We start from the raw sequence: 57,671 nt of genomic DNA on the forward strand, positions 1-57,671 counted from the left end.
TAAATCAAGACGGAATTCCCCTTTTTGCACCATTTCTTCTAAATTTTTATTTGTAGCTGTTACTAACCTAAAATCAACATGCCGCTCTTTCGTTCCGCCCACTCGGTTAAACTTCTTTTCTTGTAAAACCTTTAATAATTTTGCTTGGATGGACAAGGGCAGTTCGCCGATTTCATCTAAAAATAGCGTACCTTCATGGGCTTGTTCAATCAATCCCGGTTTCCCATTTTTTTGTGCGCCTGTAAATGAACCGGATTCATAACCGAACATTTCCGATTCAAATAAACTTGCTGGGATGGTTGAGCAATTTACTTCGATAAAAGGTTTCTTATGCCGGTTGCTATAAGTATGCATTTTTCGGGCTAGCATGCTCTTTCCAACTCCAGACTCTCCTAACATCAAAACTGTAGCATCGGTAGGGGCTACCCGCTGGATGGTTTTCGCGATTTGCTGCATTTCCTTACTTCGATAGAGGATATCCTCTCTGCCCTTTAGTTCCTCCATCTCGATTTGATACTCTTTTAACTTTCTTTCTAATTGTTCGTATTGAGCTTGAAGGCTGCTAATTTCTGTTCGGTCAAGGGCGTAACTAATAACGCGGATGATCTCCCCTTTATCATTGCAAATGGGATAAGCTGTCGACATAATAACTTTTCCTTTTTTTGTGTTTTGCATAATTTGAATGGGTTTTTGTTCAGTGAGTACTTTTGCTGTAATCGAGGGCGTTAAGATCCCTAGCTCCTGAAGTTCAAAAATAGATTTCCCAATGTATTCTTTTGGTCCGTCTTCATAAACCGTCCAATGCTCACTATTGGTATACAAAATAACCCCTTTTTCATCCGTGATGGTGATATTATTATTGGAAGTTTTTACAATAGTCTCTAATATAATTTCTGCTATCGACATGAGTTCTCCTTTTGTATCTCGTAATCTACTTTAAATATAATTCAAAATTGAATCAATAATCAATAAGTGAATCAGAAAAATCTAATTTTAATTCAAAAACGAATTGATTTTTTAAAAAAGTTCGACTTTTTTGTCTAAATTAAGGGAAATTACTGTTGGCACGTTAATTGCATTAAATATAGATGTATATCGATAAAAATTGGGGGGATGTTTGGTGGGGTTTCAAAATCATGAACTGAAACATGATCTGAAGACAAGGCATGTAACCATGATTTCGATTGGCGGTGTAATAGGTGCAGGCCTATTTATAGGAAGCGGAACGATGATTATGTCGGCAGGACCGGGTGCATTGATTTCTTATATCATTGCAGGATTAATGATTGTTCTGGTCATGCGGATGCTAGGAGAAATGGCAGTTGTTAACCCTGATAGTGGTTCCTTTGCTACTTACGCGCAGCAGGCCTTTGGGCCGTGGGCCGGGTATACGATTGGCTGGTTATATTGGTTCAATTGGGTAATTATTGTAGCGATTGAAGCAACCTTATTGGGAACGTTTGTTCACAATTGGATTCCTTCTATACCTGCATGGGTGGCAAGTTTAGTCTTTCCTATTTTAATGACAGCTACGAATGTCTTCTCGGTTAAAACCTACGGGGAGTTTGAATACTGGTTAGCTTTTATTAAGGTTTCTGCCATTATTATTTTTCTAGGTGTAGGTACAGTAATCATTTTTGGTTTGTTTCCAGGAGTTAAAGCGACAGGGATTACCAGCTTGATGTCAGGTGCCGGCTTCTTCCCGCATGGATGGATGCCTGTACTCCTAAGTGTCATCTTTATTACCTTCTCGCTATCAGGGAGTGAGGTAGCAGCGATTGCGGCGGGAGAGTCCGAAAATCCGGAAAAGAATATCATTAAGGCGATCAATGCTGTAGTTTGGCGGCTTCTGCTTTTCTTTGTCGGTTCCGTAGCTATTTTAGTTATGATTATTCCACAAAATGCCAAAGATTTGTTGCAATCACCTTATGCCAGTGTTTTCGATATGGCTGGCCTTCCCGCTGCTGCTCAAGTCATGAACGGAATTATTTTTATTTCGCTTCTTTCTGTTTTAAATTCCGGGCTCTATACAAGTTCGCGTATGCTGTACTCTCTTTCGAAAAAGGGAACGGCTCCAAAATTCCTGTCACGAGTCAGCAAAAGGGGGATTCCGCTTTGGGCTTTGGCTGTAAGCGTTATCTTTACCTATGTATTCGCCACGTTTAAGTTTGTCTCACCAAATGGATTGTTTGTCTTTTTGGCTAATGCTTCCGGTGGTGTAACCATCGTGATGTATATTTTTATTGCTTTCTCCCATATACGCCTTCGAGTAAGAGCGGAAAAGGAAGATCCTAAGAAACTTAAAGTGAAAATGTGGTTATTTCCTCACTTAACCTATGCTACGATTGTCGTCCTATTTATTATTTTTGTTGCCCAAGCATTTATCGATTCAATGCGTGAACAATTCTATCTTACTTCACTTCTTACGATCCTCGTGATCGGTTCTTACTTTCTTTTTTACCGAAAAAAGGAGAAGGCCAAGAACCAGCCGGATCTTGGATTTAATTCTGAAAAAATAGTAAATGATTAATTTTATTTTTAAAACGAAAGGGAGATTATCATGAGTTTTGCAAAAATCGAAACAAATATACCAGGGGAAAAATCAAAAAGTTTAGTAGAGAGACGTGAAAATATCGTACCAAAGGGCGTGAGCTATGGGGTTCCGGCTTTTGCTGAATCAGCCGATGGGGCGCTGATCCAAGATGTGGATGGGAATACCTTTATTGATTTTGTCGGAGCAATCGGAGTACAAAACGTAGGACATGGTCATCCGAAAGTGAAACAAGCACTACATGAACAAGTGGATCAGTTTATCCATACAGGCTTTAATGTGATGATGTTCGAATCCTATATTGAGCTTGCTGAAAAACTTGCTAGTCTCGCACCAGGGCGACATGAGAAGAAAGTACTTTTACAAAATAGTGGGGCAGAAGCAGTCGAAAATGCCGTGAAAATTGCACGAAAGTATACTAAAAGACAAGGGATTATTTCTTTTTCAAGGGGATATCACGGCCGGACCTTAATGACGATGACCATGACAAGTAAGGTGAAGCCATACAAATTTGAATTTGGACCGTTTGCTCCTGAGGTTTATAGAGCGCCGTTTCCGTATATGTACAGACGCCCTGATGGGTTAACAGAAGAGCAGTATGAAGATTTTGTGCTTGAGGAATTTCGTAATTTCTTTGTAAGCGATGTGGCACCGGAATCAATTGCAGCCGTTGTGATGGAGCCGGTCCAAGGTGAAGGTGGATTTATTGTTCCTGGAAAACGCTTCGTACAGGGAGTCGCCCAATTATGTAAGGAAAATGGAATTCTCTTTATCGCAGATGAGATTCAAACTGGTTTTGCCCGCACCGGCAGATACTTTGCAATTGAGCATTTTGATGTGGTTCCAGACCTGCTTACGGTATCAAAATCCATGGGAGCGGGCGTACCAATTAGCGGCGTGATTGGACGTAAAGAAATCATGGACGCGGCAGACCCTGGGGAGCTTGGCGGAACCTATAGCGGCAGCCCATTGGGATGTAAAGCGGCCTTAGCTGTCTTAGATATTATCGAAGAAGAAGGGCTAAATCAGCGCGGGGAAGAAATCGGAAAAATCGTCATGGATAAGTTTAAAGTATTCTATGACAAATTTGAATGCATTGGCGATATAAGAGGCCTTGGAGCCATGTGTGCAATTGAAATTGTAAAAGATCGGGAAACAAAGGAGCCGGCAAAAGATTTGACCAATCAAATCATTAAAGAAGCGAACAAAAGAGGCTTGTTAATCCTTAGCGCAGGTATTTACAGCAATGTCATTCGTCTGCTTATGCCGCTGGTCATTACCGATGAGCAATTGGCGGAAGGTTTAACCATTTTAGAAAATTCCATTGAGGCAGCGCTCGTTTCTTCTGGAAGCGTTAGTTTAGTATAAACGTAGAAATTTTATGAGAAATAATAGAAAAGGAGAATTCGTATGAGCACATATTTAATGCAGATCAACGGGGAAAGTGTTGAAAGTGAAAGTAAGGAAATGATTAAGGTAATTAACCCTGCGAATAATCAGGTGATCGCAGAAGTTCCAAAAGGGGGAATGGTTGAAGCGAAAAAGGCGGTAGATGCAGCATTTGCCGCTTTTAAGGAATGGTCTGTTAAAACGGCTGAGGAACGCAGTCAATTATTAATGAAATGGTTTCAATTGATAGATGAAAATAAAGAAGAACTCGCACGGATTATGACAGAAGAGCAAGGGAAGCCGTTGAAAGAAGCGTTGGGTGAGATTATTAATGCGAACAGCTATGTTTCCTGGTATGCAGAAGAAGGAAAACGGATTTATGGCGAAACGATTCCATCCTCCCATCCGAATAAACGAATTCTTATTCAGAAACAACCGGTAGGTGTAGTTGCAGCGATTACACCATGGAATTTCCCTGCCTCGATGATTACTAGAAAGGTAGCACCTGCACTGGCAGCCGGTTGTACGGCTGTTATTAAGCCGGCCACTCAAACTCCTTTAACAGCCTTAAAGATGGTTGAGTTTGGACATTTGGCTGGAATTCCAAAAGGCGTGTTAAATGTCGTGACTGGAGATTCCAGGGCAATTGGTGATGCTTGGCTGCAAGATGAGCGTGTTCGTAAACTAACATTTACCGGTTCGACAGAGGTTGGTAAGATGCTAATGAAGGGTGCGGCAGATACCGTTAAGAAAATTTCTTTAGAATTAGGCGGTCATGCGCCGTTTATCGTGATGGATGATGCAAATATTGATAAGGCGGTTGAAGGGGTTGTGGGCTCGAAGTTCAGGAATGCCGGTCAAACTTGTATTTGTACGAATCGTATCTATGTTCATGAATCAATTGAAGCCGAATTTAATGAAAAATTCCGTGAAGCCGTTGCAAAATTAAGGATTGGAGATGGATTAGATCAAGGAACAGACATTGGTCCAATGATTGATTCACATGCTATTGATAAAGTAAAGGAACAAATTGATGATGCTCTTAGCAAGGGCGGGAAACTGCTTCAAGGCGGCAGCAGAGCTAATATTGCAGATGGTTACTTTTTTGAGCCGACAATTATCACAAATGCTGGGGATGAAATGCTTTGTATGAAAGAGGAAACGTTTGGACCGCTGGCACCGGTGGCAACGTTTAAAACAGAAGAGGAAGTACTTGAGAGAGCGAATAATTCAATATACGGATTGGCTGCCTATGTTTATACGGAAAGCCTAAGCAGAGCGATTCGGATTAGTGAAAAGCTTGAGTATGGAATCGTCGGGCTAAATGATGCACTTCCGACGGTTGCACAGGCACCGTTCGGAGGATTTAAAGAAAGTGGTTTAGGACGCGAAGGCGGGCATTACGGGATTGATGAATATCTCGAAGTGAAATATGTTTCGATTGCATTTTAAAATATCAATGTAAGGAACCTCATATATAAAGGGGTTCCTTTTTTTATGGAAATAAAAAGGGGAGAATTAAATATTGACTAAAATTGAAATACTCAATATAATCAGAAAAAGTAACATTTCATGTGAGGAGATATAACATGGACGTCATTGATGAATTATATCGCACTTTAGAATTTCAATTTGATCCCAAAGAATTAGTTCATATCTTGCAAGAAATAAAGATATATAAGGAAAAAGAAATAGTTCAAATTAAAAACAAAATTATAAAGTACGAAGAAAAAAGAAGAACACATGAGGCTTGGTATCAATCATTACCAGCTATAAAAAAGTTTTTCACAGGACGCCCCCCCAGCCATCATCAAGCAGTTGAGTACCTTGTTAATGTGAAACAGCGATTAATGAACATAGAAGATATTAAGAGAAAAATTAATGATTTAGAGAGAATTATAGTGATGGTGCAAGACGAGGAGAAACAAGCTATTGTTCTTTCTCATAGTGTTATAGAAGAACTTAAAAGCTATAAAGGAATAGGGGGCCAATCGTAATGACAATCCCTGCCATTCAATCAGGTCTTGATACGATCTGGGTTGTTCTGACTGCAGCTATGATTTTATTAATGGAAGGCGGATTTGCTCTGCTTGAAGCAGGCTTTGTTCGCTCTAAAAACAGTGTGAATATTATTATGAAGGTATTTGCCGATATTACGATTGGGACACTTTGTTATTACTTAGTCGGCTTTGCGCTTATGTATGGTTCAGACCTTTTGGGTGTAATTGGTACGGATGGATTTATGTTAAAAGGGGATTTTACCCATTTAAAATTATCTATTTCGACGGATACCTTTTGGCTTTTCCAAGGTGCTTTTGTTATCGCAGTTATTTCCATTGTTTCCGGGGCTCTAGCAGAAAGGGTGAATTTCCGCGCTTATCTTTTATACGTTATATTGATGACTTCACTAATCTATCCAATTGCCGGACATTGGGTCTGGGGTGGAGGATGGTTAGGGAAACTAGGAATGGAAGACTTTGCAGGTTCTGCTGTTATACATGCTTTAGGAGGGTTCTCAGCATTAGCGGCAGCTATTCTTATCGGACCAAGAAAAGGTAAATTTACGTCAAAAAACTCCGCTTCCATTGCTTTGCCTAGTAATCTGCCGCTTGCTTCAGTAGGGGCCTTTTTATTATGGTTCGGCTGGTTTGGATTTAATGCTGGAAGTACACTGACAGCTACGGATGTGAGAATAGGTCACATCGCAATTGTAACCATGTTATCAGCTGCTGCAGGCGGAGCAACCGCATTAATCTATACTTTATTCCGATACGGCCGATCGGATGCCCCATCTGTCATTAATGCCTCCCTCGCAGGCCTTGTGGGGATAACAGCTGGTTGTGCCTTTGTAAGCGACCAGTCATCCATCATAATTGGCGCGATTTCTGGTTTATTAATGATGGGTGCGACGAATTGGTTGGAAGCAAAACAGATTGATGACCCGGTTGGCGCTTTTCCAGTTCATGCTGTTTCTGGTGTATGGGGAACGATTGCTGTCGGTCTTTTCGCAACAAAAGGGGGCCTTTTAGAAGGAGGGGGCTGGCATTTATTATGGATTCAGTTGTTAGGATTAATCATTTTATGCGGATGGGGATTCCTGCTTACATGGGCAGGTTTAAAGCTCATCAATAAATGGGTCCCAATTCGAGCCTCAAATGATGAAGAAGATCTTGGTCTGGATATAAGTTACCATGGTATCATGGCAACCCATACATCTCCTGAGTTCCTTCAAGTGGGTGAGTATTTAAATAGGAATGAAGATTAAAGATAAAAATGAAAAAAACGTTAAAGCTCTAAGCGTTAACGTTTTTTTTATTCGCCCCTCAAAAAAATGGAAAGTTTATTGTGTGTACAAAACGAGAATAAATGGATAATATATAGGGATATTTAAATTGATAAATCCAATAGGAAAGGTTGGATTAAATTGTCAAAATCTATCCGCTCTATACCACGACCGCTTGTCAGGACAAATCAATCGGTCATTGTTATATGTTCTGTTTTAACATTATTTTCGGGCCAAGAATGGTTTTTACTGATACCATTTATATCTGGTCTCCTTGGGCTGTTTTTTGGGTTTAATCCCATTATGCAGATTGCAAAGAGATTTTTGCGTAAAGAGCCAAAGGCTTACATTCCTGAAGATTGGGATCAGCAGCAATTTAACCAAAAAATTGCCGTTATATGTTTAGGATTAAGTTTCATCGGCTTTATTACAGGATGGAATACAGTTGGTTATGTATTTACTATTCTTGTTGCAATAGCAGCTTTCGTTGCAATATTAGGATTTTGTATTGGATGCTTCATCCATTATCAATGGAAAATGTACTCTTATAGAAGAAACAAAAACCACTCTAATTAGAAAAGAGAAAGCAGAATCCTGCAAACTGTGGGCGTTCTGCTTTTTTATTTGTATAAAAAATGTATAATCTAACAAGGAAAAATGAAAGCGTTTTCAGTATATTTTTATTAAAATTTCAATTAAAACTGATAATTTAGTACTTTTAATATTGAATAATTATTAATCTGTAAGTATAATAATTCATTAAGAAGACGAATTCGGGAGATGAAAAGATTGAAGGTTGCGATTATCGGTGGAACGGGATACGGGGCAATTGAATTAATCAGATTAATTAATAAACATCCATATTTAGAAATTGGTACCGTTGTATCTAACTCGCAAGCCGGTACCCAATTTAGTGAAGCATATCCGCACTTGTTGAATATAGTAGATTTATCGCTCGAAACATTTGACCCAAGTGAATTAAGCAAAAATAATGAAATGGTTTTTCTTGCAACTCCTTCAGGTGTAAGTAAGGACATGGTTCCGCAGCTTTTAAAAGCCGGAATCAAATGCGTAGACTTATCCGGTGACTTCCGACTAAGGTCTACTGTTGAATACGAATCGTGGTATAAACATTCACCCGCAGATGAAAATTATTTAAATCAGGCTGTCTATGGACTTAGTGAAATTTACACAGAAAATATAAAGAATGCTAATCTGCTTTCCAATCCGGGGTGCTACCCAACGGCAGCTACACTTGGGCTTTTACCAATTTTGAAAACAAGTTTAGCAGATTATAAGTCTATTATCATTGATGCAAAATCGGGGGTATCTGGAGCAGGAAGAGGGCTTTCATTAACCTCCCACTACGGAGAAATAAATGAAAACATAAGGGCCTATAAACTTGGAGCCCATCAACATATACCGGAAATTGAGCAAACTCTTAGTGATGAAGCGCAAACACCGATCACAATCTCCTTTACAACTCACTTAGTGCCCATGACAAGAGGAATCATGTGTACGACTTATATAAACTTAAAGGATAATATTTCAACTGAAGAAGTGCTTGAATTATATGATGAATTTTATAAAAATAAGCCGTTTGTAAGGGTAAGACCAATAGGTAACCTTCCTTCAACTAAAGAGGTCCTTGGCAGTAATTATTGTGACATCGGGTTGCATGTTGATCCACGGACCGCCCGTCTAACCATTATTTCGGTGATTGATAACCTAGTAAAAGGGGCTGCAGGGCAAGCAATTCAAAATGCAAACATTATGAACGGTTGGGATGAACAGACTGGGCTTAGCGATATTCCAATGTATCCATAGAACATTATTTTTGGGAAGCACAGGAGGGAAAACTTGATGCAAGCAATTTCTAATCATAAAGTGGTTGTCTTAAAAGAAAAAGGCGTTACCTTACCAAAGGGATTTAACGCAGGCGGGATGAATTGCGGGATTAAAAAGGGAAAACTGGACTTAGGCTATATCGTTTCGGAAGTTCCCTCTACAGCGGCCGGGGTATATACAACAAACATCTTTCAGGCAGCGCCGTTAGTCGTTACACAAGAAAGCATTGCGAAAGAACATAAAATTCAGGCTGTGCTTGTGAATTCTGGTAATGCCAATGCTTGCACAGGGGGACAGGGACTAAAAGATGCCTCCACAATGCAAAAGGCTTTTGCCAATGAATTGGGAATACCTGAACACCTTGTTGCTGTAACTGCAACGGGCGTAATCGGAGAATTGCTTCCAATGGAAAAAATCAATCCGGGAATCGGCCAAATTTTACAGGCAGAAAATGAGGCTGAAGAAAACTTTATACAAGCGATTTTAACAACAGATACGGCTGTGAAGCATATTGCGGTCCAAACTCAAATAGACGGGAAAACAGTCAGTATTGGCGGAGCTGCAAAGGGCTCGGGAATGATACATCCAAACATGGCAACCATGCTTGGTTTTATTACTACTGATGCAAATATAGCCCATGAGGATCTTCTTTTTGCCCTTAAAGAGGTGACAAATCAAACCTTTAATATGATTACCGTTGATGGGGATACAAGTACAAATGATATGGTGCTGGTTATGGCCAACGGACTTGCAGAAAACAATCTACTAACTAAAGATCATCCTGATTGGGATGGATTTGTAACGGGTTTAAAAATCGTTTCCGAGGAGCTGGCTAAAAAGATTGCCCGTGATGGTGAAGGAGCAACAAAATTAATCGAGGTAACCGTTGAAGGAGCACAAAATCAGAAGGATGCAAGCATAGTCGGGAAATCGATTATTTCTTCCAGTCTGGTTAAAACGGCTATCTTTGGAACGGACGCAAACTGGGGCAGAATTGTTACGGCGATTGGTTATAGTGGTGTGCAAGTTCAGCCTAATGCCATCAAGGTAGCGATTGGGCCTTACCAAGTGTTTGAAAATGGCTTGCCTTGTCCATTCGATGAAGCGGAAGTTAAAAACTATTTAGAGCAGGAAACCATCAAAATTTTTGTTGAATTAAATCAAGGAAATCACAGTGCTACAGCCTGGGGATGCGATTTAACCTATGATTATGTCAAAATCAATGGATCCTATCGCACATAGAGGAGGGGCACAAAAGTGAAATACCTAGTTATCAAGTGTGGCGGCAGTGTGTTAGAAAATCTGCCGAGATCATTTTATGAGGATATCGTAAAAATCCACGAATCGGGCGAGTGGACTCCTATTATTGTCCACGGTGGAGGCCCTTTAATTACAGGATTACTTAAAAACTTAAATGTTGAAACCACCTTTGTGAACGGCCTGCGCGTAACGAGCCTTCAGGTTCTGGATATCGTGGAAATGGTACTAAGCGGGTCAGTTAATAAACAAGTGGTTAGAAATATTATTGAAGCGAGCGGTAATGCTTATGGTGTCAGCGGGGTAGATGGCTCTCTATTAAAGGCGAAACCGGTGGGAAATTCCGAAGTAATTGGTTTTGTCGGCGAAGTTGTCGAAGTGAACAAAAGTGTAGTGGAAGGCATCATTGATCAGGGATATATTCCCGTCATATCACCAATTGGAATTGATGAAAATGGGCAGCGTTACAACATAAATGGGGATATTGCTGCAAGCGCCGTTGCGAAAGTGTTAGAAGCAAATCTTTGCTTTATCAGTGATATTCCAGGAATTTTAATTGAAGCAAATGGTGAAAAAAAGAAGCTTGATCAAGTATCGAAGGCGGCAGTTGAGGAATTGATTCAAAATAAAACCATCTATGGAGGAATGATTCCAAAGGTTACGGCCGCAATTGACGGACTTGTTCACAATATACCAGAGGTTGCCATTATCAACGGCTTTGAGAAAAATAGTCTAATAGACTATGTAAACGGTAAAAAGATTGGTACGAAAATCGTTCTAGAAGAGGAGATTGTGTAATGGCAAATAACACTTCCGTTTCCCTTGAATCGCCACTAATGGCTACATACAATCGTTTCCCAGTTACATTAGTAAAAGGAAAAGGAAGCTATGTGTGGGACGACAAAGGAACTCAATTTTTAGATTTCACTTCTGGTATTGCTACATGTAATTTAGGTCATGTACCGGATTCAGTTAAAGAAAAACTTGAGGAACAAGTCCAAAATTTATGGCATTGCTCCAATCTCTATAATATACCGAATCAACAGGAACTTGCTGCCCTTTTAACAGAAAACAGCTGTGGCGATCAAGTTTTCTTTTGCAACAGCGGCGCGGAAGCAAATGAGGCAGCCATTAAATTGGCACGTCGATATGCACAAAAGGTAAAAGGGACGGACTCTTATGAAATTGTCACTTTCGAGCAATCCTTTCACGGCAGAACCTTGGCGACCCTCTCAGCTACGGGCCAAGAGAAAATTCAACAGGGATTCTTGCCTTTGGTTCAAGGCTTTCGCTATTTACCTTTTAATGATAACGAAGCAATTGAACAGCTGGCGGAAATCAGACCTGCTGCCGTTTTACTTGAACTTGTTCAAGGTGAAGGAGGAGTCATTCCAGCAAACAAGGAATGGGTAAAGAAACTCGCATTAATTTGCGCGGCGAATGATATTTTATTGATGGTTGACGAAATCCAAACGGGCATCGGACGGACCGGTACATTGTTTGCTTATGAGCAATACTCCATTGAACCGGACGTAATAAGTGTTGCCAAAGGTCTTGGCTCCGGTTTTCCAATCGGGGCAATCATCGCAAAAGAAAAGGCGGCAAAAGCATTTGAACCGGGCAGCCACGGGAGCACGTTCGGAGGAAATCCATTAGCGACGGCTGCAGGAGTTGCCACTATCACATACATCGTAAAAAGTGATGTATTATCAAAGGCTGGAGAAATCTCATCGTATTTAGATGAAAAGCTTCAAAGTTTAACAGAAAAGTATTCTTTTATTAAAGACGTTCGTGGTAAAGGCTTATTGAAAGGAGTCGTCATTGATGTGAATGCGGCTGAAATTGTTCAAAAAGCAATCGGCGAGCAGCTGCTTATTCTTACAGCCGGACCTAATGTGATAAGAGTATTGCCTCCATTAACTGCTACAATCGAAGAGGTAAATGAATTTATTACGAAGTTGGAGAAGGCGTTCCAAAGTATACAGAAAGGCGAGTGAGCATAATGGAGCAAGGATATCTTACTCTGGAAACTGGAGAAGTTTTTGAAGGAATATTAATTGGTGCAAATAAGGACTCTCTTGGAGAAGTCGTTTTTAATACAAGTATGACCGGTTATCAAGAAATCATCACCGATCCATCCTATGCAGGACAGATCATTACCTTTTGCTATCCGATCATCGGGAATTATGGAATCAACGCGAAGGATGATGAAAGTGTCCATCCGGCCCTTTCCGGGGTAATCATTGGGGATTTGTGTGAAACACCCAGTCACTATCAGTCTATCAGTAAATTCTCAGAAAAGCTGATGGAGGCAGGTGTTCCCGGGATTGCTGGGGTAGATACAAGACTCTTAGTCAAAACCATCCGCAGCCGTGGAACGGTAAAAGGTTTTTTAAGTACTAAAAAGGTGGAAGGCATTGCTTCAACAGCGAATTCTTCCCTCTGGGTGGAAAAAGTATCAACGAAAAAAATTCAATATTTTAAAAACAATGGACCACATGTAGTGTTAATGGACTTTGGATTTAAAAAGTCGATTTTAACAGCATTGTTAGCGGAGAATTGCTCGGTGACCATCGTCCCTTACAACACTCCTTTTGAAAAAATAAAAGCCTTAAATCCAGATGGAGTTCTTTTTAGTAATGGACCTGGAGATCCAATGGAATTGAAAAAGTGGTTCCCGGAAATCAAGAAAATTTGCCAGCACTTCCCGACATTAGGGATTTGTCTTGGTCACCAGCTAATTGCTCTTGCCTTCGGTGCAAAAACAGAAAAACTTGCATACGGACATCGCGGAGGCAATCATCCAGTGAAAGAATTAATGACTGGAAAGGTGAAAATCACTGCACAAAACCACGGCTATGTAGTGGTTGACAAAAGTATCGACACAGATGTATTTGCTGTAACCTATCGCAACGTCAATGACAAGTCTATCGAAGGGCTAAAACACCATCAGTACCCTATTCAAACGGTTCAATTTCATCCGGAGGCACATCCGGGACCAAGCGATACAGCACATATCCTTACAGAGTTTGTAAAAGAAATTACTTCCTTGGGAGAGACACGTTATGCCGTTAAATAAAAATCTAAAGAAAGTTCTCGTCATTGGCTCTGGCCCAATTGTGATCGGTCAGGCCGCAGAATTTGATTATGCGGGAACACAAGCATGTATAGCCCTTAAAGAAGAGGGAATCGAAGTTGTTTTAATCAATAATAATCCGGCTACAATCATGACGGATGAAACCGTGGCTGACAAGGTTTATATTGAACCGCTCAATGTTATTGCCATTGAAAAAATTATTAGGAAAGAAAAGCCGGATGGTATTATCGGAACGCTTGGCGGGCAAACAGGTTTAAACCTGACTGTTGAACTATATGAACAGGGCATTTTACAAAAATATGGTGTGGCGCTGTTAGGGACTCCTGTCGAATCGATTAAAAACGGTGAGGATCGTGAAAAATTCCGTAATTTAATGATTGAAATCGGGGAGCCAATTCCTGAATCAGCCATTATTCATAGCTTTGATGAAGGAGTACAATTTGTCAAAGAAATCGGCTATCCGGTTATTATTCGCCCTGCCTATACCCTTGGAGGGGATGGCGGTGGTTTTGCCCATAATGATGAAGAACTAGAAATCGTTCTTAAAAAAGGGCTAGCAGCTAGTCCAATCCATCAAGTGTTGGTAGAGAGAAGCATCAAAGGCTGGAAAGAAATTGAGTACGAGGTTATGCGTGATGCAAATGATACCTGTATCATTGTCTGCAATATGGAAAATATGGACCCTGTTGGCGTTCATACGGGTGATTCAATTGTAGTCGCTCCATCGCAAACCCTGACAGATGTACAATACCAGATGCTCCGTGATTCTTCGGTCAAAGTAATTCGAGAACTCGGGATTATCGGCGGCTGTAATATTCAGTTCGCTCTTCATCCTGAATCCAATCAATATTATATTATCGAAGTAAATCCGAGGGTCAGCCGTTCATCTGCATTAGCCTCGAAAGCAACCGGTTACCCGATTGCCCGGATGGCAGCAAAATGCTCAATTGGCTACCATTTAGATGAGATTATCAATCCGATAACAGGAAATACTTTTGCTTCCTTCGAACCAGCAATTGATTATATCGTTGTCAAACTGCCGCGTTTTCCGTTTGATAAATTTCCTGAGGCAGATCGTACATTAGGTACGCAAATGAAGGCAACTGGGGAAGTAATGGCGATTGACCGCACGTTTGAAGGGGCTTTAAATAAAGCAATTCGCTCGATGGAAATGAATATTTTCGGGCTTTGCACAAAGACTTATCAACACCTAGGAGAGGCTGCCCTGTTTGGAAAACTGAAGACAGCCAATGATCAGCGCCTATTTGTCATTGCAGAAGCGTTTATAAGGGATATTTCTTTTAATAAAATTCAGGAACTTACCCAGATTGATCCGTGGTTTTTATATAAAATTTGCTTGATTGTTGATTTAGAAAAGGAATTAGCTTCCTATACCTGGGATGAAGTTCCGGCCTCACTGTTAAAGGATGCGAAACGGAAAAATATTTCTGACAAACTGCTTTCGCAAATTTATGATATTCCGGAAAAACAGATCAGACTTAAATGGAAGGTTCTTAACTGGAAACCAGGCTATAAGATGGTTGATACCTGTTCGGCGGAATTCGATGCCGTTACACCATACTATTATTCTACTTGGATGGGCTATGACGAGGTTGAGGTATCTAATAATAGAAAGATTCTTGTTATTGGGTCCGGTCCGATTCGAATTGGCCAGGGAATTGAGTTTGATTACTGTTCGGTTCATGCTGCAAAAGCAATAAAGAAAATGGGCTATGAAGCGGTTGTGATTAATAATAATCCTGAGACTGTCAGTACAGATTATTCCGTTGCGGATCGTCTTTACTTTGAACCGTTGGCTGCAGAGGATGTTCTCCATGTCATTGAAAAGGAGAATATCGAAGGAGTTCTCATCCAATTCGGCGGGCAAACAGCGATTAACTTGGCACATACTTTACAAGAAGAAGGAATAAAGATTCTTGGAACGCCAGTTGAAAATGTTGATCGCTTGGAGGATCGTAAAGAATTTTATCAGCTTCTTGAAGACCTGAAAATACCTCATATCGAAGGTAAAACGGTCTCCCATGCAGATGAGCTGGTGGAAGCCGCAGAAAAATTAGGCTATCCTGTTTTGGTTCGTCCATCTTATGTCATCGGCGGGCAATCGATGTTTACGATTTTTTCAGAAGAGGAACTTCAAAGTTATATCGAACAATTACAGGAAAATTCGCAGGAGAGTATGTGGCCATTATTGGTTGACCGATATTTGCCAGGATTAGAATGTGAGATTGATGTCATCAGCGATGGCGTAAATATTGTCGTTCCGGGAATATTTGAACATATTGAAAAAGCCGGGGTTCACTCTGGGGATAGTATCTCGATTTTCCCACCGATTACGATGTCTCATTCGGTGAAGGAAACGCTCATTGACTATGCAAACCGAATCGCAATGTCTGCTGAAATTATTGGGATGATGAATATCCAATTTGTCATCTATGAAAATCAAGTTTTTGTGCTTGAAGTAAACCCGCGTTCATCAAGAACGGTGCCGATTATCAGCAAAGTAACAGGAGTATCGATGATTGAATGGGCGGTCAAGGTCCAGCTTGGTGTTTCTCTTACTGAAATCAGTGCCATATCGGGGCTGTTGCCGGAACCAAATTATTATTCAGTCAAAGCACCGGTGTTTTCTTCTACTAAATTAAAAGGTGTTGACCATGTTCTTGGACCGGAAATGAAATCGACGGGTGAGATTCTAGGTCTAGGTGCCAGTTTCAAAGAGGCATTGGCAAAGGCTGTCCCTTTCAAATCGCAAGATGAGGAAAAATATATTTTCTGTTCAATTTCAGACCGGGAAAAGTCCGCCAGCCTGCCAATCATACAGGGAATGGTGAACAATCAATATAAAATTGCTGCAACGGAAGGAACAGCATTATTTCTCGAAAAAAATGGTGTTGCCGTTGCAAATATCATAAAAGATGAAAAAGATGTAAATGAACTTTTCCGCCATCAAAAAGTAAGTGCGGTTATTAATATTCCAAATCAGGGACGGAACAAACTGAAATTTGGTTTTTATATCCGTGAACAAGCAACCCGCTACAATGTAATAGTATTTACACATTTAGATACGGTAGAAGCGATGATGGGGCTTGATGATCAATTACGATCAGATTTTGAAGTTCTTACTGTAAGCGAATATTATAAAATTGGGATAGAGGTGTAATCGATGATTGAGACAATGCAAAAAAATGATTCAAAACAGTTTAACTTTAAAGGGAAAAACTTTTTGCAACTCTCGGATTTTACTACAGATGAAATTCTGTATTTACTAGATGTCGCCGTGGAACTAAAAGCTATGCAAAAACAAGGAAAGCCACATCCATACTTAAGCGGACAGGTATTAGGAATGATTTTTGACAAGTCCTCTACACGTACAAGAGTTTCCTTTGAAGTAGGGATGATGCAGCTAGGTGGACAGGCAATTTTCTTGAGCTCGAAGGATAGTCAGTTGGGAAGGGGGGAAAGCATTTCAGACACTGCGAAAGTGCTTTCCCGTTATGTGGATGCATTAATGATTCGTACCTTTACCCATGAATCGATTGAGGAATTTGCCCATCATGCTGAAATTCCAGTCATCAATGGCTTAACGGACTTACAGCATCCAACCCAGGTGATGGCAGATCTTCTTACGATCCTTGAACACAAAGGCAAGTTAGCCGGTTTAAAGATGTGCTATATTGGTGATGGGTATAATAATATGGCCCATTCCTTGCTTGAAGGGGCGCTTAAGGTAGGAATCGATATCAGTATTGCTAGCCCTGAAGGATATATGCCAAATCAAACGATTGTTGAGAATGCGGAGCAAATTGCCAAGGAAACAGGCGCACAAATCACGATTACTCATAATCCGGTTGAAGCCATTCAAGATGCTGATGTTGTTGTAACAGATGTCTGGACCAGTATGGGGCAGGAAGCAGAAACAGAAAAACGTCTAAAGGCATTCGAAGGCTTTCAGGTAAACGACGATCTTTGTAAACATGCCAAAAGCGACTTTATCTTTTTACACTGTCTGCCGGCACACCGCGGGGAGGAAGTTACAGCTGATCTTATTGACGGTCCTCATTCAGTTGTTTTTGATGAAGCAGAAAACCGCTTACATGCACAAAAAGCGATTTTAAAAGAATTCTTGCAAAAATAGTCTTTATTTTTTTGAATATTGATGTATAATAATACTATCAAATGAATTTAAATACAAAGATAGTGCGAGGAGATTAGTCATGGCAAAGGAAAAAATCGTATTAGCCTATTCAGGCGGTTTAGATACATCAGTATCAGTTAAATGGATTCAAGAAAAATATGGGTATGATGTTATTGCTTTAGGTCTTGATGTAGGGGAAGGAAAAGATCTTGAGGCAATCAAAAACAAAGCGTTAAATGTCGGCGCTATTAAAGCGATTATGATTGATGCCAAAGAATTGCTGGCAAAAGAATATATTTTACCAGCTTTAAAGGCTAATTGTTTATATGAAGGAAAATATCCACTTTCTTCTGCGATTTCTAGACCACTTATTTCTAAATTATTGGTCGAAGTTGCTGAGCAAGAAGGGGCAGCGGCGGTTGCACACGGTTGTACCGGTAAAGGGAATGACCAGGTCCGTTTCGAAGTTTCGATTCAAGCATTAAATCCTAGCTTAAAGGTTGTAGCTCCAGTACGTGAATGGGGTATGACCCGTGATGAAGAAATTGATTATGCCCAGAAAAATGGTATTCCAATTCCAGTAGATTTAGATAATCCTTTCTCGATTGATGCAAACATTTGGGGACGTGCTTGTGAAGCGGGAGTTTTAGAAGATCCTTGGGCGGAAGCTCCGGAAGCAGCTTACGACTGGACCAATCCAATTGAATTAACGCCAGATGAAGCGGAATATATTGAAATTGATTTCGAACAAGGTGTTCCTGTAGCTCTAAACGGTGAAAAACTTCCATTGGTTCAATTGATTGAGGCTTTGAATCTACTTGGGGGCAAGCATGGTATTGGTCGTATCGATCATATTGAAAATAGATTAGTAGGAATTAAATCAAGAGAAGTCTATGAAAATCCAGCAGCATTAATTTTAATTAATGCACATAAAGAATTAGAATTCTTAACCTTGCCTCGTGAAGTAACCCAATTTAAAACCCAGGTTGACCAGCACATGGCAAAAATTGTTTATGAAGGTCTTTGGTATTCACCACTTAAAGGTGCTCTTGATGCATTTATTGATGAAACGCAAAAAGTAGTTTCTGGTACTATCCGCGTTAAGCTTCATAAAGGTAATCATATGGTTGTCGGCCGTAAGTCTGTGCACAGCCTTTACAATGAAGAATTGGCAACTTATGCAAAAGGCGACGCATTTGATCATAATGCAGCGGTTGGTTTTATCAAACTTTGGGGTCTTCCAACAAAGGTATACTCTGAGGTTAACCAAAAGGATACAGTAGTAAAATAACTTTTAAGCCTGCTGAAATACGTTATTTCAAATAATCATTTGAAGCCCTCGAAATATTTCGGGGGCAAACTTGTTCATATTTAAGGGGGAGCAGCAATGTCTAAGCTTTGGGGCGGCCGTTTTACAAAGGAAACAAATAAGCTCGTTGAGGAATTCACAGCTTCTATTCCATTTGATCAAAAATTAGCATTAGAGGATATTGCAGGGAGTATGGCGCATGTGCAAATGCTCGGGGAGTGCGGCATTATTCCAGCAGAAGATGCAGATACGATTAAACAGGGACTTCTATCTATTAAACAAATGGTCGAAAATGGGGAAGTTCAGTTTTTAGTAGAGGACGAAGATATTCATATGAATATCGAGAAACTATTAATTGAAAAAATCGGACCTGTTGGCGGAAAGCTGCATACAGGTCGGAGCAGGAATGACCAAGTAGCCACAGATATGCATCTTTATTTACGGACGAAAACAACGGAATTGATTACTTTGGTTGAAAATGTTCAACAGGCCTTAGTTGAGCAGGCGAAAGTCCATGTTGAAACATTAATTCCTGGATATACACATCTACAGCGTGCTCAGCCTGTATCGTTTGCTCATCATTTAATGGCTTATTTCTGGATGTTTGAGCGCGATAAAGAAAGATTGATTGATAGTTTAAAAAGAATTAATTGGCTGCCTCTTGGCTCAGGAGCTTTGGCTGGAACAACCTTCCCGATTAACCGCGAAAAAGTGGCAGATCTATTAGGGTTTGAAACCATCTATCCAAACAGTATGGATGCTGTCAGCGACCGCGATTTTATCCTGGAGTTTTTATCAATCGGTTCGATTATTATGACACATATCTCGCGTTTTTCTGAGGAGCTTGTAATTTGGTCAAGCCAGGAGTTTCAATTTGTTGAACTCGATGATTCATTCTGTACAGGCTCAAGCATCATGCCGCAAAAGAAAAACCCCGATGTTCCGGAATTACTTAGAGGGAAGACAGGGCGTACGTATGGCAATTTAATTGGGCTGCTAACTGTTCTAAAAGGCTTGCCGCTCGCTTACAATAAGGATCTTCAGGAAGATAAAGAAGGTATGTTTGATACGGTTGAAACCCTTGAAGGTTCACTAAAATTATTGGCCCCAATGATTGAAACGATGACGGTCAATAAGGATGTAATGCGCAAGGCCATTAATAATGATTTTTCCAACGCGACCGATATTGCCGATTATTTAGTGCGTAAAGGTTTGCCGTTCCGTGAGGCGCATGAGGTGATTGGGAAAACTGTATTATATGCCATTCAACAAGGAAAGTTTTTGCTTGATTTAACGATTGAGGAGTATCTAGAATTCAGCCCGTTATTTGAAGAGGATATTTATACTGTCTTAGCACCGGAGAATGTTGTGGCGGTTCGTAACAGCTTTGGCGGTACCGCACCAGAGCAAGTGTTAGGACAAATTAAGCTCGCTGAAGGAAAACTGCAGAAATAAACAATTTGGAAACAGAATAGTGATAGCAAGCCGGCAGCCAGGGGCTGCCGGTTTTTGTTATGTATTTTTTACTGAAATGTAGAAAAGGATTTATTCAAACGTTACAGGTTAATTAGTAATATAGATCAGCGATGGCATATGCTAATCGCTGTTTTTTCTTGGGGGGGGATTTTTTTGAAATGGAGCATAAAGCAGGTGTTTCATATTGTGGAAGAAGGCTGGGGGCGCTGATAAGAGCGCCATTTCCATGTCTTTACGGGAATCGAAATTTACCCAGGAAAATCATTTGACTTAAATTACTTTTCTAGTAAATCATTTAACCGGCCCCATATTTTATATCATATCGATATGGGTTATTTTCCAATGTTCATTCTTAATCAGGTGCTCCAGGTTTTCTTTGTCTTTGTTCTTAAAGTAATCAATAATTTGTCTATGCTGTTCATTCATTAGTTCTAATGCTGTAAAGAGTTTTTCCTCGTCTTTGCTTAAATAAATCTGCCTGACAAAACTATTCTGTAAAGAATCAAGAAGCTCAATTAATGTAGGGTTGCAACACTTCACAATGTATACTTTATGGAATTGGTTTTGGTATTTTTGATAATCTGAATAATTTTTCTGAGAAATGGAAAGGTCGATTTTTCTAACCAACTCTTCCATTAGTTCCATATCATCTTCGGTCAAATTCTCCAGAGCTAAAGTTGCTGCAAAGGCATCTAGTACACCAACAACACTAAAAACATCTAGCTTTTTCTTTGTGTCAATTTCCTTAACGATAAATCCTCTTCGGGGAAAGAACTCTAGTAAATTTTCAGAAGCTAGTTGGATTAAGGCTTCCCTTACAGGGGTTCTGCTTACTTCTAATTTCTCGCTTAGTGCTATTTCATTTATTTTTTGTTTGGGAAGTAATGTTCCATTCTGAATTTCTTCGGCGATATAATCATATACATGGTCTTTTAGTGATCGGTACCTCTTTTTGATAGTTATTCCCCCTAAGTAAAAAAAGTGGAAATTCTTGTTTTTTATATTAGCATGAGCATCCAAATTCTTCAATATCGTCCCCAAAGTAACTCATTATTCTTTTAAATCTATTATCTTCAAGTCTATTATGTTTTAAAGTAGATCCTATTTGAGGAAAGTTAAAAGAATAGCAGAAGTAACGAAGCGGTGTTTTTTTAGACCGGTTAATACAAATATATCTTAATTATTAAAACAAGACAGTTAAATTTTAAAATATTTTTTTAAAATTTAACATTGAAAATACAAAAGGTCCATTATATAATTTTTACATGGACAATTTTCAGATAATTCAGCGTATTATACATTACGCAATATATTGTATAATTTAAAGTGTCTTAGTTAGAAGGTGTCCAAAGAACGCACTGCATTAAAAAAAGAAGTACAAAGATTAGCATAAAGGGGGTACTTTTTAAAACGAAATTTAGTTGGGATTCAAAAGTACATATTTTTAGTTTTATAAAAAATGAGAGGTGGTAGAAACATGAGCCAAAGAAACTTTAAAGATATACAAGACGGTACAAAAGCTGTATGGGCAGGAGAAAAGGAATCTCATGCATACAATGCAACCCAGGTACCGGTGGTGCTTAGTGTAGCCTACAATTACGATGACGTGGATGAGTGGCAAGAAGTTGCTATCGGAAATAAACCTGGACATATTTACAATCGAATGACAAATCCAACTGTACAAGCTTTTGAAGAGAAGGTACGAATTCTAGAGGGGGCGGAGGAAGCGATTGCTTTCTCATCGGGAATGGCTGCTATTAGCAGTACTTTATATACCTTTTTAAGACCAGGCGACCGGGTAATATCCGTGAAAGATACATATGGAGGCACCAATAAAATATTTACTGAATTCTTGCCGAATATCGATGTAGATGTAACGTTATGTAACACTGGAAATCATGAAGAAATTGAAGCCGAAGTGGCCAAAGGATGCAAGGTTTTATATTTGGAATCTCCTACCAACCCTACCATGAAAATTACGGATATTGAAAGAATGGTGAGAGCTGCAAAATCGATGGGGGCATTGGTGATAATAGACAATACTTTTGCTACTCCTATTAATCAAAATCCAATTCAATTAGAAGTTGATATCGTCATCCATAGTGCCACTAAATTTTTAAGCGGGCATGCCGATGCGTTAGGGGGTGTGGTGTGCGGCTCCAAAGAACTGATGAAAAGAGTTTATCACTATCGCGAAATTAATGGAGCAACCATGGATCCATGGTCAGCTTATCTGATTTTAAGAGGGATGAAAACGTTAAAACTTCGTGTCAGACAACAAGAAAAGAGTGCAATGGAGATTGCAAAGTATTTGCAAAAGCAAAAGCTTGTGGAAGCAGTTTATTATCCAGGATTAGAAACACACCCACATCACCAAATTGCAAAGAAACAGATGAAGGGTTTTGGCGGAATATTAAGTTTTGTATTGAAAGATGAAATGGAGGCGATAAAAATTTTATTGCCAAAATTACAGTATGCAAACAAAGCCGGAAATCTTGGAGCTGTCGAAACAATATACGGACCGGCAAGAACCACTAGCCATGTTGAATGTACTCTTGAAGAACGTAAAGCTCTTGGTATTCCAGAAGGTTTGGTTCGTATCTCCGTAGGGATTGAAGATACAGAAGATCTTATTTCGGATTTAGAACAAGCTTTTTCCCTTTTAGAATCGCAATTGCCTGTTAATAGCAGCAAGTGAAAATATAACAATGGAAGAGGTATTGAGTATGACACATAAAATTGCGTTGCTTGGTTTTGGTGTAGTTGGTCAAGGATTTGCAGAAATTTTAGAAGAAAAAGGTAAATTGTTACGCAGCGGACTTGGCTTTGATGCAAAAATTGTTGCGATTTCCGATTTTGTTAAGGGATCTATTTATCATCCAGAAGGCTTAGATATTGCTAAAGCATTGCAAGCTGTAAAGGAAACTGGGAAACTTGATTGCTATCCGGAAAGCCCTGGTTTGGTAAGAGGATGGGATAGTTTTCAGACCATCCGGGAAAGTAATGCTGACACCGTTGTAGAAATTACTTTTACAGATGTAAAAACAGGCCAACCTGCCATCAATCATTGTAAGGCAGCATTTGAAAGTAGAAAGAATGTAGTAATGAGCAATAAAGGTCCAGTTTCTTTAGCTTACCAAGAGCTGATTGGGTTAGCCAGAAAGAATCATGTTCGATGGGGCTTTGAAGGAACCGTTATGAGCGGAACACCTGCATTGAGAATGCCCCTCGTGGCATTGGCAGGAAATAATATTACAGAAATACGTGGGATTTTAAATGGAACGACCAATTATATTTTAACCAAAATGGAAGAAGGCTTGAGTTATGAGGCAGCATTGGCTGAGGCACAAACTCTTGGCTATGCAGAGGCAGATCCTACAAGTGATGTCGAGGGGTATGATGCCCAATATAAAGCTACTATTCTAGCTAATATTGTCATGAACGTTCCGATGAAACGAGAAGAAGTAGAATGTGAAGGAATTAGTCATCTTACACTACAAGATATCCAATGGGCAAAATCTGAGGGTAAAAAGTGGAAACTTATTGCTAAATGTATTAAGGATGGTGATAAAGTCATCGCAAAGGTGGGTCCGGAAGCGATACCGATTACAGATCCTTTAGCTGGAGTCTCAGGTGCACAAAATGCCATTACGTATGATTGCGATTTAGCCGGCCCAATCACGCTTATTGGTGCCGGAGCCGGCCGAAAGGAAACCGGATTCTCGATTCTTATTGATTTAATAAATATTAGCCGCGGTCAATTGTAATCTTTTACACTATTAATTTACAAAATGAAAAAAATTAGTTATATGAGGTGGTTACACAATGACATATATAGAGACACAGACAAAAGAAAATAAGATGTTTCTAGCTGGAAAGTGGGTATCCCGAACCAAAAACATTAAAGTCTTCGACCCCCAAGATAATCGTTTAATCGCAACTGTCCCTGCCGCCAATGAGGAAGATGTACTTCATACTATAGAGGAGGCAAAAAAGGGAGCAAAAATTGCTGCTGACATGTCGACGCACGAAAGAATCACGATTTTAAATCGTGCTGCTGACTGGATTTATGAGCATAAAGAAAAGTTCGCGACCACCATTGTATCCGAGGGAAGTAAAACAATTAAAGAGGCAAGAAAAGAAGTATTGCGCTGTATTGAGACTCTTCGTATTAGTGCTGAAGAGGCAAGGAGAATAAATGGAGAAACGATTTTATTTGACCAAATGCCGGGAAGTGAAGATCGCATGGGATATTATTATCGTTTTCCTATTGGAATCATTGTGGCAATCACGCCTTTTAACGATCCATTAAACCTTGTTGCACATAAAGTGGGGCCAGCTATTGCTTCTGGAAATGCGATTATCGTTAAACCAGCACCAGCTACACCATTAAGTGCTCTATTATTGGCAGAAGCATTTGAAAAAGCAGGTTTGCCTCCTAAAGTTTTATCCGTCATTACTGGCTATCCAAGTGATATGGGAGAAAGCCTGATTACCCATCCAGCGATAAGAATGATATCTTTTACAGGGGGACTATCCACTGGCCAAGAGATTATGCAAAAGGCGGGCATGAAAAAATTCAGTATGGAGTTAGGATCGAACTCACCGGTTATCGTTCTTGAAGATGCTGATTTAGAAGAAGCCGTTGAATCAACTGTTTCCGGAGCCTTTTGGGCTGCAGGTCAAAATTGCCTCGGAGTGCAAAGAGTCTATGTTCAAGAAGGGATTTATCAAAACTTTGTCGGAAGGTTCCTTGCTCGTACTCTAAAATATCGAGTGGGTAATAAATTTTCAGAGGAAACTGATATGGGGCCAATGATATCAGAAAAGGAAGCAAAGAGGGTGGAGAGTTGGGTTAATGAAGCCGTTGAAAGTGGAGCAAAATTGCTTTGTGGCGGCAAACGAAAGGGATCTTTTTATTATCCAACTGTTCTAGAGAATGTACCAACTGATTGCAAGCTAGCAACGGAAGAAGTGTTTGGACCAGTTGTTACCCTTTATAGTGTTCCTGATCTTGATACAGCTATTTTTCAATCTAACAACGTTGCTTTCGGCTTACAAGCAGGTATTTTCACTCAAAATTTAGATTATGCTTTGGGGGCTGTACGTAAGCTGGATGTAGGCGGGGTTATAGTAAATGACAGCTCCGATTATCGAATAGATGCGATGCCTTTTGGGGGTGTAAAAGGATCTGGTATAGGTCGTGAAGGAATTAAATTTTCACTTCAAGAAATGACAGAATCAAAAGTTGTTTGTTTTAAGATTGCCGTTAAAAGATAATAAAGCAATGGAGTGGTAAATGCTAGTTTAATAGGAATTGACCTAATAGGTTTTGAACACGGGTTACCTATACCAAAGGAGGAAACTGGATGCTACAGGTAAAAAATTCTGATCAAAATCAGTTAAAACGTACAATGAAAAGCAGACATTTGTTTATGATTTCGCTAGGAGGGGTAATTGGCACAGGCCTTTTTCTAAGCACGGGCTATACCATTAATCAAGCTGGACCAGGAGGGACGATTCTCGCTTATTTGGTTGGGGCACTCATTATGTATCTTGTTATGCTTTGTCTTGGTGAATTAACTGTAGCCATGCCGGTAACCGGTTCATTTCAAACCTATGCTACAAAGTATGTCGGTCCTGCTACCGGATTTACTATTGGTGTAATGTACTGGCTTACCTGGGTGGTAACAGTAGGATCGGAATTTACCGCCTCCGGTCTATTAATGAAGAGATGGTTCCCTGATACTTCCGTTTGGATATGGAGTGCTATCTTTGCGATTGCCCTTTTTCTACTAAATGCCTTTTCAGTAAAATTTTTTGCCGAAGCAGAATTTTGGTTTGCCGGAATTAAAGTAGTTACCATTATTTTATTTATCATTTTGGGGGGAGCTGCGATGTTTGGTTTCATACCAATGAAAGGCCATACATCTGCCCCCATGCTCTCACATTTTACTGGTGAAGGTGGCCTTTTTCCTAATGGGATGCTTCCAGTTTTAATGGCTATGATTTCCGTCAACTTTGCCTTTTCAGGAACAGAGCTCATTGGAATTGCCGCCGGTGAGAGCGAAAATCCGGAAAAAGACATTCCCCGGTCCGTCAGAAATGTAATTTGGAGAACTGTTTTTTTCTTTATCGGCGCTATATTTGTATTATCTGGATTAATCTCTTGGAAAGAAGCAGGAGTTATTGAAAGTCCGTTCGTTATGGTCTTTGATAATATAGGAATTCCTTATGCGGCTGATATTATGAACTTTGTAATTCTTACAGCTTTATTATCCGTAGCAAATTCCGGTCTCTATGCATCTACTCGTATGTTATGGTCTCTTTCCAACGAAAAAACAATAAGCCCCCTCTTAGGAAAGGTAACCTCAAAAGGAGTGCCGCTTAATGCGTTAATTTTAAGTATGGCAGTCGCCTGCTTGTCGTTATTCTCTAGTGTAGTTGCACCAGATACAGTTTATTTAGTGCTTGTAGCTATTTCAGGATTTGCCGTGGTTACTGTGTGGATGGGAATTGTGTTATCGCAGTATATGTTTCGAAAGCGTTTTGTTAAAGAGGGAGGAGATATTTCACATTTGAAATTTCGTACACCTCTGTATCCCTTTGTGCCCATCACTGCTTTTGTTTTATGTTTCGCTTCTTGTGTAGGACTTGCTTTCGATCAAAGCCAACGAATTGCTCTGTATAGCGGAGTACCCTTCATCGCTTTGTGCTATTTTTTCTACTATATTAAACATCGCTCAAAAAAGAATCTATTAGATTCTCATGATGAACTCAATCAATATATAGATAATATTAAGTAGAGAGGGCTTGGTTTAAAAGATCTATTAAACTGGAAAATACTATTAATAGTGTTGTAAAAAAATTCAATTAAAATACAACAAATATCTTGCTGTTGTCAGATTGGTATTCTATTAATCCAATCCATTACTGAATGAATTTCACCTGACTTTGGACAGACCTCTTTCGCAGGAGGATCTGTCCTTTTTAACCAAATTCATCGCCTCGACGCTACCTAAAATCTGTTTAACTTAAGTACGGCTAGGACCTTTTTTTAACTTAGGTCTATATTGATGAACTCAATGAACACTGATTATATAAGAAATAAAAAGTTCTCGTCTTTTCATCATTTCTACGGAATCACAGAAAATTAACTGTATCGGAGGTACTATAATGAATCCTATTGAAAACATATTAGAGAAATTCCCGTTAGTTATATTAGATGGTGCAATGGCAACTGAACTTGAGCGTCATGGCTGTGATTTGAACGACAGTCTTTGGTCGGCAACCATACTTATCGAAAATCCTGAGCTTATCAAACAGGTGCATACGGATTATTTTAAAGCGGGAGCTGACTGTGCTATCACTGCCAGTTACCAGGCAACTGTCGAAGGATTCTCCCGACGTGGTTTAAGCGAGGCTGAAGCGCTCATTCTCATCCAGAAATCTGTCCAGATAGCCTTAAAAGCACGCGATGAATTCTGGGGAATACCCGAGAACCGCTCAAAACGGCCGAAGCCTTTAGTAGCCGGTTCTGTAGGGCCATATGGCGCATTTCTTGCTGATGGATCTGAATATCGAGGAGATTATACGTTGACCGAAGAAGAACTTATGAATTTCCATAGGCCCCGTATGAAAGCCTTGATCGATGCCGGTTCCGATATCCTGGCCTGCGAAACTATTCCAAGTCTGAAGGAGGCAAGAGCAATCGTCAGGTTACTAGAAGAGTTTCCCAAAACCTATGTATGGATTAGCTTCAGTGCAAAAGACGGGCTTCATATTAGTGATGGAACCCTGGTTGCTGAGTGTGCAGAATGGCTGGATAAGTATGATCAAGTGGCTGCCGTCGGCATAAACTGCACGCAGCCCCAGTACATTTCTTCGCTGATAAATAAAGTGCACAGTCGCACAGTTAAACCTATCATAGTATATCCAAATTTAGGCGAGCAGTACGATGCAGTCACTAAAACTTGGAATGGGGCATCATCTGATGAAACTTACGGCGACAGTACCCTTCACTGGTATGAATGCGGTGCCCGATTGATTGGTGGCTGCTGCAGAACAAAACCGGAGAACATAACGACCATTTCTGCATGGGCGAGGTAAGATATAAAAGGGCAAGGATTTTGGTTTTGGAGATTGTGAGTTAATGCACTTAAATGTAGTGTTTTAGGCAGTTTATAAGTTATATTAAAATATTCCGATATGATGTTAATAAGGACTTCATAAAAAGCCGCTAAAATTAGCCCAAAGAGATTTAGAAATCCTCCCCCTTTTTTATAATCATTCCCATTGAAGAAAATACCAAAATGATAGATAATTCTCATAAGTGTCATTTTAAATCAGTAACAGGGGGAGAAAAATGAAATTAAGAGTTTCTGCAGTGCAATACCATCTGCACACCATCCAATCCTTTGAAGAATTCGCCCACCAATGTGAGCATTATATAAAAACGGCTGAAGAATTTGGTGCTGAATTCGTTCTTTTTCCCGAGTTCTTTACCACTCAGCTCCTTTCCATCGGAAAAGGAAAGAAAATAGACGATCTACCAAGCTTTACAGAACAATACCGTGAACTATTTTCGAACTTTGCAAAACAAACCAACATGCATATCATCGCAGGAACTCAGGTTTTAGAAAAAAACGGCAAGCTTTATAATACCGCTCATCTATTTTATCCGGATGGAAGAATTGGCGTACAGGCCAAGCTTCATATTACACCAACTGAAGTAAATGAATGGAATATGGAAGCAGGAGATTCCTTTCAAATTTTTGAAACAGAAAAAGGGAAAATGGCGATTCTCACCTGCTATGATATTGAATTTCCAGAAATCGTACGGATGGCAAAAGCAAAGGGGGCGGACGTCATTTTCTGTCCATCCTGTACTGATGACCGTCATGGATTTCACCGCGTTCGTTACACAAGCCATGCCCGCGCCATTGAAAATCAGGTCTATGTTGTTTTAACCGGAACGGTCGGCTCACTACCGACGGTTGATTTTATGCGGGCAAATTTTGGCCAGGCCGTCATTATAACTCCAAATGATATACCTTTTCCACCTCAAGGAATCTTAGTGGAAGGCGAAATCAATAATGACATGATCGTCACTGCTGACCTTGACCTTGAACTTCTTTATGAAGTCAGAGTACATGGCTCGGTCACCACTTGGCGCGACCGAAGAACCGATCTATATACGGATTGGGAAAAATAGGGGGGATCCTATTGTATCGGAGTCAATTTTATGTTTTTGACCAAAATCGGCCTGTTCCGGTGATTGTCCGCAATTACACAAAGAATGATTTTACCCAGCTCATTGAAATTCAAAAAGAATGTTTCCCACCGCCGTTTCCTTCAGAATTATGGTGGAACGAGGAACAATTAATAAATCATGTAACCCTTTTTCAAGAAGGAGCATTATGCGTTGAAGTGAATGGTGAATTAGCGGGATCCCTGACGGGGTTGTGCGTCGATTTTGATCCGAACCATCCAAACCATAAGTGGGAGGAGATTACTGACCACGGCTATATCCGCAATCACCAACCGGATGGAAACACGTTGTACATTGTCGACATTAGTGTCCGCCCCAAATATCGTAAGCTGGGACTTGGTAAATTAATGATGCAGTCCATGTATCATATTGTGATTCAAAAAGGCTTTGATCGGTTGCTTGGCGGCGGGAGAATGCCTGGGTATCATACCCGTGCATCTAAAATGACGCCAGAGGAGTATTTGCAGGCAATTATGAAGGGAGAGGTAAGGGATCCGGTGATTACCTTCCTCTTGCATTGCGGCAGAGTCCCAATCGGACTTGCAGAAAACTATCTTGATGATGAAGAATCCTGTAATTATGCTGTTTTAATGGAATGGAAAAACCCATTCAAATAAAGGGGGAATGAATGAAAATGGATTATAAGCGTATTACGAGTATTAAGGATCCGAATTTTAAAAAGCTGCATCAATTAATGGGAGAAATTTTTCCCCAAGAAGAAGTATTAGAGTATGAGTTATGGAGAGAACCATTAGAGGATCCAAGTATTCGGGTGTTTGTTGCGATACAGGAGGACGAGGTTGTAGGAGCTACGGAATATCGATATTATCCAGAATGGAATATTGCTATGACAGATTTTACGATTATCGGTAAGCCTGGGCTTGGCCTTGGACGATTCTTAGCTCAAAATAGATTAAAAGACTTAAAGAAACTAGCACTAGACAATGGAAACGAACTATTTGGTATGTTTGCTGAAATCTATGACCCGTATCGTGTTCAAAATCACGAGTTTGGCGGATTAAAAGTGATGGATCCTTATGTTCGCAGGGAGGTATTGTCTCATTTGGGCTACAAACGTCTTGACCTTTCCTATGTCCACCCTTCATGGGAGAATAATGGCGAAGCGGTAAAAGGATTGGATTTATGCTTTATGCCAATGGATGACGAATTGGAACAGTTACAGGCAGCTTTAGTAGTAGAGTTTCTGACTACCTATTACTCAATTCTTTCAAATAAACCACAAGAATGGCTTGAAATGATTAATCAAGTGAAGGAACGGGACATAATTTCTTTATTACCCCTGTAAAAAGAATTTTCGAAAAAGATTGACAGCTTTGCAGGAATCAACTACAATTTCATTCATAACATGGAATTTTAATTAAAAATTTTATAAATACTCTTATCCAGAGCGGCGGAGGGACTAGGCCCGATGAAGCCCGGCAACCTTCAAGGTAATCCTTGAAAAGGTGCTAATTCCTGCAGGTTATCTTTAACCTGAAAGATAAGAGGAGGATGACGACCCTCTTCTTATGAAGAGGGTTTTCTTTTTTCCATTTTCTAATAGCGGGGGGATCAATAATGACAGTAAAGGTAGCCATTTTAGGGTTCGGAACAGTAGGCGAAGGAGTTTATCGAACCATTCAAACACATGCAAGTGAACTGGAAGCCTTATTGGGAAAGAGAGTGGAGGTTGCGGCCGTTCTAATTAAAAATAAGCAAAAAGAAAGAAAAATCGCAAAGGATGTTCTTATCACAACGGATTTCAATGAAATTATCAATCTTTCACAGCTTGATATTGTGGTTGATGCGATTGTGGGCAAGGACCCGGCCTTTAACTATTTAAAACAAGCAATTGAAAGAGGTAGCCATATTATTACTGCAAACAAAGAAATGTTTGCATACCATGGAAAAGAGCTGTTGGATCTTGCTGATGAACACCAAGTATCAATTGGCTTTGAAGCGACTGTTGCGGGTGGAGTTCCAATCATTCAAACCTTAAGACAATTGTTACAGGTGAATCGTGTTAAGCAAATTCAAGGCATTGTAAACGGGACATCCAATTTCATTTTGACAGAAATGCGTGAGAAAAAGCAGTCATTTGCAGATGCCTTAAGATTGGCTCAGGAAAAAGGATTTGCGGAAGCAGACCCAACTAATGATGTGGAAGGCTTTGATGCTTTTTATAAATTAATGGTTTTAAGCAGAGTGGCCTTTGGAAATGCGCCGAATTGGAAGGCTGTGGAACGAGTCGGGATCACTTCTATTACAAGTGAATTAATTGAAACGGCTGACCAGCTCGGTTTTCGGTTCAAGCATGTTGTGAGTATTCAAAAGGATGGGGATACACTTATTGGAAGTGTAAGGCCAGTGCTCGTCAGTAAGTCCCATCCCTTCTATCATGTGGAAGGGGTAGAAAATGCGGTAAATATATACTCAGACATCGTGGGCAGAATAACTCTGCAAGGTCCTGGGGCCGGAATGTTTCCGACTGCAAGTGCAGTTATCGAGGACCTAGTTTATGTAAGCCAAAGTAATCACAAAAATAAGCTTCAGACTAATCCTGTATTAGAAGCCTTACCCCTTGCTGCCGGTTCATTAAATAATTTCTGGATAATAAGTGGGGTAAGTAAAACGGAATTAAGTTCATCCATTCTTCTTGCGGAACCATTATCTGATCAAACTTTTATTGTTGAGGCAACTGATGAGGAGATTTTACAGGAAGCAAAAAAGTATCCATCACTAAGTTACTACCCAATCCTGGATGGAACACAATTCCTTCAAAATAAAAAAGACAAGTTTACGGTTACAGTATAAAAATCTCTCTAGACAGCACCTTCTTTCTAAGGCTGCTGTCTTATTTTTTTGGGAAAATAATATAAAAACCCATCACATAAATGGGAGTTAGTCTAGTCCAATTTATACCCTTGTACATATTGTGTAAAAGCTATACTAAATCGGACGTGGTTTAGCATAAAGAAGGAAAAGGGGTGCAACATGTCAGGAAACATCACTGACCGATTGATCGGGGATATAAAAAATTCGTTTACTTATGAATTTATGGTTAAGCCTGGAAACATACATCAAATCGATAAACAGTCTAGGGAAATTCCAGTCACCAGTAATGGGAAAAATTATATTATTGGTCCAGCAAGAGGAGAAGACCAAAATGGCTCCGGAATCTGCGTCTCCATTGGAATGAATGGAGTATCTGTCTATGAATATACACAAAATAATATTTACGCCACATTGGTTTATGAGACCCCCATTAATGAGTGGGTCCATGTGGCAGTTGTTTATAAGGGGAAGAGACCCTTTCTTTTTATAAATGGTACTTTCGTAAAAGAAGGGGAAATAAGTCCAAAAAAGTATGTCTCTCCATCAGGTTCCATTTGTTACCCGCCAGGAGTGTTCTTTATTGGGGAAATTAAAGAAGTTAGAATCTGGAATCATTGCAGAAGTGAAAATCAGCTGAAAGTAAATATGAATGTTAGACTGAAGGGGCGAGAGAGTGGTCTATATGCCATTTGGCCTAAAAAAAACACTAGAGAAATTAAGAGAGAACCAGTATCAGCAAATAATGAAACAAAGACTGATAAATATAGAGGTTTGACGAATAATCAGAATAAAAAAATAGAGGTAAGTATTATTATCCCTTCCTACAATAAGTATCCACTAAATCTATTCACCCTATATTCTCTTGAAAACCAGACTTTCAATTCAGAAAAAATGGAAGTTATTTTCATTGATGATGCCTCTACAGACCAAACCGAAGACTCCCTCCGAAACTATCAGGCGCCATATCAATTCAAATATATTCGAAACAATGAAAATCTTGGAAGGGCAAAGGTACGCAACTTAGGAATTCAAGCATCGAGTGGAAACATCCTGATATTTTTAGACGCTGAAATGCTTGTTGACCCTAATTTTGTTACCAATCACGTTAAGTATCACCAATCAAAAAGCAATCTTATCATGTCAGGGGTCATGTATTCTAGGAATATCATTACTTGTATTTTTCCAAAATATGATCGTGATAAACTTGGCCAAATAGCTGAGATGGTAAAAGGAAATGAAAACCTTAATAGTAAATTCAATAATTATGAAAAAACGACTGAAAAGCCTTATCCTCTCATTAACAAAAGTGATATTACAAATCAGGCCTATGGTGCTTTAATTAAGGATGCGAACTCGTGGTTTCGAACCATTACCCGCAAATATGGAACGGATTTAGAAGGGTTTGAATTTCCATGGATGGCCTTCCTGACAGGGAATGTTTCTTTGAGAAGAGAGCTTTTAAATAAAGCAGGAGTTTTTGATGAGGAATTTGTGAAATACGGCTATGAAGACTGGGAATTAGGATACCGCTTATATAAGGCAGGGGCGAAGTATCTGAATGCTAAGAATGTTATATCCTATCACCAAGAACATCCAGTCGCAGAAAGCAAGTGGAAAGAGGCCATTGAAAATTATCATTTATTTATTAAAAAGCATGATGAAGTGGACATCCTTATTCTTGCTTTAGAACTATCGAGGATTACTGGTTTAACAACCATGAATGATATTCTGCAAGAATATAAGAATTTGGTTGAAAAATACGGAGATAAAACTAAAAAATTCCAAAATAGATTTATCTCGGTCCTTGAAACGATTGCGATCTTACTGAAAGTGGATATTCGCCATTTTAATATTTTAGGGGCTGCCGGTTTTGGAATCGACCAAATAAACGGCCTTAAATCTGATCTCCGGAAACTAAGTAAACTAGGCAAATATAAAAACCTGGCTAGTTTCATTGAAAAGGTTATTGCTTCATAAAAGGATACGGAAGGCAAGGAGGAGAAAAATGGTTTCCATTATTACTTGTACCATAAGAGATGAATTTATCAATAATGTATTTAAAAATTATCAACAGCAAACATGGAAGGATAAAGAGTTAATCATTGTCTTAAATAAGGATTCAATGAGCATAGATAAATGGATGGAAAAAGCGAAGAATTACCCAAAAGTACGTGTTTTTCAACTTCATGAAAAAGCAACATTGGGAGATTGCTTAAATTTTGGGGTTTTAAAGGCAACTCATGATATTATTGCTAAATTCGATGATGACGATTATTATGGCCCAGAGTATATTACCAGTTCGATGCAGGCATTTAAAGACGAAAAGGTTTCGATTGTCGGCAAAGGTTCATATTATATTTATTTTAAGAATAAAAAGGCCTTGGTCTTAGTCCCTGGTGAAGAAAATTCATTCTCAGACACGGTTGCCGGAGCTACGTTAATGTTTCGAAAAGCAGTTAGTGAAAAGGTTCAATTTGAAAAAGTAAATCGTGCGGAGGATTACTTTTTTATCGATCAATGTAAAAAAGCTGGCTTTGAAATTTATTCTACTGATTGTTTTCATTTTGCCGTAGTCCGTCACGATACAGAAAAACATACCTGGAAGGTGTCGGATGAGGATTTTATGGGTTGGGGGGATATAGTAGCCCATACCGAAGATTTTTACCCAATTGTCTCAAATTCCAATTAGAGTTTAAATAAATGAATGAAAATTCATATATTAACTGTGCTATCCACATCGAAGGTCCTATATTATAAGCATTCCACACACTTATGCACATTATCCACAGGGTTACCCACAAAATTTGTTAACAAAATGTGAAAAGCTTTAAAGCTTGTAATTTAAGAAGTTTTTACGCTGGATCCACATTATCCACAAAATAGAACGAAAAAGAAGCAGGACACCTGCTTCTTTTTCAAATTCAAACTTTTTTTAAAGAGGTTATCTACTTCTTTTGGTATTTACACGCTGGTTCGCTGCATTTGCTCGTGCTTGTGCCTCTAAATCTGCCTGATCGGCTAATTCAGCAGAATACTCTTCATCGATTCCATCTGATTTAAGATTTTTTGGCACCTGTGGAAGTGATGCTTTATTTTTACCACGAGACCCATGCCCACGTGAACGACCCATTACGAAAACCCCTTTCATTGATAACTTTCAGGAACCTTCTTGGTTCCTTTCTTAGTGTTAGCAAAAAACAAAGGTCCATGAATGGGAAATGCTTCAAAGTTTTAATTACAGTCTGGTTTTTCTGTCTGAAAATCCTCCAGCCCGATCTGCCATTTTAAATTCCCTTTGATAGCTTACTTCTTGCATACTGGTTAAGGAATATTTTCCCCGATCCTTATCCTTTTTCTTTTTTTCCGCCATATTTGCTCATTCCTTTCAACATATTTTTGCTAAATGTCATTAAGCTTAGTGGATTTTAATTAAGCACAATATGTACTTATTTCCATTTTTACCTTATAGGGGTGGAATGATACTGTGTAATTTCAATTCTTTGCGATATTTCATGAAAAACATGGTAAAGTAGTGTTGAGGTGAGGGAAAATGGCAATCATTACGAAAATCACCACGCAACAGAAAAATCAGGATCGCTATAATGTTTTTATGGATTATGGAAAAGGCGAGGAATTTGCATTTAGTGTGGATAGTGATGTCTTAATAAAATTTCAGCTAAAAAAGGGTTTGGAGCTCGATGACTTTTCCTTTCTTGAAATTCAGTATCAGGACGATATTCGTAAAGCTTATCATCATGCTATCCAATATTTATCCAAAAGAATGCGGTCCGAAAAAGAAATAACGGATTATTTAGCGAAAAAAGAAATTGATGAGCCCATTATTAACGAGGTTCTTCATAAATTAACCTCCCAAAAATATATTGATGACTGGGAATATGCTCACGCATTTGTCAGAACCCAAGTCAATACAACCGACAAGGGACCAGATTTAATTTGGTTGGAATTAAAAGACAGGGGAATAAAGGAGGACTTTGCAAGACAAGCCCTACAGGATTTTCCTTATGAACTGCAGGTTGAAAAAGCTTCGATACTTGCTAAGAAATTTTTTGAAAAGAATACAAAGGACTCTGAGCGGATTGTAAAGCAAAAGCTTGAAGGATTACTGCTTCGAAAAGGGTATCCATTTGAGATCATTCAAATTGCTGTAAATGAAAGTGAACTGGACAAGGATGATGATGCGGAAATGGATGCAATCAGGTTTCAAGGTGAAAAGGTTTATCGGAAATACTGTCATCTTAGCGGTTTTGAGTTTAAACAAAAGATGAAACAAGCCCTATATCGAAAAGGTTTTTCGATGGATTTAATCGAAAAATTCTTAGCCGAAAAAGAAGAATCATGACAAAATGTCATGATTTTTTACTTTCAATGATAATGGAATCCTGATTGATTTGTTGGACAATTATTTCTGCCACTTCTTTTGGGGAACAGAAACGGGAAGGGTCTTTCACATGATTGCTCTCATTCCAAAATGAAGTATCCATACCACCCATGTAAACGGCGGTAAATTGGATCTTGCTGCCCTCAAATTCTTTTTGAAGACTTTCAGTAAAGCCGCGTATCGCAAATTTACTAGCTGCATAAATGGCTTCATTAACCTTACCGCGAAGCCCGGCTGTTGAGATAATATTGATAATTTTTCCTTCACCTTGATGAATTAGGTAAGGTAAAACCGATTTTGTCATCAGGATGGTTCCGAGAACATTCGTGTCCAGCATCTCCGCAATTTCCTGCTGTGTCATCTCCGGGAAAGGCCCAAAATGTCCCACTCCTGCGTTGTTGACCAATCCATAAATTTCATAAGACTGGTTAATATCAGCGATTTTTTCTTGTACCTCTTTATGGTTACGAATATCTAATTGGAGATAATCTGCACTCCCGCCAGCTGCTTCGATTTCCGTTTTCGTGCTCCTTAATTTTTCTTCGTTCCGTCCCGTTAGAAGCAGATGATAATTTTGCCTAGAAAATAATATGGCCAATTCTTTCCCTAACCCTGAACCAGCACCGGTAACCATGATTGTTTTCATTTGTTTAAACTCCTTTATTAATTCTACAAAAATAATTATACTTAAATATGGTGGATAACGAAACTTTGGGAGTGGATTACATGCACCAGGAGAAACGATATAGTGAATTGAGCGAACATGAACTACGCCAAGAAATTGCGACTCTTCAGGAGAAAGCACGGAAAGCAGAGCAATTAGGAAGGGTTAATGAGTTTGCTGTCCTTGAAAGGAAAGTATTGATGGCTCGTGCCTATTTAATAAGTCCCGATTCCTTTGAGCCGGGTGAAATTTATGAACTTGAAGGGGATCCGGGGCAATATTTTAAGATCGATTATCTAAATGGGGTTTTTGCTTGGGGATATCGCCTTAAAGGCGATGGAAAAGAAGAGGCAGTGCCGATTTCTATGTTAAGGCGTGTAAAATAAAACACAAACCAGAGAGCAGCTCTCTGGTTTGGTTGTTTTCTAGGACTGCTTTCTGGTTTGGCGCTTTAAAATGATGAGGTCCTGGGTTTCCTTACTTTCGCCATTTATTTGCGAATGGGCATGTTTCGGATTCGCCCATGGAGTAGAAAATGGCTTGTTTTGAAAAAATTTCTGGTTTCCCATAATAACGCCTCCCTAGGTTAAAGAATCAGGTGTATCATTATCATTAGCGCGCTGACCAGAAGCTCGCATCCTTTCCTGTGGATGCGTATTAATGGTTCCATCTGCTCTTTTTGAAGCATACTCTGCTTTTGCTCTTGGCTCTCCCTCTAACTTATTGTTATTTTGATTAGGAAAGTTACGTTGTTTGTTTCTCATGCTGTACCTCCATCTAAAGGAATGAGAAATCGTGAAAAGCAAAGCATCAAAAGATCAATGCTGACCACGTATCTATATTATTTGCTTAATTAGATTTAGATATGTTATAAGAAAATGGCAAAGGAGTGAAGGTATGAACGAGTATCAACAGCGGTTAACCCAATGTTTAATGGCTAAAAATAACCAGCTTACAAATGATGAAGCACAAACATGGATTGAATTATTATGGGATGATTTTGAGACAACCGCTGCAAAAGCAGGCAGAGACTATCTTGGCAGTGAAATGACGGAGCGAATTGTAAGACAGTGGATTGAAAATTATGGAGGAAGACTTCATGATTTTATCGCAACAAATCCAAAATATAAGGATTTTTTAAATAAAAAGCGATGACAAAATAAAATGTCATCGCTTTTTTATTGATCAGCTTGGTATAATACTTAATTTTTTCCGCAGTTTCTTTTCGCTAAAGACCCATCCGGTATAGGAGCTAATTCGGTTTAGCTCACAATCTAATTGGACAACAGCAACGAAAGGATAATGACCATTACTGCGATACCGGAGATCAATAAACCTTACTTCATAAAAATCATCGTATTCATCCACTTCCCAGCGATAAACAGGTGAGAAGGATAAAAACGCAGAAAGGTTTTTGTCTTTTTTAGCTGCCTCAATGACGGGGGTTTCAGGTACTGGAATCCGATTAAATAAATCTAAAATCTCCACTTTATCCTTTACAGCTTTTCCGACAAAGAATTGTTTCTCATTCATTGCGGCAATCCGCCATTGGTGGAATTTCATGGTTGGTGCAATAATTATTTCCGTTGCATCCGGAACAATTCTACGGACCTCCAATAAAACCTTATGTCGGACGCGGAACCTTAGTAAATAATAACCAATAATAACAAAATACATAATCAAAAAGGTGTATCCTGGATTTGCTCCAAATATCCAAATAAAAATCCCCACAACATGTATCGCAAAAATATAAGGATCGAATGTATTAATGACACCTAGCGCCACCCATTTATTCGAAAATGGTCTAAGGGCCTGGGTGCCGTAAGCATTAAAGATATCAACAAATACATGGAGAAATACTGCGAAAAATGTCCATGCCCATAAATGCAGTAAATTGACTGCTGGGAAAAATGGATAAATCACAGCTAAAAGTACAAGCGGCCAAAGAATCACTGCCGGTATGGAATGGGTAACACCCCGATGATTGCGAATATAGATCGCATTATTTCTAAGTTTTAAAACAGTATCAATATCAGGTATTTGTGACCCTGCAATTGTGGCGATTAAAACGCTGGTTGTTGCTGCATGGCTGCTTGCTACAACGGGGTCAAGTGTTGCCAGACCTCCAAGTGCAATCCCCATGACAACGTGAGTTCCTGTATCCAAAAGGAAGTTCCTCCTTTAATCTAATCAGTTCTTGTCAAAAAGACTAATATGGATTATCGTAATACAATGCATACTATTATATTCCCTCATTTTGTAGTGTTTAACAAGTTGGAGGCCCAAATGTAATGAAAAATGTTCTGAATAATTTAACGAAAGTAAATATAAAAGAATTTCAAGATGATTTAATCACTTGGTTTAAAAATGAGCAGCGTGACCTTCCTTGGAGAAAGGATCAGGATCCATACAAAGTATGGGTTTCTGAAATCATGCTGCAGCAAACAAGAGTGGATACGGTTATACCTTATTTCAACCGTTTTATTGATTGGTTTCCAACGATAGATACCCTAGCAGAAGCAAATGAAGATAAGGTTCTGAAGGCATGGGAAGGTCTTGGTTACTATTCAAGGGTAAGAAATTTACATTCCGCAGTTAAGGAAGTAAAAGAAAAATATGATGGGATTGTTCCTAATACACCAAAGGAAATATCCACTCTTAAAGGGGTTGGACCTTATACGGCTGGAGCGATTTTAAGCATTGCATATGGAGTACCCGAGCCTGCAGTTGATGGGAATGTGATGAGAGTTTTATCAAGAATTCTCTCCATTTGGGAGGATATCGCCAAGCCCTCTTCTCGAAAGGTTTTTGAGCAAGCTGTAAGAGAACTCATCTCCCATGAAGAACCATCAGAATTTAATCAGGCATTAATGGAATTAGGTGCATTGATCTGTACTCCAACCTCCCCGTCTTGTTTGCTTTGCCCTGTACGTGAACATTGCCATGCATTCCATGAGGGTGTACAGACGGAACTTCCAATCAAATCTCAGAAAAATAAACAGCGTGAAGTACAGCTTGCTGCAATTGTCCTTGCTAATGAAAAAGGACATTTGCTTATTCATAAACGACCTGAGTCCGGACTTCTCGCTAATTTATGGGAATTTCCGAATTTGGAAATCAACCATCCAATTCAAAATAACCGTGATCAAATCGCCCGTCTTTTTGAACAGGATTTAAGTCTCAATCTTCATTTAGATAAGATGATTGGTCAAGTGGAGCATGTTTTTTCCCATTTAATTTGGAAGATTAAAGTCTATACTGGAACGATTTCAACGGATTTTACTGAGAATCAAGAGTGGAAATTTGTTTCGTTAGATCAGACAGAGGATTACGCTCTACCGGTTTTTACCCAAAAAATCTTTAAGCTTTATCAAGAATATAAAAAAGAATGAACGCCGTACAGTTACGGTGTTCATTCTTTTTTTAGTCCCCCGCGATCCATGATTTCTTCGATAATTTCCCGATGAATCGTTTGTCCTTCACTATTTAAGTATGGGACCATTTGCTGCAATGATTGATGAAAAAAGGATAATTCTTGATCATCCCACTCTTTAATTGACATCATTGAAAGTTCTGTCATATCCCGCCCATTATACATTTTTACATCTTCCTTTCAATCATGTTATCCAAGTTAGTGTTTTGTTATCAATTGTCTTCTATGCATAGAAGCGATAAAATAATAAGAAATCACAAATGAAGAAGGGAAATATATATATGTCACAAAAAGTAGCACTAATTACAGGAAGCAGCAGGGGAATTGGAAAAGCAACGGCTCTTAGATTAGCCAAAGAAGGATATGATATTGTCATCAATTATGCCAGAAGTAAGAGTGGTGCCTTAGAGACCGCCGAACAAATCGAAGCACTTGGTAGAAAAGTACTGGTCATTAAAGCCAATGTTGGGGATGTAAATAAAGTAAAAGATATGTTTGCTCAAATTGACCAAGAGTTCGGACGGCTAGATATTTTTGTTAACAATGCTGCATCAGGTGTGCAGCGTCCGTTAATGGAGCTTGAAGAATCTCATTGGGACTGGACGTTGAACATCAATAGTAAGGCATTATTATTTTGCGCACAAGAAGCAGCAAAGTTGATGGAGAAGAACGGTGGCGGAAAAATTGTCAGCATAAGCTCACTAGGTTCCATTCGCTATCTGAAAAATTACACGGTAGTGGGTGTATCTAAAGCGGCACTTGAAGCTTTAACAAGATATTTAGCAGTCGAGCTTGCTTCAAAAAATATTGTCGTGAATGCTGTTTCCGGTGGAGCGGTTGATACCGAGGCACTGAAGCATTTTCCAAATCGCGAAGAACTTCTTCAGGAAGCAAAAGACAAAACACCTGCGGGAAGAATGGTCGAAATTGATGATATGGTGAATACGGTTATGTTCTTATTATCAGATGCATCAAGCATGATTAGAGGACAAACGATTATTGTGGATGGCGGTATTTCCTTATTGGTTTAAGAAAAAGTTATTTTTTAAAAATAATTTGGATAGTCCACACACCTCGGGGGTACATTAATCTCGTGGAGGTGATTAAAGTTGGCAAAATTCAACCAACAAGCTAACAGAACATCAGCTGGAACTAACATCCAGGAAGTAAGACAACAAAATGCACAATCTCAAGCAGGTGCAGGTGCTGCAGGATCATTTGGAACTGAATTTGCGAGTGAAACAAATGCTCAAGAAGTAAGACAACAAAATGCTCAATCTGCTCGTGCTAATGCTGGTGCAGGTGCAGCAGGTGCAGCAGGTTCAGCTGGAGCATTTGGTACAGAATTCGGTAGCGAAACAAATGCTGCAGAGGTTAGAAAGCAAAACCAAGCTGCAGAAGCTCGTAAAAACCAGGGTTCTGGCCAATTTGGTCAAAGCTAAAATAAGTTAACACAGATGGAAGGCGCTCTCAATCGGAAGAGTGCCTTCTTCTTTTTGTCTTTTCTAACGTGAAGCTGGGAGACATGGTCTTCATCAGGTATCGTAAAAAAAGATCAAATAAGTCCCTTTTAGAAACATCTTCTCAAATTCGACAAATGTTCCATAAAGTTTACATAAATAGTCAAAGGATAAATGGATTTGTTCAAGAATATTTATAAAGTACAAAATATAAGGCGGTGATGGGTTGGATCAATTTAACCGATTAGTTTCCGAACAAATGATCACAATGGAAAAATTATTATACCTTCAAGCCGAGCTGGAACGCTGTCTTGAGATTGAAGCAGAATTGCAAAATCTGCAAAATGAAACGGAGCTTGAGAGTATTCAGACTGATATTCAACAAATGAAAAAAGAATTAAAAGAGATTCAATTAATATTTGAAAAACAAACAGAAGAAGTCATCCAGTCCTATCAAGTAGCAAACTTAACCCCTTCAAGGTAGAGAAAAAAGGCTAAATATAAGAAAATACGTAAATTTTTCCTTAAGAGTCATTGAATTCAATGGCTCTTTTGTTTTAAAATCCTTGTTCAACCGTTATAATAATAAAAAAGAGGAATTGTACTTTGTTGCCATTTACCGGTTTTTAAAAATTTTTTCGAATAGGTTACAAAGCGTTCAGGAATGAAGGTAGGGGAGAATATGGGCGTACCCATCGAAGGAGAACCAGTACAAATACATAGCTATAAACACAATGGGCACATCCATCGGGTCTGGGAAGAAACAACCGTTTTAAAAGGATCACAAAATTTAGTCATTGGCGGAAATGATCGGACGATTGTAACAGAATCAGATGGAAGAACATGGATTACTAGGGAACCGGCTATTTGTTACTTTCATTCCCAATGCTGGTTCAATGTAATTGGAATGATTCGGGAAGACGGGATTTATTATTATTGTAACTTAAGTTCTCCGTTTATTTTTGACGGGGAAGCGCTGAAATATATTGATTATGATTTGGATATAAAGGTTTATCCTGATATGACATTCAATTTATTAGATGAAGATGAATATGAGCGCCATCGCCGCGAGATGAAATACCCTGAAGTAATCGACCAAATACTGAAGAAAAACGTAGATAAGCTCATTCGCTGGATTCGTCAGCGAAAAGGCCCTTTTGCGCCAGACTTCATCGATATTTGGTACGAGCGTTATTTAACATATCGTCGCTAGATAAAAAATGCTTTTTAGACCTGTTGAAACAATCATCAACAGGTTTTTATTTGGATGGAAAAGCATATGTAGAACAGGGGAGAATTCTTTGAATAGTATACGCAGGTACCTACAGTTTGTTAAGCCATACAGGGTTCAAATCCTCGGAACCATTATGATTGGGGTTATAAAATTCGGAATCCCGTTAATCATCCCAATGCTGATTAAATACGTGGTCGATGATATTATTAACAATCACTCATTAGCCGATGAGGCGAAAATTCATAAGTTAATGATCATGCTAGGAGCAATGATTGTTATTTTCGTCATCCTTAGGCCGCCGATTGAATATTATCGGCAATACTTTGCACAATGGACTTCAAGTAAAATTCTCTATGATATCCGCGATCAGCTATATACCCATATTCAGAAATTGAGCTTTAGATATTATGCGAACACAAGAGCCGGTGAAATTATATCTCGTGTGATAAATGATGTCGAGCAAACGAAAACCTTCGTCATTTCCGGTCTAATGAATCTATGGTTGGATATTGCAACCATTATCATTGCTATTATTATTATGTTTTCTATGAATGTGAAGCTGACGATTGTATCTATCCTGCTATTCCCGCTTTACGCTATTTCTGTAAGATACTTTTTTGGAAATCTGCGCAAATTTACCAGAATTCGTTCGCAGGCTCTTGCTGAGGTCCAAAGCTATTTACATGAACGGGTCCAAGGGATGCCTGTTATTAAGAGCTTTGCGATTGAGGACTACGAGCAGACACAATTTGATAAGCAGAACAAGAACTTTTTAGAAAAAGCATTACAGCACACAAGCTGGAATGCGAAGGCGTTCTCTGCAGTTAATACAATTACGGACATTGCACCCTTAATTGTCATTGGTTATTCTGCCTATTTGGTCATCCATCATGATCTTTCTTTAGGGACAATGGTCGCCTTTTTCGCTTATATCGACAAGTTATATAATCCATTAAGAAGACTGGTTAACTCTTCAACAACCATTACTCAATCATTCGCATCGATGGACCGTGTGTTTGAATTTATGGATGAAAAATATGATATTGTCGATGCACCGAATGCCATTGACTGTACAACCGTTAATGGAGATCTTTCATTTGTAAAAGTTAATTTTTCGTATGGAGAAGCAGAAGAGCGAGTATTAAAGAATATTTCCTTAGATGTTAAAAAGGGGGAGACCATTGCCTTAGTTGGGATGAGCGGCGGTGGAAAATCAACCTTCGTAAGCTTAATCCCTAGGTTTTATGATGTAACAGAAGGAAGAATCATACTAGATGGGGTTGATATCCGTCACTTTAAAGTTCAATCCTTACGAGACAAAATTGGAGTGGTTTTTCAAGACAATATTCTTTTTAGTGAATCGGTGAAAGAAAATATTTTGTTAGGAAAACCAGATGCTTCAGAAGAAGAGGTCATTCAAGCGGCGAAAGCGGCAAATGCTCATGAATTTATATTAAATCTTACAGAGGGGTATAACACTCGGGTAGGGGAAAGGGGTGTAAAGCTTTCCGGCGGCCAGAAGCAACGAATTGCGATTGCCCGCGTATTCTTAAAGAATCCGCCTATCTTGATTTTGGATGAAGCTACATCAGCCCTTGATCTGGAAAGTGAACATCTTATTCAAGAATCCCTTGAGGAGCTTGCAAAGGACAGGACAACCTTTATTGTTGCTCACCGATTATCAACGATTACCCATGCCAATCGGATTGTTCTCATCGAACACGGTGAAATTGTCGAAATAGGAAGCCATGAAGAATTAATGGCGAAACAAGGGAATTATTATAAATTATTTCAGGTACAACAGCTGGATCAAAAGGAAAAAAACGAGGCCAAGTAAAGAGCAAAGGGTTCTGTTTTTGTGATACGGTTCAGGTTTTCTTGGATTTCTGAGATAAGATGTCTTGTTCTTAATTGAGTTAACCAGGAAAAGTAAAATAAGCGGAGGTTTTCCGGTTAAATGTAGAATGAAGCTCATTTCAGGGTAAATAAGGGAGGATTTTCCGATTATGCAAAGAAAAATCCCCCAATTTTGCATTTCTTGAGTCAATAGGCGAAATTTCTCCGTTTATTTAAGCCCTTTTTAATAAACATTACTAAATAAGCGAATTTTTTCCTTCTATTTATCAGCGTGGGTGCTTAACCTGTTTCCCCAACAGATTAGTGCGGACTCTCTTAATTCTAGATGCGGGAATCAGCAGCTAAATATCAATAAAATTGGTACCGATAAATAAATAAAGAGACGTATGCCAGTTCATACGTCTTTTCTTGTGTCATTTAATAAGTATGCACCCGAAAACGGAACCCTTTAGCAAAGAGGGTCTTCGGTTTTTTATACCTGGCTTTTTTCTTCAATGGGAACATCGTTATCATGATAGGAATAGAAGCTTGAGATTAACGTGTCAAGATGTTCAAGTTGTTCTCCGTAGTCAATAATAAAGGCAGTGATTTGCATGATATGGTAAAGATGCGGATTATCTGGATCCGTGTATTCCCTTTGGTGGGCGATAAAAAGATCGTATAGCTCTTTTTTATTTAAAAAATCATTTCCTCCAGAACCGGTTGCAGGTTCCGGTACTTTCCCAATAAACCGAAGCATGAGTTGTTCATGGTGGTAAATAAGGTTATCCAGCTGCTCTTGAATCGCCTGTTGAAAATGTTCCGGCAGCAGGAGGATTTCATTTTCAAAGCGATGAAGTTTTCTTAAAGTATCGACTCCTTTTTTTGCCGTAAAAATCATTTGCCGGTAAACCACCAGCTTGCGTGATTTTTCCAAGTTTTTTTTCTTGAAATAATTATGTTCTTCCTTGTACATCCCATAAAACTGTTCCATTTTAATGAGACTATCTTTGAGCTTTTCAATCTCTTCTTTCAGAAGATGATGTTCAAAGTCATGCCGAGTGCTTAAGCGAATCCACCGGATTAATTCCTCGGTGGTGCTTGATATTTTAAAATAAAGCTTACTTTCATACTTTGGCGGCATAAATACTAAATTGACGATAAAGGCTGAAAATACCCCAATCATGATGGTAGAGAACCGGATAGCTGCAAACGGAATGAAATTCCCGCCAGTGGTTTCCATAATCGATACCAATGTGACGAGGGAAAGACCGATGGTATTTTCGAGTTTCAGCTTAAGATTGATACTTATGGCAATTATGGCTGCTAATCCAATGACAGTAAAATGATTTCCTAATGTGAGAACGAAAAATACCGCGAGTAATGCCCCAATGATATTTCCTTGTATTTGTTCAATAATCGTTAAATACGAACGATAAATGGTTGGCTGAATCGCAAAGATGGCAGAGATGCCGGCAAATACCGGTGATGGCGAATGCAGCAACTGACCAAGATAAAGGGACAAAATGATTGCTATTCCCGTTTTTAAAATGCGGGCGCCTAACTTCATAAAAGAATGAATTCCTTTCAAAAAATTGTCTAATACTAGTTTGTTCAATGTGAAACAATAAATGACTATACATGGATTAAAACATATAATCAAGAGAAATAATATGAATTTTATGTTATATTTTTCTACAAAAAAAACGTCCGCTGTATGATGCGGACGTTTTTTGTATCATTCTGTTGAAACAGATGGATCTGCTTGCTCTTTAACCGGAACAATTTGCACGAAATGGTCTTCGGGATTAGCTAGAAGGGATTGAAGCTGTTTTGCTTCTTCAACCTGGCCATCATTCTCAAGTAAGCTGATGTATTGGCCTAAAAGTTCATTCACATCATTTTTTCCATTTTCATTTAATGGGTTAACAGAAACTTTAGCCCCTTTGGCAATTCTTCTTTGAATCGCCTCTTTTGTTAATCCCATTTCAGGCTGAAGGCGTGTATAGACTACACCACCAGTCATACCAGCGCAAATCCATGGACCTGGGTCTCCCAAAACAAGACCACGGCCATTTGTCATATATTCAAAGGCAAATCCCTTAATGTTTGCATTGGAGCCAATATTGCCATTTTCCTGCACAGGAATTTGTTTTTTTACTGAACCGCCGATGATTAAATCAGCTCCTGACAGACGAATTCCAGCACGGGCATCAGCATTACCCTGTGCAATTAAAAGTCCTTTTTGGGCACCATACCCAAAGCCTTTTCCAACTGAGCCATTGTAATAACGGCCATTCTTGCCCTTCGATTTCAGGATTTGAATATTACCTCCGAAGGATGTCTTACCAACACCATCTTGACCGCCGCCATTAACGGTTATTACGATGCCTTCGCTGTTATATGCCCCTAAGCCATTTCCTGGAATGGAACCTTCGCGATACTTCAACTGTACAGGTTTTAACTGTTTGTATGAACCATCAAGTCTGCCTCTAACACGGTGGCAGGAAACACGGCTTCCTAAAACCCTTTGCTCTGATGTAACACTTTCAAACTCACGGGAACTATGCAATTGATCAATGCTTGCATCAAGATATTCTGCCCCAACGGCTACCTGCATTTGTGCTTCAGCAATTGTTTTTGATACCTCTGTCTTCGTAAATTGGCTGATTTCAAGTGTTTTTAGCAAATAAGAAAGGTCTAAGTTTTGGTGTCCGCTTGTTTGTACTAATAAATCTGAGCGGCCGACTGCTTCCTGCAGATCACGAATTCCAAGGGAGGCCGCAAGTACCTTTAATTCCTGACCGAAAGCAGTGAAAAGATTCATGATTCCTTGTACGGCTAAATCAAATTGACGTGGAACAAAACGTCTTAGTCCATGTTCCTTTGCTTGAACCTCTGATTCAATTTGAGTTGCAATTCCAACATGACAAGTATCCAAATGGCAACCGCGGCAAGTAGTACAGCCGATTGACAGCATGGCTAATGTTCCAAAGCCAACACGATTTGCCCCTAGAAGCATGATTTTGATTACATCCATTGCACTTTTCATACCGCCATCTGCCCAAATTTCAACTTTATGGCGGAGTCCGCTTTCCAATAGGGCGTTATGTGCTGCTTTTACGCCAATTTCTACTGGTAAGCCAACATGCTGTAGGGCATGAATTCTTGCGGCACCTGTGCCACCGTCAAAACCACTTAATGTAATAATATCTGCGCCGGCTTTTGCAATTCCAACTGCAATTGTACCGATATTTGGAACAACAGGAACTTTAACAGCAATTTTCGCCTGATCGTTTGCTGTTTTTAATTCTAGAATCATTTGCGCCAAATCCTCAATCGAATAAATATCATGGTTGTTTGATGGCGAAATCAAATCAGAGCCTAATGTTGCATTACGTGCAGCAGCAACCTTTGCTGTTACCTTTGAGCCAGGTAAATGTCCGCCTTCACCAGGTTTTGCACCCTGACCAATTTTAATTTCTAACAGGTTCGAAGAGTTTAACAGTTCGGCATTTACTCCAAAACGACCGGAAGCGATTTGCTGTCCCCGTGTTTTTGGGTATTTACCAAGCATATCTTTAATTTCCCCGCCTTCACCATTTAAGCTCACCATATTTAAACGGTCAGCGCCTTCTGCATATGCTCTAAAGGCAATTTCATTCTGCGACCCGAATGACATGGATGAAATTAAAAACGGTAAATCATGATCGCCTACACGAATATCCACTTCATCTGGTGAAATTGGATGATTCGATGCTTTTAAGCCAGCCAAGTGGCGAATAGTCGTTGGATTTTCCAACTCCTGCTCTGAAATTTTATCGCGGTACACATTGTAATCACCGGTTGCGGCTACTTCACCGATTGCTTTCCAAATCCGCGGGAAGAGGTGGAAGGTCTTTCCGACTCTTTCCTTTTCATTCTGGTAATCTTCAGCCCTAGAATATGCCTCCAGTTTCATTGCCTCGAAACCAAATTCCAGTTCCTTTGAACCAAAGAAGTTTACAATATTTAAAACTTTTGCGATATCTTCGTGAAGACCGATACTTGAGAACAATCTTCCATAACCACGCAACTCATGAATCCCAATGGTTGAAATTACTTTTTCCAGCCCTTTTGTTAATGCACTGTACAAATTGGTCAATGGCTTAGTCGATTCGTCGAGAACAGTCATAAACATGTAGTAAGGACTAATTAAATCAGCGCCTAAACCTAAAACAGTGATAATATCGTGCAAGGAACGGATAGCAGCAGAACGTAAAACTAAAGAGCAATCTCTTCTTAGTTCAGCTTTTACCAATGCCTGATCAATTGCTGCAGTAACTAAATGTGGATCAATCCAATAGAAATCTTCTTGATGTGCTTTGGCATCATCGAGAACAAGTAATGTTTTTCCCAATTGAACAGCCTGAACCGCTTCAGAGGCAAGTCTTTCAAGTGCCAAGTTGATTTCTTCATCTTTACGGAAGGTTGTAGAGATAAACGAAGCTAGTTTTTGTTCATTAAAATATTGAATCACTTGGTCAAAGCTTGGCTGTCCGATTTCTTCAGAACAATTAAAACCCGCTTTTCCTTCTACTAGGACAGGAGTGATTAGTTCTAGAACGGTATTCGTTTCCGCTTTTACGAAAAGAGAAGGGCGTTTGCCAATTACCACACGTGTTGAAAAATGTTCTGTTTCACGATCTCGGTCAATCGCAGGATTTGTAACAACTGCTACACTTTCTTTAAAGTAATCAGCGATATTTTTTCGTTCAGGGTTTAAAGCTGCTAGTGGTGCATCATGACCTAATGAACGGATTGGCTCGACCCCTTTTTCCGCCATTTGTTCGATTAATTGGATATGGTCACGTTCCCATCCGAAAGCCTTATATTGTCCATTATGGATTTTATCCGGATAATTCATGGTTACCGTTTTATTTAAGCTAGGTGCTTGTAATCGATTCCGTGAACTTGAAATCGTTAACCGCTTAGAGATTCGATCATAGACTTCATTTTGGAAACGATTTTGCTCATAAACATCCAATTGATCTCCATGCCATTTAAAGCCAACCTTTTCACCTGGTGCAAGTGGTTTTGGATCATTTACATATTCGCTTGAAGGAATAATCCCTGGTTCTGAGGAGAACAGATAGGATGTTTCCGTTTCAAGCATCCAAAGCGGTCTGAGTCCAAGTGCATCCACACTAAATACAGCTTCATCGCCATATCTTGAGATGATTCCAGCAGGGCCTTGTGCGTAATGCCCCCAAGCTTCGCGAAGGTACGTATATAAATCCTGCAGTTTTTCCGGATAGGCTTTGATTTCATTAATTATTGGCGGGAATAGGAGATCCATGGCTTCAAATAAAGAATATCCATCCCTTGAGATTAAGGTTTCCATTGTCCGGCTTAAATCTTGTGAGTCACTGCCGTCCTTTACCAGCGGAATCCCAATCATTCTTGCTTCGTCCCGAAGCTTAGCAATTGTATTGATTTCTCCATTATGTCCAAGTACACTAAATGGCTGGACTCTGAAGAAGCTGGAAAGGGTATTTGTTGAGTAACGATTGTGCCCCAAAGTGATAGTTGAAGCAGCAAGCGGGTTCGCCAGATCCTGATAATAACGCGGGAGAATATCACCTGCCCCCATTACTTTGTAAACTACATGGCTCTGACTAAGTGATGCAACATGGATTTGATCGTTGTTTTCAAAGTCAACCAATGCCTCAAAGAGGACCTTTGTTAATTCTTGGCCGCTTTTTTTAGAAAGACATGCAAATTGCCAGAAAATAGGGTTTTCCTGGATGGCAATGGGTCCAAGTGCAGAAGAGTCTGTAACTTCTGTTGTTTCGAAAATCATTTCTAATTCATATTTTGCAAGTTTTTGAAGCAATTCATTTTTAGTAGAATTCCAGTTTGCTTTTTGACTGATAAAAACATGCCCAACAGCAAACTCCTCTTTTTCAGCGAGCTTGGGGTCAATTCCGGCATTTTGTAATTTCTCTTTCCAAAGGGCAACAGGGATATCCATATGAATACCAACGCCATCGCCTTCGCCGTTAATAAAGCCAGCCCGGTGATTCATTGTTACGAGAGCATTAATGCAATCGAAGATATTTTTTCTTGTCGGAATCTTGCTTTTTTCAAGGCAGGCAACAATACCACATGAATCGTGTTCATGTTTGTGGAAATCTTTAAAAATGGAAGGATTATATTTTTGTGTCATCGTGGTCGGGCTTCAAAAGGGTGTCCTCTAAAGCCGATTCACCTCCTATGAAATTTCTATATTCGTGAAAAGTATTTGTGGTTTACCACTGTACTGAGGTATTAACAAAAAGGGAAAATTAATAATCTTATAGTATCATATGAATTTTCAGAAATCAAATAAATATACAGAAAATTGTATATCAAAATTAGATTAGAATCATATCGAAATGAGATGGTAATATGTAGTTGTAAACGTTTTCATGGGGATCCAAAGGAAAAGGGAGTGGAAAATACTCCCTTTCGGTGCATAAAAAATGTATAATTATTCATCGTGAAGTGAGGAAAATGCATGATGAACCGCGTGTAACGTTGCTTCAACATCTTCTTCTGTATGAGAAATGGTTAAGAACCATGCTTCATATTTAGAAGGTGCTAAATTAATTCCTTGGTTAAGCATTAGCTTGAAAAACTTGGCAAATGTTTCGCCATCGGTATTTTCCGCCTGCTCGTAGTTTTCAACTTTTTCTGTTGTAAAATAAACGGTTAAAGCCCCTTTTAATCGATTGATCGTGATTGAAACTCGGTGTTCCTTCGCTGCCGCTAAAATTCCATCTTCGAGTTTCGCTCCTAGTCTGTCTAAATAATCATAGATTCCTTCTTGTTTCAACACTTCTAGGCATGCGATTCCGGATAGCATTGAAGCGGGATTTCCTGCCATTGTTCCAGCTTGATAGGCAGGGCCGAGCGGTGCCACTTTCTCCATAATTTCTTTACGTCCGCCATAGGCTCCGATTGGCAGACCTCCGCCGATAATTTTTCCAAGTGCAGTCAAATCAGGCTGGATCCCTAAGAGGTCTTGTGCACCGCCATACATGAAACGAAACGCCGTGATGACTTCATCATAGATGACAAGAGCACCTGCTGCATGCGTTAACTCATTAACCTGCTGTAAGAAGCCAGGTTTTGGTTCAACAATCCCGAAGTTACCGACAATCGGTTCTACTAGTACTGCTGCAATTTGGTCGCCCCATTTTTCTAATGCTTCTTTAAGTGGCTCAATCTCATTAAATGGAACAGTTATGACTTCTTGAGCGATACTTTTTGGCACTCCGGCTGAATCAGGTGTTCCTAGAGTGGAAGGTCCGGAACCCGCTGCAACAAGGACTAAATCCGAGTGGCCGTGATAACAGCCGGCAAATTTAATAATTTTATCTCGTCCTGTGTAGGCACGCGCTACACGAATGGTTGTCATAACCGCTTCTGTTCCGGAATTGACAAAGCGGACTTTATCTATTGATGGTATGGCTTCCTTTAGCATTCTTGCAAGCTTTACCTCATGGAGTGTAGGAGTACCGTAAAGTACGCCTGTTTCAGCTGCACGTTTGATTGCTTCCGTAATATGTGGGTGTGCATGACCTGTGATAATGGGGCCGTATGCTGCCAAATAATCGATATACTGGTTGCCATCGACATCCCAAAAATAAGCGCCTTGACCCCGTTCCATAACCACTGGGGCACCGCCACCTACAGCTTTGTAGGAACGGGACGGGCTGTTTACACCGCCAACAATGTGTTCAAGGGCTTCACTATGTATTCGTTCTGAATTAGTAAATTGCATAATTTTTCCTCCTGAAATTCGATTCTTTCTTATTTTATCACTTATTTTAGTGTTTTCCTGATGTTTTTTTGATCATTATATTGGCGGATTTGTGATTAAAATGAAATAGCATTGGGGGTTCGGTTGCCAATAGGGGTCTGTGCAGCCGAAAGAAGGTTTCTTTTCCCTTTTTCGGGTGTAACCAGCTCAAAGGGGCAATAAAACCAATTGGGAGTCTAAACGACTGAAGCCACAAACCATAAAGTCTGGGGATCAAGCTGGTTCCCTTTATAAAATCAATCCTAAAATCAAGCAGAACGGTTGTTTTACTGCTGTGATTTGGCTAAACTAACACATTAGGGAAAGTTTCAGGAGGAAGATCGATGGAAAATGCAATAGAAGTTAAAAAGTTACGAAAAGAGTTTAAAGCGTATTCAAGCCGAACGGGGTTAAAAGGTGCCTTCCGAGATCTTTTTACCCGTAATTATAAAGTGGTTCCTGCAGTCAATGATATCCACTTCACCGTAAAACAAGGAGAAATGGTTGGATATATTGGTGAAAATGGAGCAGGAAAATCGACAACCATTAAAATGCTGACAGGGATTTTAACGCCAACGTCCGGCCAAATCACCGTCAATGGAATGAACCCGCATAAGGAGCGGGAGAAATTTGTTCAAACAATTGGCGTTGTTTTTGGCCAGCGCTCTCAGCTTTGGTGGGATATCGCTGTTCAAGAATCCTTTCGTCTTTTGAAAAAAGTCTACAAAGTATCGGACGAAGATTACGACAATCACATGGGGCACGTAATTAAAACATTGGATATTGAACCGCTTTTAGATAAACCAGTACGGAAATTATCGCTTGGCCAAAGAATGAGATGTGAACTCGCCGCAGCACTCATTCACAATCCGCCATTATTGTTTTTAGATGAGCCGACGATTGGGCTTGATGTACTGGTTAAATTAAAAATCCGGGAATTTTTAAAGGAAATAAATGAGAAATACAATACAACCATCCTTTTAACGACACACGACTTGTCAGATATTGAAGCACTGTGTGAACGGGTGATTATGCTCGATGAGGGGAAAATCATTTATGACGGTGCTCTTAGAAATCTAAAAGAAAAATGGGGGGAACGTAAGGAATTGCAATTTCAATTTCTTGAAAAGATTGAGATTGCGAAACTTAAAGAAGTAACCGGGGGACTACCCGTTAAATGGGAGTTAGATGAAAAGGAAGCCATCTATATTGCCAATATTGAGGATACCGAGGAATTGATTTCCCTGCTGATTGCTAGAGTGGTCAGTGCATTTAAAATTAAGGATATTAAAATTAATGAAATCTCAACTGAGGAAATTATCCGTAATATTTATGAAAAAGGTACGGTGGAAGTAGAAGGGGGCAATTAATCTTGGATAAATATCTTGAAATGATCCGCATCCGTTTTTTAATGATGCTTGCCTACCGGACTAATTATTATACGGGAATTGTGATTTACAGTATTAATATTGGTGCCTATTATTTTTTATGGTCTGCTATTTATGGGTCGAAGGAGCATATTGAAGGTCTTTCCGTTGTGCAAATGACTACCTATGTTGCCGTTTCATGGATGGCCCGTGCCTTTTACTTTAATAATCTGGATCGGGAAATGGCGCTAGAAATTATGGAAGGAAAAGTGGCCATTGAATTAATTCGTCCCTACAGCTATCTTGGCATGAAAACGATGCAGGGATTGGGCGAAGGGATTTTTCGGCTTTTCTTTTTCTCGGTTCCAGGATTAATCATTGTTTCGTTTATTTTTCCAATTAAATTCACTTGGGACCCGGGGATTTGGGGGTTATTTGCGTTATCTACGATTTTAAGTTTTTTGATTAATACACAACTGAATTTACTAACAGGAATTACTACCTTCTTCTTATATAATAATGCTGGATTGATTCGGGCTAAACGAGTGGTTATTGATTTATTTTCTGGTCTCCTCCTTCCCATCAGTTTTTTCCCTGGATGGGCGCAGGGAGTCATGAAATATCTTCCTTTTCAGGGGATTAGCTATATACCAAGTATGATTTTTACTGGAGGTTTTTCCCATTCTCAAGCAATGGAGGCCATCTTTCAACAGTTCCTCTGGGTAGTGATTTTAATTATCCCTATTCAGTTCCTGTGGTCTGTGGCAAAAAAACAGCTAATCATACAAGGGGGGTAAGCAAGTGTTTTACACATCCATGCTTTTTCAATATATTTCTCAATATTTAAAGACAAGATTTCAATATCGTGGGGATTTATTTGTAGAATTTTTCTCGGATTTATTATCTCAAGCGATCAATCTAATCTTTATATTAGTGGTATTTGGTCATACGAATTTATTAAACGGCTGGAATCGAGATGAAATTATTTTTATTTATGGCTTTTTCCTTGTTCCGTATGCTGTTTTTTCAGCCTTCTTTAATATCTGGGATTTTAACGAACGCTATATTGTGAAAGGGGAGCTAGACCGGATTTTAACGAGACCGATTCACAGTCTTTTTCAAATTATCCTTGAGCGGATCGAACTCGAATCGTTATTAGGTGCTATTACCGGTCTTGCTGTTATGTTTTACTCGGGGGCTAAACTCGGTCTTGAGGTGAAATGGTATGATCCCTTCTTGTTCCTGATTTTTGTCGTTGGCGGTGCCCTCGTGTATGGTGGAGTCTTTATCATGATCGCCTGCATTAGTTTTTGGGCAGATGCAAGAACTTCACTTATGCCGATGATGTACAATATTAGTAATTATGGCCGTTATCCTGTTGATATTTACAATAAAGTTATTCGTTTTGTGTTAACTTGGGTGCTTCCATTTGCCTTTGTGGGAGTGTATCCGGCGGCGTATTTCCTTGGAAAAAAGGAATGGTTCGTTTATGCCTTTTTAACCCCAGTCATCGGTGTAATCTTTTTTGCCTTGTCCATCGTGCTTTGGAATCAAGGAGTAAAGAAATATCGGGGAGCAGGGAATTAAATACATATGGAGAAAACCAGGCAAAATGTCTGGTTTTTGATATTTTATGGGCCAAGCCTGCATAGAAATAGTGTAACGGATGTTTCTGTAGAGGTGGTTTAACATGATCTATTTCTTGCTTCCGATTGTGGTGTTTTGTATTTTTATGAGTTTAAAAACTCTCTTTGTTCCCAATACAGTAAAAGGGAAATTTGTTTCGGTAGAAAATTTCTTATACCTAGGGTGCATTTATTTAACAGTTATCATCGGTTATGGTTTGATTTATGTGCTTTTCGAACTAAAGGGTATACCACTACTTAAAGAAATCAATCATGAACACGGGAATAATATATTTGAGTCCAGTTTTTACTTTAGTGCGATGATGCTGTTCTCAGTTGGAAACGGGGACATTATTCCTTTGGGGCTTGGCAGAATTATTGCGGTAACGGAAGCGTTAATCGGCTATACCCTTCCTGCGGCATTTGTGGCAAGAGCGATGCTTAATCGAGAGAAGTGATTATCGTTTGCATTGTTTCCTATGTTTGGATAGTCTATCAATATAGACGAATGAATTGAGGTGTTTTTAATGACTGTAGAATTGGGTGTAACTGCGCCGGATTTTGAGTTGGAGGCAAGTAATGGTGAAAAAGTAAAGTTATCAGATTTCCGCGGAACCAATGTTGTTGTTTATTTTTATCCAAAAGATATGACCCCGGGATGTACGACAGAAGCTTGTGATTTTCGTGATCGGATTCAAGACTTTACAGATGTAGATGCTGTTATATTAGGAATCAGTCCAGACCCAATTGATAAGCATCAAAAATTTATCGAGAAATACGGACTGCCGTTTTTACTTCTTGCGGATACAGCGCATACAGTCGCGGAAAGCTTTGATGTTTGGAAGCTAAAGAAGAACTTTGGAAAAGAGTATATGGGGATTGAACGTTCAACATTCATCATTGATAAACAAGGAAAATTGGTGAAGGAGTGGCGAAAGGTGCAAGTAAAAGGTCATGTTGACGCAGCGTTAACCTACATACGGGAAAATCTTAAATAATTTTATTTCAATTTCAAGCCTATTTTCTTCAGTAAAGGCATTTGTCCAATGCAATAATACAGGGATTGAATATCATTTTATTAGGGCATACCTCCTCAGATAAAAATTTCGGGTCCATAGTGGCCCCTTTTTTTATGCCCTTCTATTCAATCATGATTGCAAGCTTTATAATATGTTTATAGAAGTATTCATGACGAATTGTTTTTTTTTGATATTACATCATACATATAAAACAGGATTAAAAGGGGGTACAAGGAATGAAAATTTATACAAAAACAGGGGACAAAGGAACTACCTCGTTAATTTACGGTCAAAGAGTGGCTAAAAACGATCTGCGCGTCGAAGCTTATGGAACTTG

General features: G+C 39.3%; 53 protein-coding genes and 1 riboswitch (2 of these 54 cut by a window edge). Of the genes, 41 read left to right on the forward strand and 12 right to left on the reverse strand.

The features are described from left to right. Window positions 1-906 carry the 5' portion of a sigma-54 interaction domain-containing protein gene (locus M028_RS0108185; RefSeq protein WP_026573480.1) on the reverse strand. Its footprint begins 489 nt before the window's first position, so the window shows 906 of its 1,395 coding nt (coding positions 1-906); it begins with the start codon at window positions 904-906; its stop codon lies beyond the left edge, outside the window. 214 nt (window positions 907-1,120) lie between these two features. On the opposite strand from M028_RS0108185, the gene M028_RS29650 reads away from it, so the two are divergent. The 15 genes from M028_RS29650 (at window position 1,121) to argH (ending at window position 20,345) form a co-directional block, all read left to right on the forward strand. Next, on the forward strand, window positions 1,121-2,530 hold the full coding sequence (locus tag M028_RS29650; RefSeq protein WP_269320922.1) for an amino acid permease: 1,410 nt from the start codon (window positions 1,121-1,123) through the stop codon (window positions 2,528-2,530). Window positions 2,531-2,560: 30 nt separating this feature from the next. After that, the gene (gene gabT, locus M028_RS0108195; RefSeq protein WP_026573481.1) at window positions 2,561-3,919 is read left to right on the forward strand and encodes a 4-aminobutyrate--2-oxoglutarate transaminase; all 1,359 of its coding nucleotides are present in this window, start codon (window positions 2,561-2,563) and stop codon (window positions 3,917-3,919) included. 57 nt (window positions 3,920-3,976) lie between these two features. Beyond that, window positions 3,977-5,392: an NAD-dependent succinate-semialdehyde dehydrogenase gene (locus M028_RS0108200; RefSeq protein ID WP_026573482.1), complete on the forward strand. Its 1,416-nt coding sequence runs from the start codon at window positions 3,977-3,979 to the stop codon at window positions 5,390-5,392. A gap of 137 nt (window positions 5,393-5,529) precedes the next feature. Continuing rightward, the gene (locus M028_RS0108205; RefSeq protein ID WP_026573483.1) at window positions 5,530-5,937 is read left to right on the forward strand and encodes a hypothetical protein; all 408 of its coding nucleotides are present in this window, start codon (window positions 5,530-5,532) and stop codon (window positions 5,935-5,937) included. Beyond that, complete coding sequence (locus tag M028_RS0108210; protein WP_026573484.1) at window positions 5,937-7,205, forward strand: ammonium transporter; 1,269 nt, start codon at window positions 5,937-5,939, stop codon at window positions 7,203-7,205. The genes M028_RS0108205 and M028_RS0108210 overlap by 1 nt, the downstream gene beginning before the upstream one ends. Before the next feature lie 159 nt (window positions 7,206-7,364). Then, on the forward strand, window positions 7,365-7,799 hold the full coding sequence (locus M028_RS0108215; RefSeq protein ID WP_026573485.1) for a DUF4395 domain-containing protein: 435 nt from the start codon (window positions 7,365-7,367) through the stop codon (window positions 7,797-7,799). 213 nt (window positions 7,800-8,012) lie between these two features. Then, complete coding sequence (gene argC, locus M028_RS0108220; RefSeq protein WP_026573486.1) at window positions 8,013-9,050, forward strand: N-acetyl-gamma-glutamyl-phosphate reductase; 1,038 nt, start codon at window positions 8,013-8,015, stop codon at window positions 9,048-9,050. A gap of 36 nt (window positions 9,051-9,086) precedes the next feature. Next, window positions 9,087-10,313, forward strand: a complete 1,227-nt coding sequence (argJ, locus tag M028_RS0108225; RefSeq protein ID WP_026573487.1) for a bifunctional ornithine acetyltransferase/N-acetylglutamate synthase — start codon at window positions 9,087-9,089, stop codon at window positions 10,311-10,313. A 15-nt stretch (window positions 10,314-10,328) separates the two neighbouring features. Continuing rightward, window positions 10,329-11,126: an acetylglutamate kinase gene (gene argB, locus M028_RS0108230; protein ID WP_026573488.1), complete on the forward strand. Its 798-nt coding sequence runs from the start codon at window positions 10,329-10,331 to the stop codon at window positions 11,124-11,126. After that, the gene (locus tag M028_RS0108235) at window positions 11,126-12,325 is read left to right on the forward strand and encodes an acetylornithine transaminase (RefSeq protein WP_026573489.1); all 1,200 of its coding nucleotides are present in this window, start codon (window positions 11,126-11,128) and stop codon (window positions 12,323-12,325) included. The genes argB and M028_RS0108235 overlap by 1 nt, the downstream gene beginning before the upstream one ends. A gap of 5 nt (window positions 12,326-12,330) precedes the next feature. Then, on the forward strand, window positions 12,331-13,407 hold the full coding sequence (locus M028_RS0108240) for a carbamoyl phosphate synthase small subunit (RefSeq protein WP_026573490.1): 1,077 nt from the start codon (window positions 12,331-12,333) through the stop codon (window positions 13,405-13,407). Further along, complete coding sequence (gene carB, locus M028_RS0108245; protein WP_026573491.1) at window positions 13,394-16,606, forward strand: carbamoyl-phosphate synthase (glutamine-hydrolyzing) large subunit; 3,213 nt, start codon at window positions 13,394-13,396, stop codon at window positions 16,604-16,606. The genes M028_RS0108240 and carB overlap by 14 nt, the downstream gene beginning before the upstream one ends. 3 nt (window positions 16,607-16,609) lie before the next feature. After that, window positions 16,610-17,581, forward strand: coding sequence for an ornithine carbamoyltransferase (gene argF, locus M028_RS0108250; protein WP_035423947.1), 972 nt, complete (start codon window positions 16,610-16,612; stop codon window positions 17,579-17,581). A 79-nt stretch (window positions 17,582-17,660) separates the two neighbouring features. Further along, entirely contained in the window at window positions 17,661-18,872 is a 1,212-nt protein-coding gene (locus M028_RS0108255) for an argininosuccinate synthase (protein ID WP_026573493.1), read from the forward strand. Window positions 18,873-18,968: 96 nt separating this feature from the next. After that, on the forward strand, window positions 18,969-20,345 hold the full coding sequence (gene argH / locus M028_RS0108260) for an argininosuccinate lyase (RefSeq protein WP_026573494.1): 1,377 nt from the start codon (window positions 18,969-18,971) through the stop codon (window positions 20,343-20,345). A 333-nt stretch (window positions 20,346-20,678) separates the two neighbouring features. On the opposite strand, the gene M028_RS0108265 is transcribed toward argH, so the two are convergent. Then, entirely contained in the window at window positions 20,679-21,395 is a 717-nt protein-coding gene (locus tag M028_RS0108265) for a GntR family transcriptional regulator (RefSeq protein ID WP_231510786.1), read from the reverse strand. A 448-nt stretch (window positions 21,396-21,843) separates the two neighbouring features. Here M028_RS0108265 and M028_RS0108270 point away from each other — a divergent pair, with 448 nt between their 5' ends. The 11 genes from M028_RS0108270 to M028_RS0108320 all read left to right on the forward strand — a co-directional run bounded on the left by M028_RS0108270 (window position 21,844) and on the right by M028_RS0108320 (window position 35,161). Beyond that, window positions 21,844-23,064, forward strand: a complete 1,221-nt coding sequence (locus M028_RS0108270; protein ID WP_026573496.1) for a cystathionine gamma-synthase family protein — start codon at window positions 21,844-21,846, stop codon at window positions 23,062-23,064. Window positions 23,065-23,092: 28 nt separating this feature from the next. Continuing rightward, a complete protein-coding gene (locus tag M028_RS0108275) occupies window positions 23,093-24,133 on the forward strand; it encodes a homoserine dehydrogenase (protein ID WP_026573497.1) in 1,041 nt (346 codons plus the stop codon). 58 nt (window positions 24,134-24,191) lie between these two features. Next, window positions 24,192-25,646, forward strand: coding sequence for an aldehyde dehydrogenase family protein (locus M028_RS0108280; RefSeq protein WP_231510787.1), 1,455 nt, complete (start codon window positions 24,192-24,194; stop codon window positions 25,644-25,646). An 89-nt stretch (window positions 25,647-25,735) separates the two neighbouring features. After that, window positions 25,736-27,172: an amino acid permease gene (locus tag M028_RS0108285; protein ID WP_026573499.1), complete on the forward strand. Its 1,437-nt coding sequence runs from the start codon at window positions 25,736-25,738 to the stop codon at window positions 27,170-27,172. Window positions 27,173-27,542: 370 nt separating this feature from the next. After that, window positions 27,543-28,475 carry a homocysteine S-methyltransferase gene (gene mmuM, locus M028_RS0108290; RefSeq protein WP_026573500.1) on the forward strand — a complete coding sequence of 311 codons (933 nt, stop codon included), beginning with the start codon at window positions 27,543-27,545 and terminating at the stop codon, window positions 28,473-28,475. A gap of 256 nt (window positions 28,476-28,731) precedes the next feature. Further along, on the forward strand, window positions 28,732-29,580 hold the full coding sequence (locus tag M028_RS0108295; protein WP_026573501.1) for a carbon-nitrogen hydrolase family protein: 849 nt from the start codon (window positions 28,732-28,734) through the stop codon (window positions 29,578-29,580). Window positions 29,581-29,591: 11 nt separating this feature from the next. Further along, window positions 29,592-30,254, forward strand: coding sequence for a GNAT family N-acetyltransferase (locus tag M028_RS0108300; protein WP_026573502.1), 663 nt, complete (start codon window positions 29,592-29,594; stop codon window positions 30,252-30,254). Window positions 30,255-30,271: 17 nt separating this feature from the next. Further along, on the forward strand, window positions 30,272-30,943 hold the full coding sequence (locus M028_RS0108305; RefSeq protein WP_026573503.1) for a GNAT family acetyltransferase: 672 nt from the start codon (window positions 30,272-30,274) through the stop codon (window positions 30,941-30,943). A gap of 90 nt (window positions 30,944-31,033) precedes the next feature. Further along, window positions 31,034-31,145: riboswitch (SAM riboswitch) on the forward strand. A gap of 70 nt (window positions 31,146-31,215) precedes the next feature. Next, on the forward strand, window positions 31,216-32,451 hold the full coding sequence (locus tag M028_RS29655) for a homoserine dehydrogenase (protein WP_035423951.1): 1,236 nt from the start codon (window positions 31,216-31,218) through the stop codon (window positions 32,449-32,451). 180 nt (window positions 32,452-32,631) lie between these two features. Then, window positions 32,632-34,449: a glycosyltransferase gene (locus M028_RS31460; protein WP_051590972.1), complete on the forward strand. Its 1,818-nt coding sequence runs from the start codon at window positions 32,632-32,634 to the stop codon at window positions 34,447-34,449. 28 nt (window positions 34,450-34,477) lie between these two features. Continuing rightward, a complete protein-coding gene (locus M028_RS0108320) occupies window positions 34,478-35,161 on the forward strand; it encodes a glycosyltransferase (protein WP_026573504.1) in 684 nt (227 codons plus the stop codon). A gap of 252 nt (window positions 35,162-35,413) precedes the next feature. Here the strand turns inward: M028_RS0108320 and M028_RS0108325 are convergent, their stop codons facing one another. Beyond that, window positions 35,414-35,602 (reverse strand): YfhD family protein, encoded by a 189-nt coding sequence (locus tag M028_RS0108325; RefSeq protein ID WP_026573505.1) that lies wholly within the window; start codon window positions 35,600-35,602, stop codon window positions 35,414-35,416. 105 nt (window positions 35,603-35,707) lie between these two features. Further along, the gene (locus tag M028_RS32010) at window positions 35,708-35,842 is read right to left on the reverse strand and encodes a YfhE family protein (RefSeq protein ID WP_081810689.1); all 135 of its coding nucleotides are present in this window, start codon (window positions 35,840-35,842) and stop codon (window positions 35,708-35,710) included. A 180-nt stretch (window positions 35,843-36,022) separates the two neighbouring features. Between M028_RS32010 and recX the strand changes: the two genes are divergently transcribed. Then, window positions 36,023-36,832, forward strand: coding sequence for a recombination regulator RecX (gene recX / locus M028_RS0108335; RefSeq protein WP_026573506.1), 810 nt, complete (start codon window positions 36,023-36,025; stop codon window positions 36,830-36,832). A gap of 7 nt (window positions 36,833-36,839) precedes the next feature. Here recX and M028_RS0108340 read toward each other — a convergent pair whose 3' ends face one another. Next, window positions 36,840-37,517, reverse strand: coding sequence for an SDR family NAD(P)-dependent oxidoreductase (locus M028_RS0108340; protein WP_026573507.1), 678 nt, complete (start codon window positions 37,515-37,517; stop codon window positions 36,840-36,842). An 80-nt stretch (window positions 37,518-37,597) separates the two neighbouring features. Here M028_RS0108340 and M028_RS0108345 point away from each other — a divergent pair, with 80 nt between their 5' ends. Next, window positions 37,598-37,921, forward strand: coding sequence for a YfhH family protein (locus M028_RS0108345; protein ID WP_026573508.1), 324 nt, complete (start codon window positions 37,598-37,600; stop codon window positions 37,919-37,921). 39 nt (window positions 37,922-37,960) lie between these two features. Here the strand turns inward: M028_RS0108345 and M028_RS32015 are convergent, their stop codons facing one another. Continuing rightward, a complete protein-coding gene (locus M028_RS32015) occupies window positions 37,961-38,104 on the reverse strand; it encodes a YpzG family protein (RefSeq protein WP_081810690.1) in 144 nt (47 codons plus the stop codon). Between the two features lie 12 nt (window positions 38,105-38,116). After that, entirely contained in the window at window positions 38,117-38,299 is a 183-nt protein-coding gene (locus M028_RS0108355) for a small, acid-soluble spore protein K (protein WP_026573509.1), read from the reverse strand. Between the two features lie 133 nt (window positions 38,300-38,432). On the opposite strand from M028_RS0108355, the gene M028_RS0108360 reads away from it, so the two are divergent. Continuing rightward, window positions 38,433-38,690 (forward strand): YfhJ family protein, encoded by a 258-nt coding sequence (locus tag M028_RS0108360; RefSeq protein ID WP_026573510.1) that lies wholly within the window; start codon window positions 38,433-38,435, stop codon window positions 38,688-38,690. Window positions 38,691-38,720: 30 nt separating this feature from the next. Here the strand turns inward: M028_RS0108360 and M028_RS0108365 are convergent, their stop codons facing one another. After that, window positions 38,721-39,701, reverse strand: a complete 981-nt coding sequence (locus tag M028_RS0108365) for a metal-dependent hydrolase (protein ID WP_026573511.1) — start codon at window positions 39,699-39,701, stop codon at window positions 38,721-38,723. A gap of 125 nt (window positions 39,702-39,826) precedes the next feature. Between M028_RS0108365 and mutY the strand changes: the two genes are divergently transcribed. Further along, a complete protein-coding gene (gene mutY / locus M028_RS0108370; protein WP_026573512.1) occupies window positions 39,827-40,927 on the forward strand; it encodes an A/G-specific adenine glycosylase in 1,101 nt (366 codons plus the stop codon). Window positions 40,928-40,947: 20 nt separating this feature from the next. Here mutY and M028_RS0108375 read toward each other — a convergent pair whose 3' ends face one another. Then, window positions 40,948-41,133, reverse strand: coding sequence for a hypothetical protein (locus tag M028_RS0108375; RefSeq protein ID WP_026573513.1), 186 nt, complete (start codon window positions 41,131-41,133; stop codon window positions 40,948-40,950). A gap of 116 nt (window positions 41,134-41,249) precedes the next feature. On the opposite strand from M028_RS0108375, the gene fabL reads away from it, so the two are divergent. The 5 genes from fabL to M028_RS0108400 all read left to right on the forward strand — a co-directional run bounded on the left by fabL (window position 41,250) and on the right by M028_RS0108400 (window position 45,499). After that, window positions 41,250-41,999: an enoyl-[acyl-carrier-protein] reductase FabL gene (fabL, locus tag M028_RS0108380; protein ID WP_026573514.1), complete on the forward strand. Its 750-nt coding sequence runs from the start codon at window positions 41,250-41,252 to the stop codon at window positions 41,997-41,999. 78 nt (window positions 42,000-42,077) lie between these two features. Next, on the forward strand, window positions 42,078-42,410 hold the full coding sequence (locus M028_RS0108385; protein WP_026573515.1) for a gamma-type small acid-soluble spore protein: 333 nt from the start codon (window positions 42,078-42,080) through the stop codon (window positions 42,408-42,410). Between the two features lie 244 nt (window positions 42,411-42,654). Then, on the forward strand, window positions 42,655-42,912 hold the full coding sequence (locus tag M028_RS0108390; protein ID WP_026573516.1) for a YgaB family protein: 258 nt from the start codon (window positions 42,655-42,657) through the stop codon (window positions 42,910-42,912). 198 nt (window positions 42,913-43,110) lie between these two features. Continuing rightward, window positions 43,111-43,641, forward strand: a complete 531-nt coding sequence (gene ntdP / locus M028_RS0108395; protein WP_026573517.1) for a nucleoside tri-diphosphate phosphatase — start codon at window positions 43,111-43,113, stop codon at window positions 43,639-43,641. Between the two features lie 88 nt (window positions 43,642-43,729). Beyond that, window positions 43,730-45,499 (forward strand): ABC transporter ATP-binding protein, encoded by a 1,770-nt coding sequence (locus M028_RS0108400; protein WP_026573518.1) that lies wholly within the window; start codon window positions 43,730-43,732, stop codon window positions 45,497-45,499. A gap of 492 nt (window positions 45,500-45,991) precedes the next feature. Here M028_RS0108400 and M028_RS0108405 read toward each other — a convergent pair whose 3' ends face one another. From M028_RS0108405 to M028_RS0108415, 3 genes are all read right to left on the reverse strand, one after another. Next, window positions 45,992-47,068, reverse strand: coding sequence for an FUSC family protein (locus M028_RS0108405; RefSeq protein ID WP_026573519.1), 1,077 nt, complete (start codon window positions 47,066-47,068; stop codon window positions 45,992-45,994). Window positions 47,069-47,236: 168 nt separating this feature from the next. Then, complete coding sequence (locus M028_RS0108410; RefSeq protein ID WP_026573520.1) at window positions 47,237-51,706, reverse strand: glutamate synthase-related protein; 4,470 nt, start codon at window positions 51,704-51,706, stop codon at window positions 47,237-47,239. Window positions 51,707-52,009: 303 nt separating this feature from the next. Further along, window positions 52,010-53,305 carry a glutamate-1-semialdehyde 2,1-aminomutase gene (locus tag M028_RS0108415; RefSeq protein WP_026573521.1) on the reverse strand — a complete coding sequence of 432 codons (1,296 nt, stop codon included), beginning with the start codon at window positions 53,303-53,305 and terminating at the stop codon, window positions 52,010-52,012. Window positions 53,306-53,667: 362 nt separating this feature from the next. On the opposite strand from M028_RS0108415, the gene M028_RS0108420 reads away from it, so the two are divergent. From M028_RS0108420 to M028_RS0108445, 6 genes are all read left to right on the forward strand, one after another. Continuing rightward, window positions 53,668-54,693, forward strand: coding sequence for an ABC transporter ATP-binding protein (locus tag M028_RS0108420; protein WP_026573522.1), 1,026 nt, complete (start codon window positions 53,668-53,670; stop codon window positions 54,691-54,693). Between the two features lie 2 nt (window positions 54,694-54,695). Continuing rightward, window positions 54,696-55,487, forward strand: a complete 792-nt coding sequence (locus M028_RS0108425; RefSeq protein WP_026573523.1) for an ABC transporter permease — start codon at window positions 54,696-54,698, stop codon at window positions 55,485-55,487. 4 nt (window positions 55,488-55,491) lie between these two features. Beyond that, entirely contained in the window at window positions 55,492-56,277 is a 786-nt protein-coding gene (locus M028_RS0108430; protein WP_026573524.1) for an ABC transporter permease, read from the forward strand. Window positions 56,278-56,380: 103 nt separating this feature from the next. Further along, the gene (locus tag M028_RS0108435) at window positions 56,381-56,773 is read left to right on the forward strand and encodes an ion channel (protein ID WP_026573525.1); all 393 of its coding nucleotides are present in this window, start codon (window positions 56,381-56,383) and stop codon (window positions 56,771-56,773) included. Window positions 56,774-56,842: 69 nt separating this feature from the next. Then, window positions 56,843-57,313, forward strand: coding sequence for a thioredoxin-dependent thiol peroxidase (gene bcp / locus M028_RS0108440; RefSeq protein ID WP_026573526.1), 471 nt, complete (start codon window positions 56,843-56,845; stop codon window positions 57,311-57,313). A gap of 257 nt (window positions 57,314-57,570) precedes the next feature. Then, window positions 57,571-57,671 carry the 5' end (the start) of a cob(I)yrinic acid a,c-diamide adenosyltransferase gene (locus M028_RS0108445; RefSeq protein WP_026573527.1) on the forward strand. It continues 448 nt past the right edge of the window, so the window shows 101 of its 549 coding nt (coding positions 1-101); its start codon is at window positions 57,571-57,573; the stop codon falls past the right edge of the window.

Origin of the sequence: Bacillus sp. UNC438CL73TsuS30 (assembly GCF_000482325.1) — a bacterium.
Lineage (GTDB): Bacteria > Bacillota > Bacilli > Bacillales > Cytobacillaceae > Neobacillus.

Bases quoted from the DNA above. Each gene is read 5' to 3' on its own strand.
- M028_RS0108345 (WP_026573508.1), top strand. From the start codon at position 37,598: ATGCACCAGGAGAAACGATATAGTGAATTGAGCGAACATGAACTACGC.
- M028_RS0108420 (WP_026573522.1), top strand. From the start codon at position 53,668: ATGGAAAATGCAATAGAAGTTAAAAAGTTACGAAAAGAGTTTAAAGCG.
- M028_RS32015 (WP_081810690.1), bottom strand. From the start codon at position 38,104: ATGGGAAACCAGAAATTTTTTCAAAACAAGCCATTTTCTACTCCATGG.
- M028_RS0108235 (WP_026573489.1), top strand. From the start codon at position 11,126: ATGGCAAATAACACTTCCGTTTCCCTTGAATCGCCACTAATGGCTACA.
- M028_RS0108340 (WP_026573507.1), bottom strand. From the start codon at position 37,517: ATGAAAACAATCATGGTTACCGGTGCTGGTTCAGGGTTAGGGAAAGAA.
- M028_RS0108275 (WP_026573497.1), top strand. From the start codon at position 23,093: ATGACACATAAAATTGCGTTGCTTGGTTTTGGTGTAGTTGGTCAAGGA.
- M028_RS0108355 (WP_026573509.1), bottom strand. From the start codon at position 38,299: ATGAGAAACAAACAACGTAACTTTCCTAATCAAAATAACAATAAGTTA.
- ntdP (WP_026573517.1), top strand. From the start codon at position 43,111: ATGGGCGTACCCATCGAAGGAGAACCAGTACAAATACATAGCTATAAA.
- M028_RS0108270 (WP_026573496.1), top strand. From the start codon at position 21,844: ATGAGCCAAAGAAACTTTAAAGATATACAAGACGGTACAAAAGCTGTA.
- recX (WP_026573506.1), top strand. From the start codon at position 36,023: ATGGCAATCATTACGAAAATCACCACGCAACAGAAAAATCAGGATCGC.
- M028_RS0108405 (WP_026573519.1), bottom strand. From the start codon at position 47,068: ATGAAGTTAGGCGCCCGCATTTTAAAAACGGGAATAGCAATCATTTTG.
- M028_RS0108200 (WP_026573482.1), top strand. From the start codon at position 3,977: ATGCAGATCAACGGGGAAAGTGTTGAAAGTGAAAGTAAGGAAATGATT.
- argJ (WP_026573487.1), top strand. From the start codon at position 9,087: ATGCAAGCAATTTCTAATCATAAAGTGGTTGTCTTAAAAGAAAAAGGC.
- M028_RS0108305 (WP_026573503.1), top strand. From the start codon at position 30,272: ATGGATTATAAGCGTATTACGAGTATTAAGGATCCGAATTTTAAAAAG.
- M028_RS0108320 (WP_026573504.1), top strand. From the start codon at position 34,478: ATGGTTTCCATTATTACTTGTACCATAAGAGATGAATTTATCAATAAT.
- fabL (WP_026573514.1), top strand. From the start codon at position 41,250: ATGTCACAAAAAGTAGCACTAATTACAGGAAGCAGCAGGGGAATTGGA.
- mutY (WP_026573512.1), top strand. From the start codon at position 39,827: ATGAAAAATGTTCTGAATAATTTAACGAAAGTAAATATAAAAGAATTT.
- M028_RS0108205 (WP_026573483.1), top strand. From the start codon at position 5,530: ATGGACGTCATTGATGAATTATATCGCACTTTAGAATTTCAATTTGAT.
- mmuM (WP_026573500.1), top strand. From the start codon at position 27,543: ATGAATCCTATTGAAAACATATTAGAGAAATTCCCGTTAGTTATATTA.
- M028_RS0108280 (WP_231510787.1), top strand. From the start codon at position 24,192: ATGACATATATAGAGACACAGACAAAAGAAAATAAGATGTTTCTAGCT.
- M028_RS0108410 (WP_026573520.1), bottom strand. From the start codon at position 51,706: ATGACACAAAAATATAATCCTTCCATTTTTAAAGATTTCCACAAACAT.
- M028_RS29655 (WP_035423951.1), top strand. From the start codon at position 31,216: ATGACAGTAAAGGTAGCCATTTTAGGGTTCGGAACAGTAGGCGAAGGA.
- M028_RS0108210 (WP_026573484.1), top strand. From the start codon at position 5,937: ATGACAATCCCTGCCATTCAATCAGGTCTTGATACGATCTGGGTTGTT.
- bcp (WP_026573526.1), top strand. From the start codon at position 56,843: ATGACTGTAGAATTGGGTGTAACTGCGCCGGATTTTGAGTTGGAGGCA.
- M028_RS0108325 (WP_026573505.1), bottom strand. From the start codon at position 35,602: ATGGGTCGTTCACGTGGGCATGGGTCTCGTGGTAAAAATAAAGCATCA.
- M028_RS0108240 (WP_026573490.1), top strand. From the start codon at position 12,331: ATGGAGCAAGGATATCTTACTCTGGAAACTGGAGAAGTTTTTGAAGGA.
- M028_RS31460 (WP_051590972.1), top strand. From the start codon at position 32,632: ATGTCAGGAAACATCACTGACCGATTGATCGGGGATATAAAAAATTCG.
- argF (WP_035423947.1), top strand. From the start codon at position 16,610: ATGATTGAGACAATGCAAAAAAATGATTCAAAACAGTTTAACTTTAAA.
- M028_RS32010 (WP_081810689.1), bottom strand. From the start codon at position 35,842: ATGGCGGAAAAAAAGAAAAAGGATAAGGATCGGGGAAAATATTCCTTA.
- carB (WP_026573491.1), top strand. From the start codon at position 13,394: ATGCCGTTAAATAAAAATCTAAAGAAAGTTCTCGTCATTGGCTCTGGC.
- M028_RS0108360 (WP_026573510.1), top strand. From the start codon at position 38,433: ATGAACGAGTATCAACAGCGGTTAACCCAATGTTTAATGGCTAAAAAT.
- gabT (WP_026573481.1), top strand. From the start codon at position 2,561: ATGAGTTTTGCAAAAATCGAAACAAATATACCAGGGGAAAAATCAAAA.
- argH (WP_026573494.1), top strand. From the start codon at position 18,969: ATGTCTAAGCTTTGGGGCGGCCGTTTTACAAAGGAAACAAATAAGCTC.
- M028_RS0108375 (WP_026573513.1), bottom strand. From the start codon at position 41,133: ATGTATAATGGGCGGGATATGACAGAACTTTCAATGATGTCAATTAAA.
- M028_RS0108295 (WP_026573501.1), top strand. From the start codon at position 28,732: ATGAAATTAAGAGTTTCTGCAGTGCAATACCATCTGCACACCATCCAA.
- M028_RS0108415 (WP_026573521.1), bottom strand. From the start codon at position 53,305: ATGCAATTTACTAATTCAGAACGAATACATAGTGAAGCCCTTGAACAC.
- M028_RS0108435 (WP_026573525.1), top strand. From the start codon at position 56,381: ATGATCTATTTCTTGCTTCCGATTGTGGTGTTTTGTATTTTTATGAGT.
- M028_RS0108255 (WP_026573493.1), top strand. From the start codon at position 17,661: ATGGCAAAGGAAAAAATCGTATTAGCCTATTCAGGCGGTTTAGATACA.
- M028_RS0108285 (WP_026573499.1), top strand. From the start codon at position 25,736: ATGCTACAGGTAAAAAATTCTGATCAAAATCAGTTAAAACGTACAATG.